General features: G+C 62.6%; 54 protein-coding genes and 2 tRNA genes (1 of these 56 running past the window's edge). 35 read left to right on the top strand and 21 right to left on the bottom strand.

From position 1 onward, the window contains the following. Window positions 1–810, bottom strand: partial view of a uroporphyrinogen decarboxylase gene (gene hemE, locus FQ320_RS16585; RefSeq protein ID WP_148474226.1) — the 5' portion only. The gene continues 225 nt to the left of window position 1, outside the view; only the first 810 of its 1,035 coding nucleotides appear in the window; its start codon is at window positions 808–810; its stop codon lies beyond the left edge, outside the window. Between the two features lie 103 nt (window positions 811–913). On the opposite strand from hemE, the gene hemC reads away from it, so the two are divergent. Next, on the top strand, window positions 914–1,867 hold the full coding sequence (gene hemC / locus FQ320_RS16580; RefSeq protein ID WP_148474224.1) for a hydroxymethylbilane synthase: 954 nt from the start codon (window positions 914–916) through the stop codon (window positions 1,865–1,867). Here the strand turns inward: hemC and FQ320_RS16575 are convergent. The 3 genes from FQ320_RS16575 to FQ320_RS16565 form a co-directional block, all read right to left on the bottom strand. Beyond that, window positions 1,858–3,066, bottom strand: a complete 1,209-nt coding sequence (locus FQ320_RS16575; RefSeq protein WP_148474222.1) for a hypothetical protein — start codon at window positions 3,064–3,066, stop codon at window positions 1,858–1,860. The genes hemC and FQ320_RS16575 overlap by 10 nt on opposite strands. Continuing rightward, entirely contained in the window at window positions 3,063–4,469 is a 1,407-nt protein-coding gene (locus FQ320_RS16570; protein ID WP_148474220.1) for an FAD-binding oxidoreductase, read from the bottom strand. Before FQ320_RS16570 ends, FQ320_RS16575 begins: the two co-directional genes overlap by 4 nt. A gap of 76 nt (window positions 4,470–4,545) precedes the next feature. Beyond that, a complete protein-coding gene (locus tag FQ320_RS16565) occupies window positions 4,546–5,229 on the bottom strand; it encodes an arylesterase (protein WP_255509567.1) in 684 nt (227 codons plus the stop codon). A 25-nt stretch (window positions 5,230–5,254) separates the two neighbouring features. On the opposite strand from FQ320_RS16565, the gene FQ320_RS16560 reads away from it, so the two are divergent. Next, on the top strand, window positions 5,255–5,977 hold the full coding sequence (locus FQ320_RS16560; protein WP_148474218.1) for an ABC transporter ATP-binding protein: 723 nt from the start codon (window positions 5,255–5,257) through the stop codon (window positions 5,975–5,977). 70 nt (window positions 5,978–6,047) lie between these two features. Continuing rightward, on the top strand, window positions 6,048–8,579 hold the full coding sequence (locus tag FQ320_RS16555; protein ID WP_148474216.1) for an ABC transporter permease: 2,532 nt from the start codon (window positions 6,048–6,050) through the stop codon (window positions 8,577–8,579). A 32-nt stretch (window positions 8,580–8,611) separates the two neighbouring features. On the opposite strand, the gene FQ320_RS16550 is transcribed toward FQ320_RS16555, so the two are convergent. Then, window positions 8,612–8,688: transfer RNA gene (locus FQ320_RS16550), tRNA-Met, on the bottom strand. A 228-nt stretch (window positions 8,689–8,916) separates the two neighbouring features. Between FQ320_RS16550 and FQ320_RS16545 the strand changes: the two genes are divergently transcribed. Next, on the top strand, window positions 8,917–9,840 hold the full coding sequence (locus tag FQ320_RS16545; protein WP_148474214.1) for a hypothetical protein: 924 nt from the start codon (window positions 8,917–8,919) through the stop codon (window positions 9,838–9,840). A gap of 39 nt (window positions 9,841–9,879) precedes the next feature. Here FQ320_RS16545 and FQ320_RS16540 read toward each other — a convergent pair whose 3' ends face one another. The 5 genes from FQ320_RS16540 to rbfA form a co-directional block, all read right to left on the bottom strand. Then, window positions 9,880–10,689 carry a division plane positioning ATPase MipZ gene (locus tag FQ320_RS16540; RefSeq protein WP_148474212.1) on the bottom strand — a complete coding sequence of 270 codons (810 nt, stop codon included), beginning with the start codon at window positions 10,687–10,689 and terminating at the stop codon, window positions 9,880–9,882. 120 nt (window positions 10,690–10,809) lie between these two features. Beyond that, complete coding sequence (locus tag FQ320_RS16535) at window positions 10,810–11,337, bottom strand: DUF1643 domain-containing protein (RefSeq protein ID WP_148474210.1); 528 nt, start codon at window positions 11,335–11,337, stop codon at window positions 10,810–10,812. Continuing rightward, the gene (gene truB / locus FQ320_RS16530) at window positions 11,334–12,236 is read right to left on the bottom strand and encodes a tRNA pseudouridine(55) synthase TruB (protein ID WP_148474208.1); all 903 of its coding nucleotides are present in this window, start codon (window positions 12,234–12,236) and stop codon (window positions 11,334–11,336) included. Before truB ends, FQ320_RS16535 begins: the two co-directional genes overlap by 4 nt. A 114-nt stretch (window positions 12,237–12,350) precedes the next feature. Then, window positions 12,351–13,091, bottom strand: a complete 741-nt coding sequence (locus FQ320_RS16525; protein ID WP_148474207.1) for a phosphodiester glycosidase family protein — start codon at window positions 13,089–13,091, stop codon at window positions 12,351–12,353. Window positions 13,092–13,093: 2 nt separating this feature from the next. Beyond that, entirely contained in the window at window positions 13,094–13,507 is a 414-nt protein-coding gene (gene rbfA / locus FQ320_RS16520) for a 30S ribosome-binding factor RbfA (RefSeq protein WP_148474205.1), read from the bottom strand. 98 nt (window positions 13,508–13,605) lie between these two features. Between rbfA and dapB the strand changes: the two genes are divergently transcribed. Then, window positions 13,606–14,427, top strand: coding sequence for a 4-hydroxy-tetrahydrodipicolinate reductase (gene dapB, locus FQ320_RS16515; protein ID WP_148474203.1), 822 nt, complete (start codon window positions 13,606–13,608; stop codon window positions 14,425–14,427). Between the two features lie 50 nt (window positions 14,428–14,477). After that, window positions 14,478–14,840 carry a dihydrodipicolinate reductase gene (locus FQ320_RS16510; RefSeq protein WP_148474201.1) on the top strand — a complete coding sequence of 121 codons (363 nt, stop codon included), beginning with the start codon at window positions 14,478–14,480 and terminating at the stop codon, window positions 14,838–14,840. 71 nt (window positions 14,841–14,911) lie between these two features. Here the strand turns inward: FQ320_RS16510 and FQ320_RS16505 are convergent, their stop codons facing one another. Beyond that, window positions 14,912–15,169, bottom strand: a complete 258-nt coding sequence (locus tag FQ320_RS16505; RefSeq protein WP_255509556.1) for a DUF1674 domain-containing protein — start codon at window positions 15,167–15,169, stop codon at window positions 14,912–14,914. Between the two features lie 95 nt (window positions 15,170–15,264). Between FQ320_RS16505 and FQ320_RS16500 the strand changes: the two genes are divergently transcribed. The 11 genes from FQ320_RS16500 to FQ320_RS16450 all read left to right on the top strand — a co-directional run bounded on the left by FQ320_RS16500 (window position 15,265) and on the right by FQ320_RS16450 (window position 28,817). Beyond that, entirely contained in the window at window positions 15,265–16,536 is a 1,272-nt protein-coding gene (locus FQ320_RS16500) for an RsmB/NOP family class I SAM-dependent RNA methyltransferase (RefSeq protein WP_148474199.1), read from the top strand. A 130-nt stretch (window positions 16,537–16,666) separates the two neighbouring features. After that, on the top strand, window positions 16,667–18,373 hold the full coding sequence (locus FQ320_RS16495) for a heparinase II/III family protein (RefSeq protein ID WP_148474197.1): 1,707 nt from the start codon (window positions 16,667–16,669) through the stop codon (window positions 18,371–18,373). Between the two features lie 33 nt (window positions 18,374–18,406). Then, the gene (gene purH, locus FQ320_RS16490; RefSeq protein WP_148474195.1) at window positions 18,407–20,011 is read left to right on the top strand and encodes a bifunctional phosphoribosylaminoimidazolecarboxamide formyltransferase/IMP cyclohydrolase; all 1,605 of its coding nucleotides are present in this window, start codon (window positions 18,407–18,409) and stop codon (window positions 20,009–20,011) included. 1 nt (window position 20,012) lies between these two features. Continuing rightward, on the top strand, window positions 20,013–20,528 hold the full coding sequence (gene lspA / locus FQ320_RS16485; RefSeq protein WP_148474193.1) for a signal peptidase II: 516 nt from the start codon (window positions 20,013–20,015) through the stop codon (window positions 20,526–20,528). A gap of 52 nt (window positions 20,529–20,580) precedes the next feature. Next, window positions 20,581–21,138: a DUF3035 domain-containing protein gene (locus tag FQ320_RS16480; RefSeq protein ID WP_255509555.1), complete on the top strand. Its 558-nt coding sequence runs from the start codon at window positions 20,581–20,583 to the stop codon at window positions 21,136–21,138. A 230-nt stretch (window positions 21,139–21,368) separates the two neighbouring features. After that, window positions 21,369–22,793: a pitrilysin family protein gene (locus tag FQ320_RS16475; RefSeq protein ID WP_148474191.1), complete on the top strand. Its 1,425-nt coding sequence runs from the start codon at window positions 21,369–21,371 to the stop codon at window positions 22,791–22,793. Further along, on the top strand, window positions 22,790–24,100 hold the full coding sequence (locus FQ320_RS16470; RefSeq protein ID WP_148474189.1) for a pitrilysin family protein: 1,311 nt from the start codon (window positions 22,790–22,792) through the stop codon (window positions 24,098–24,100). The genes FQ320_RS16475 and FQ320_RS16470 overlap by 4 nt, the downstream gene beginning before the upstream one ends. Window positions 24,101–24,148: 48 nt before the next feature. Continuing rightward, window positions 24,149–26,029: a DNA mismatch repair endonuclease MutL gene (gene mutL / locus FQ320_RS16465; protein WP_148474188.1), complete on the top strand. Its 1,881-nt coding sequence runs from the start codon at window positions 24,149–24,151 to the stop codon at window positions 26,027–26,029. Then, window positions 26,026–27,216, top strand: a complete 1,191-nt coding sequence (locus FQ320_RS16460; protein WP_148474186.1) for a DNA recombination protein RmuC — start codon at window positions 26,026–26,028, stop codon at window positions 27,214–27,216. Before mutL ends, FQ320_RS16460 begins: the two co-directional genes overlap by 4 nt. A gap of 309 nt (window positions 27,217–27,525) precedes the next feature. Then, window positions 27,526–28,089, top strand: coding sequence for a DUF3833 family protein (locus FQ320_RS16455; RefSeq protein ID WP_148474184.1), 564 nt, complete (start codon window positions 27,526–27,528; stop codon window positions 28,087–28,089). Further along, complete coding sequence (locus FQ320_RS16450; protein WP_148474182.1) at window positions 28,086–28,817, top strand: SDR family oxidoreductase; 732 nt, start codon at window positions 28,086–28,088, stop codon at window positions 28,815–28,817. The genes FQ320_RS16455 and FQ320_RS16450 overlap by 4 nt, the downstream gene beginning before the upstream one ends. 51 nt (window positions 28,818–28,868) lie before the next feature. On the opposite strand, the gene FQ320_RS16445 is transcribed toward FQ320_RS16450, so the two are convergent. Next, entirely contained in the window at window positions 28,869–29,528 is a 660-nt protein-coding gene (locus FQ320_RS16445) for a histidine phosphatase family protein (protein WP_148474180.1), read from the bottom strand. A gap of 202 nt (window positions 29,529–29,730) precedes the next feature. On the opposite strand from FQ320_RS16445, the gene FQ320_RS16440 reads away from it, so the two are divergent. The 5 genes from FQ320_RS16440 to FQ320_RS16420 all read left to right on the top strand — a co-directional run bounded on the left by FQ320_RS16440 (window position 29,731) and on the right by FQ320_RS16420 (window position 35,688). Continuing rightward, window positions 29,731–30,915: a hydantoinase/carbamoylase family amidase gene (locus FQ320_RS16440; RefSeq protein ID WP_148474178.1), complete on the top strand. Its 1,185-nt coding sequence runs from the start codon at window positions 29,731–29,733 to the stop codon at window positions 30,913–30,915. 397 nt (window positions 30,916–31,312) lie between these two features. Further along, the gene (locus tag FQ320_RS16435) at window positions 31,313–33,280 is read left to right on the top strand and encodes an AMP-binding protein (protein ID WP_255509554.1); all 1,968 of its coding nucleotides are present in this window, start codon (window positions 31,313–31,315) and stop codon (window positions 33,278–33,280) included. A 113-nt stretch (window positions 33,281–33,393) separates the two neighbouring features. After that, window positions 33,394–34,152, top strand: coding sequence for an ABC transporter ATP-binding protein (locus FQ320_RS16430; protein WP_255509566.1), 759 nt, complete (start codon window positions 33,394–33,396; stop codon window positions 34,150–34,152). Continuing rightward, on the top strand, window positions 34,145–34,690 hold the full coding sequence (locus tag FQ320_RS16425; RefSeq protein ID WP_148474177.1) for a hypothetical protein: 546 nt from the start codon (window positions 34,145–34,147) through the stop codon (window positions 34,688–34,690). Before FQ320_RS16430 ends, FQ320_RS16425 begins: the two co-directional genes overlap by 8 nt. Window positions 34,691–34,701: 11 nt before the next feature. After that, complete coding sequence (locus tag FQ320_RS16420) at window positions 34,702–35,688, top strand: branched-chain amino acid ABC transporter permease (RefSeq protein WP_148474175.1); 987 nt, start codon at window positions 34,702–34,704, stop codon at window positions 35,686–35,688. Window positions 35,689–35,724: 36 nt separating this feature from the next. On the opposite strand, the gene FQ320_RS16415 is transcribed toward FQ320_RS16420, so the two are convergent. Continuing rightward, entirely contained in the window at window positions 35,725–36,015 is a 291-nt protein-coding gene (locus tag FQ320_RS16415; RefSeq protein ID WP_148474173.1) for an SHOCT domain-containing protein, read from the bottom strand. Between the two features lie 225 nt (window positions 36,016–36,240). Here FQ320_RS16415 and FQ320_RS16410 point away from each other — a divergent pair, with 225 nt between their 5' ends. The 6 genes from FQ320_RS16410 (at window position 36,241) to FQ320_RS16385 (ending at window position 44,014) form a co-directional block, all read left to right on the top strand. Then, on the top strand, window positions 36,241–37,317 hold the full coding sequence (locus FQ320_RS16410; protein WP_148474172.1) for a branched-chain amino acid ABC transporter permease: 1,077 nt from the start codon (window positions 36,241–36,243) through the stop codon (window positions 37,315–37,317). Between the two features lie 85 nt (window positions 37,318–37,402). Further along, complete coding sequence (locus tag FQ320_RS16405; RefSeq protein ID WP_148474170.1) at window positions 37,403–38,686, top strand: ABC transporter substrate-binding protein; 1,284 nt, start codon at window positions 37,403–37,405, stop codon at window positions 38,684–38,686. 44 nt (window positions 38,687–38,730) lie between these two features. Then, window positions 38,731–40,062, top strand: coding sequence for a patatin-like phospholipase family protein (locus FQ320_RS16400; protein ID WP_148474168.1), 1,332 nt, complete (start codon window positions 38,731–38,733; stop codon window positions 40,060–40,062). After that, window positions 40,062–40,886, top strand: a complete 825-nt coding sequence (locus FQ320_RS16395; RefSeq protein ID WP_148474166.1) for an ABC transporter ATP-binding protein — start codon at window positions 40,062–40,064, stop codon at window positions 40,884–40,886. The genes FQ320_RS16400 and FQ320_RS16395 overlap by 1 nt, the downstream gene beginning before the upstream one ends. Before the next feature lie 120 nt (window positions 40,887–41,006). Further along, window positions 41,007–42,233 (top strand): phenylacetate--CoA ligase family protein, encoded by a 1,227-nt coding sequence (locus FQ320_RS16390; RefSeq protein ID WP_148474164.1) that lies wholly within the window; start codon window positions 41,007–41,009, stop codon window positions 42,231–42,233. 17 nt (window positions 42,234–42,250) lie between these two features. After that, on the top strand, window positions 42,251–44,014 hold the full coding sequence (locus FQ320_RS16385; RefSeq protein ID WP_148474162.1) for a peptidoglycan-binding domain-containing protein: 1,764 nt from the start codon (window positions 42,251–42,253) through the stop codon (window positions 44,012–44,014). An 83-nt stretch (window positions 44,015–44,097) separates the two neighbouring features. On the opposite strand, the gene ykgO is transcribed toward FQ320_RS16385, so the two are convergent. Both ykgO and FQ320_RS16375 read right to left on the bottom strand, forming a co-directional pair. Then, entirely contained in the window at window positions 44,098–44,223 is a 126-nt protein-coding gene (gene ykgO / locus FQ320_RS16380; RefSeq protein ID WP_007426295.1) for a type B 50S ribosomal protein L36, read from the bottom strand. Window positions 44,224–44,296: 73 nt separating this feature from the next. Next, window positions 44,297–44,371 (bottom strand) — tRNA-Val (locus tag FQ320_RS16375). Window positions 44,372–44,532: 161 nt separating this feature from the next. Between FQ320_RS16375 and FQ320_RS16370 the strand changes: the two genes are divergently transcribed. Next, window positions 44,533–45,390, top strand: a complete 858-nt coding sequence (locus FQ320_RS16370) for an N-formylglutamate amidohydrolase (RefSeq protein ID WP_148474160.1) — start codon at window positions 44,533–44,535, stop codon at window positions 45,388–45,390. 99 nt (window positions 45,391–45,489) lie between these two features. On the opposite strand, the gene FQ320_RS16365 is transcribed toward FQ320_RS16370, so the two are convergent. Then, complete coding sequence (locus tag FQ320_RS16365; RefSeq protein ID WP_148474158.1) at window positions 45,490–46,743, bottom strand: DNA polymerase IV; 1,254 nt, start codon at window positions 46,741–46,743, stop codon at window positions 45,490–45,492. Between the two features lie 48 nt (window positions 46,744–46,791). On the opposite strand from FQ320_RS16365, the gene FQ320_RS16360 reads away from it, so the two are divergent. The 3 genes from FQ320_RS16360 to FQ320_RS16350 are packed head-to-tail and all read left to right on the top strand — an operon-like array spanning window position 46,792 to window position 48,434. Continuing rightward, entirely contained in the window at window positions 46,792–47,256 is a 465-nt protein-coding gene (locus FQ320_RS16360; protein ID WP_255509552.1) for an NUDIX hydrolase, read from the top strand. Continuing rightward, window positions 47,257–48,153, top strand: a complete 897-nt coding sequence (locus tag FQ320_RS16355) for an SPFH domain-containing protein (protein ID WP_148474156.1) — start codon at window positions 47,257–47,259, stop codon at window positions 48,151–48,153. It begins immediately after the preceding gene. A gap of 56 nt (window positions 48,154–48,209) precedes the next feature. Beyond that, on the top strand, window positions 48,210–48,434 hold the full coding sequence (locus FQ320_RS16350; RefSeq protein WP_255509565.1) for an NfeD family protein: 225 nt from the start codon (window positions 48,210–48,212) through the stop codon (window positions 48,432–48,434). A gap of 43 nt (window positions 48,435–48,477) precedes the next feature. Here the strand turns inward: FQ320_RS16350 and pyrF are convergent, their stop codons facing one another. From pyrF to FQ320_RS16330, 4 genes are all read right to left on the bottom strand, one after another. After that, window positions 48,478–49,215 (bottom strand): orotidine-5'-phosphate decarboxylase, encoded by a 738-nt coding sequence (gene pyrF / locus FQ320_RS16345; protein WP_148474154.1) that lies wholly within the window; start codon window positions 49,213–49,215, stop codon window positions 48,478–48,480. A 78-nt stretch (window positions 49,216–49,293) separates the two neighbouring features. Then, window positions 49,294–49,539, bottom strand: coding sequence for a hypothetical protein (locus FQ320_RS16340; RefSeq protein WP_148474152.1), 246 nt, complete (start codon window positions 49,537–49,539; stop codon window positions 49,294–49,296). Window position 49,540: 1 nt separating this feature from the next. Beyond that, entirely contained in the window at window positions 49,541–49,750 is a 210-nt protein-coding gene (locus FQ320_RS16335; protein ID WP_148474150.1) for a hypothetical protein, read from the bottom strand. 110 nt (window positions 49,751–49,860) lie between these two features. Beyond that, on the bottom strand, window positions 49,861–50,160 hold the full coding sequence (locus tag FQ320_RS16330) for a hypothetical protein (RefSeq protein ID WP_148474148.1): 300 nt from the start codon (window positions 50,158–50,160) through the stop codon (window positions 49,861–49,863). A 151-nt stretch (window positions 50,161–50,311) separates the two neighbouring features. Here FQ320_RS16330 and clpB point away from each other — a divergent pair, with 151 nt between their 5' ends. Further along, the gene (clpB, locus tag FQ320_RS16325) at window positions 50,312–52,921 is read left to right on the top strand and encodes an ATP-dependent chaperone ClpB (RefSeq protein ID WP_148474146.1); all 2,610 of its coding nucleotides are present in this window, start codon (window positions 50,312–50,314) and stop codon (window positions 52,919–52,921) included. A 202-nt stretch (window positions 52,922–53,123) separates the two neighbouring features. Here the strand turns inward: clpB and FQ320_RS16320 are convergent, their stop codons facing one another. After that, window positions 53,124–54,062, bottom strand: a complete 939-nt coding sequence (locus FQ320_RS16320; protein WP_148474144.1) for a calcium-binding protein — start codon at window positions 54,060–54,062, stop codon at window positions 53,124–53,126. Window positions 54,063–54,422: 360 nt separating this feature from the next. On the opposite strand from FQ320_RS16320, the gene msrP reads away from it, so the two are divergent. Both msrP and msrQ read left to right on the top strand, forming a co-directional pair. After that, window positions 54,423–55,352, top strand: coding sequence for a protein-methionine-sulfoxide reductase catalytic subunit MsrP (gene msrP / locus FQ320_RS16315; RefSeq protein WP_148474142.1), 930 nt, complete (start codon window positions 54,423–54,425; stop codon window positions 55,350–55,352). Next, window positions 55,352–55,963: a protein-methionine-sulfoxide reductase heme-binding subunit MsrQ gene (gene msrQ, locus FQ320_RS16310; protein WP_148474140.1), complete on the top strand. Its 612-nt coding sequence runs from the start codon at window positions 55,352–55,354 to the stop codon at window positions 55,961–55,963. Before msrP ends, msrQ begins: the two co-directional genes overlap by 1 nt. The last annotated feature ends 472 nt before the right edge of the window (window positions 55,964–56,435 follow it).

Here is a 56,435-nt window from a genome sequence, read left to right as displayed (position 1 = left end):
CGAATTGTCGATGGCAACGCAATCGGCCCCGGTTTCACGGGCGAATCCGATATACGCCTCCCCGGCCTGTCGCGGGAATGCGATGACCGGTGTGTTCGGGTGGCGCGCCTTCAGTTCGGTGATGATGCGTTTCGTGGGCTCCAGAGCATAGCGGCGGAACTCATCGCCTTTCAGCGATCCGGCCCAGCTGTCGAACAGTTTGACCACCTCGGCGCCTGCGTCGATCTGCGCTGAGAGGTATTCGATGGTTGCTTCGGTGATCCGCTCCAGCAGTGCCTCGAACAGCGGCCGGTTGCCGTTCTTCAGGGCATGCGCCGGGCCCTGATCCGGGGTGCCACGCCCGGCAATCATATAGGTCGCGACGGTCCAGGGCGCACCGGCAAAGCCGATCAGCGTCACATCGTCGGGCAGTTCGCGGGACAGAATACGCAGGGTTTCATAGATCGGCGCCAGATGTTCGTGGACGACGTCCGGGTCTGCGGGCTTCAGCAGGTCGAAATCGGCCTGTGACGTGATGGTTGAAAGGCGCGGTCCCTCGCCGGTGACGAACCACAGGTCGGCCCCCAGCGCCTGCGGGATCAGCAAGATATCGGCAAACATGATCGCGGCATCGAACCCGAAGCGCCGGATTGGCTGCAAAGTCACCTCGGCCGCCAGATCGGGATTATAGCACAGCGACAAAAAGTCGCCCGCCTGCGCCCGCGTCGCTTTGTATTCAGGCAGGTATCGCCCAGCCTGTCGCATCATCCAAGCAGGCGGCGTTTGCAGAGTTTCCCCTGCCAATGCACGCAACAGTAACTTTTCAGCCATGGTGTCCCCCGTCAGTTAAGGCACCAAGGTCGTCCGGTTCGGGGCGCTGATTGTCAAGCGGGTTTAGGTTGTCAGGAGGGCGCGCCGAGGCTAGGGATTGGCCATGACAACAACGCTTCCCACCCCCGCCAAACCGCTGAAAATCGGCACCCGAGGCTCACCGCTCGCGCTTGCGCAGGCTCATGAGACGCGAGAACGCCTGTCTGCCGTCTTCGATCTGCCGCCAGAAGCGTTCGAAATCGTCATCATCGTCACCACGGGCGACCGCGTTCAGGATCGGGCGCTGAAAGACATCGGTGGCAAGGGCCTGTTCACCCGCGAAATCGAAGAGGCCATGCTGAGCGGCGGGATCGATATTGCCGTGCACTCGATGAAGGACATGCCGGTGTTGCAACCGGCGGGCCTGATCATTGATTGCTATCTTCCCCGCGAAGATGTGCGCGATGCGTTCATCTCGATCGGCGGTGGGGATATGGAGGCGCTGGCACAGGGTGCGACGGTCGGCACTTCGTCGCTGCGGCGGCGCTCGCAACTGCTGTACCGGCGGCCCGATCTGCATGTGGTCGAATTTCGCGGCAACGTGCAGACCCGGCTGCGCAAGCTGTCCGATGGCGTGGCGGCAGCGACGTTTCTGGCCATGGCGGGCCTGCGCCGTTTGGGGCGTACCGGCGATATCCCCCATACTCCGATCTCTGTGGATGCGATGCTGCCCGCCGTGGCACAGGGTGCCATCGGGATCGAGCGGCGGGCCGATGACATGCGGGTGGCCGCGATGATTGAGGCGATCCACGATATTCCCACGGGTCAGCGTCTGGCGGGTGAACGGGCGTTTCTGGCCGCGCTGGACGGGTCGTGCGAAACCCCCATTGCGAGCCTGGCCGAGCTTGACGGCGGCTCGATGCGGCTGCGGGGAGAAATCCTGCGCACCGACGGGTCCGAATGTCTTGCCGACGAAACTTCAGGCGCGATCGAAGACGCCGCCGAAATGGGGCGGGCGCTGGCCGCGGGCTTGTTGGTGCGGGCGGGCGAGGGGTTCTTTGACTGGCATCAGGCCTGAACCGGCATCCCGCGCCGGTCGACCAGCAACAGGGTGATCGCGCAGACCGCGACAATCACCGCCCCCATTGTTGTCGCCACCCCATAGCCGCCCAGCGCCGAGCCGAGCGCGAAGACGCCCGCGCTCATCACCTGACCACCCAGAAACACGAGGGACACCAGCGAACCGCCCGTGCCGGGGCGCTGTGCCATCATCTCCTGAACGTACAACAGTGGCAGTGAGGCCAGAACTCCGGCACCTATCGAACCGGGGATCAGCAACAGCCAGACGGCGGGATATGGCCCCAGAAACGGCAGTGCGAACAGAAACACGCCATAGATCAGCGCGCCTGCTGTCAGGGCCGGCGTCAGCCCGATCCGCGACGTCAGCAAGGGCAGAGCCAGGATCACCGGCATCTCAAGCCCTGCAACGACGCCGACGAACATGCCCACATCTCCGGGTCCACGCCCCGGCACCGCGTTCAGGATCAATCCGACGGTGATCATATACACCGCATTGGCCCCCTGAATGCCCGACAACAGCGCCAGCCGCGACAACACGGGCCCGCGCGCCAGTTCGCCCAGAGCCGCAGCGAAGGTCAGGCCCGACGCCTCGTCCCTCCAGGCGGTTGCGCCATCGCGCGGCCATGCGAAGACAAAGATTGCCAAAAGGACCGCCGCCGCCACGCCGCTGACGAAATATACCGCCAGCAGGTCGACGCCGGCGTTGAACGCCACGGCCCAAAGCGGCAGCACCACAAGAAACGGCAAGCAGAACACCGCGCGGATCGTCGTCTGGATCGCCGTGCGCTGGGCGCGCGGGTACACCGTGGCCGCCAACCGGGCCAGCGCGAACAGCTGGCCGAAAAGCGTGCTGAAGGCGGGAAAGAACAAGACATGCGCGAAGACAAAGGCAACCGGGCTGTGGGTCAGGGTCACGCCGAACGATCCGGCGATCCCGGCAAACGCCATCGCCCGTGCCATGGTGCGCCGCTTCGCGCTGCGGTCGGTCAGGATGCCGACGCCCAGCGAAGCGATCAGGGACAGGACCGATCCGGCCATGAAGATCAGCGCATATTCCCCATCGGAAAAGCCGAACCGATCGATCCCGATCAGCGATTGATAGGTGCCCATCGAACTGGCCAATGTGCCGAATGCAATCAGGCCAAGGGCGACCAACCGCAGACTACGGTCGCGAAGGATCAGCCTCAGGGTGTTCACGGCAAGATTTTGCCGGGGTTCATGATGTTGTCAGGGTCGAGCGCCGTCTTGATCCGCCGCATCACATCCAGCGCGACGGGATCCTTGCGCCGGGCCATTGCGCTCTGCTTGGACAGACCGATGCCGTGTTCGGCGGAAAAGCTGCCGTGCATGTCGGCGACGATATCCTCGATCCGCTCCAGCACCATTTCGCTCTGTTCGGCGCCGGTGGCGGTGGGCCAGATCGTCAGGTGGATATTGCCGTCGCCCAGATGTGACACGATCAGACGCTCGGCCCCCGGATCCACGGCCTGCAACGCGAGATCGGCGCGGTCCAGAAATTCGCTCAGACGATCCAGCGGCAGGGCAACATCCATCGGAATGGCCGGGGTACGGCTGACCGACATTTCGCCCGCGTCCTCGCGCCGGGTCCAGATTTCGGCGCGCTGTGCCTCGTTCTGGGCGATGGTGGCGTCGAGCACGGCGCCCTCGGCCAGCATTTCGCCCAGCAGGGTCTCCAGCGTCTGTATCACCGGCAGCGCCCCGTCCGGCCCGGGGATCGCATCTTTCGGAGCGGTGGCGGCGATTTCGATCATCACATTGACGTCGTGGATTTCGGCAAAGGGCGGGCGGGCGTCGGGGCGCATTTTCAGGTGTTCGCGGATATAGCCGCCGGGCATATATTCAAACGCCTCGACCGCGCCGCCCGATGCCGCCTGCACCCGGTTCAGCAGGTCCAGCGCATCGTCCAGCGAAGCCAGCGCCACCATTGCAGTCGCATAGGCGGCGGGCATGGGCCGCAGTTTCAGCACCGCCGCCGTGATAATGCCCAGCGTCCCTTCGGCCCCGATGAACAGATCGCGCAGATCAAAACCGGAATTGTCCTTTCGCAGCTCGCTCATCAGGTTCAGGATTTCACCCGAGGGAAGGACAACCTCGATCCCCAGAACCTGTTCGCGGGTGTTGCCAAAGCGCACAACATTCGATCCGCCCGCATTGGTCGACAGGATGCCGCCGATCAGCGCCGTGCCCCGTGCGCCCAATGTCACGGGAAACACCAATCCGTGTTCGGCAACGGCGCTGTGCAGATTGGCCAGCACAACCCCGGCGTCGACGATGGCAAGCTGCGCGCCGGGACGGATTTCACGGATCGCGCGCATCCGGTCGACCGACAGCACCAGCCGCCCGGGGGCATGGGAGCCGCCAACCAGCCCGGTGTTCCCCGACGCGGGCACCACAGCCGCGCCAGTCTCAGTGGCCAGCCGCATGATTTGCGAAACTTCAGCGGTAGAGGCAGGGCGCAGAACCGCCATGGGCTGGCCGTGATATTTGCCGGTCCAGTCCTTTGCCCAACGCGCGCAATCCTTGCCCGTCAGCACATGGGCGTCACCGATGATGGCCCGCATCCGCTCGATAATATCCATCTTCCGCCTCCCTGTCTGGCGGATACCTATTCCCATCGGCGCGGGTTGATCCAGTGCAATCTAGCCGAAATCGACGCTATTCGGCGCGTGTGGTGTCGATCAGGTCGCGCACTTTCGGTCCCAGATCATTGACAACCAGTGTCACACCCTTGGCATTCGGGTGGAGGCCATCCCCCTGGATATAGTCGCGCAGGGTGGCGGCGCGATCCGGCAGCGCCTCAAGCGCGGCAAGAAAGCTGGGTGCAAAAAGCGTGCCGTAAGACGCGGCCAGTTCGGGATACATCCCATCGAACGCCGCCTTGAAGTCGGGCCCAAAATTGCCCGGTGCGATCATGCCGATCAACAGAACCCGGACGTCGCGTTCCTGTGCGGTCTTCAGGATAGCGTCAAGATTCGCGCGGCTGCTTGCCGGATCGATCCCACGCAACAGATCGTTGCCGCCAAGTGCGACAATCATCGCATCGACATCGGGCGTCAGTGTCCAGTCGACCCGCGACAATCCGCCAGCGGTGGTGTCGCCCGAAACCCCGGCATTCAGCACCTGCGCATCCACGCCCTGTGCATCCAGCCAGTGCTGCAATTGCGGCACGAAACCCTCGGCGGCTGGCAATCCGTACCCTTGGGTCAGACTGTCGCCCAGCGCGGCGACGGTTATGGTTTCGGCGCGGGCGGCACTCAGGGGCAGCGCAAGGGACGCCGTTAGTATAAGAGCAACGGCGACGATCAGGTTGGAAACTCCGCGCCGCGCCCCATATGCCAAAAGACCCACACCGAAAGTGCCCCAAATGCCCAAAGCCCAAACGCCCGCATCACGGACGGAGCCAATTCTGTCGCTGACCGATATTCGGCTGTCGCTGGACGGCAACGCCGGGCGGGTCGAGATCCTCAAGGGTATTTCGCTTGATGTGGCGCGGGGCGAAACTGTGGGGCTGGTGGGGCCGTCTGGATCGGGCAAGTCGTCTCTCCTGATGTTGATGGGCGGTCTGGACCGCGCCACCGGGGGCCGGGTGCGGGTGGCCGGGCAAGATATCACCGATATGAACGAAGATGCGCTGGCCCGGTTCCGCCGTGAACATATGGGGGTGGTGTTCCAGTCCTTCCACCTGATTCCGACTATGACCGCGCTGGAGAATGTCGCAACCCCGTTGGAACTCGCCGGGGTGGCTGATGCGTTCGAGCGTGCCGAGGCAGAGCTGGCCGCTGTCGGGCTTGCCTCGCGCGGGGGACATTATCCGTCGCAACTGTCGGGCGGCGAACAACAGCGCGTCGCTTTGGCCCGCGCTGCCGCGCCGCGCCCCGCCATCCTGCTGGCGGATGAGCCGACGGGAAATCTCGACGGGGCCACCGGTCAGGCAATCATGGATCTGCTGTTCGGATTGCGCGACCGGCATGGTGCAACGCTGATCCTTGTCACCCACGCGCCAGACCTTGCCGCCCGCTGCGATCGCACGATCCGGCTGGAGGATGGCAGGATCGCTCCCGAAGCGCAGGTCGAGGCGGCGGAATGACACGTATATCGGAACTTTCAGCGATCTTTGGCAAATGCGCCCGTAGTTCAGCCGCCATTTCGGGTGTCTCATGAGCATTGCGATTGCCGCACGGATCGCCCGGCGCGAGTTGCGCGGTGGGATCAAGGGATTCCGCGTTTTCCTTGCCTGTCTGGCGCTGGGCATTGCGGCCATCGCCGCCGTCGGCACCGTGCGCGAAGGCATCACCCGGGGGCTGGAGCGCGAAGGCGCGTCGATGCTGGGTGGCGATGTGTCGATCAAGATGACCTATCGCTATATGGGCGATGAGGGTCGGCAGTGGTTCGACTCCCTTGGCCCGGTGTCCGAGATTGTCGATTTCCGCTCCATGGCCGTTGTGCCGCGCGAGGGTGACAGCGAACGGGCGCTGACTCAGGTCAAGGGTGTCGATGCCGCCTATCCGCTTTATGGCAGTGTCGCGCTGGAACCCGAGATACCGTTGGCCGTCGCGCTGGACGGTCAAGGCGGGCTGCCCGGTGCGGTGATGGATCGGGTGCTGATGGATCGGCTTGGCCTGACGCCGGGCGACACATTTCGCCTTGGCACGCAGGATTTCGCGGTCATGGCCGTGCTGACCCGCGAACCCGACAGCGGGGCGGGTGGTTTCGGGCTGGGCCCGCGTACTCTGGTCCGGGCCTCGGCGCTGAAGGGGTCCGGTCTGCTCTCGCCCGGCACGCTGTTCGAGGCCGAATACCGGCTGCGCCTGCCGCCCGAAACAGATCTTGATGCGCTTGAGGCCGAAGCGGACACGCGGTTGTCGGATGTGGGTTTCCGTTGGCGCGACCGGCGCAACGGTGCGCCGGGTATTTCGCGGTTCGTCGACCGGTTGTCGGCGTTTCTGGTGCTGGTCGGGCTGGCGGGTCTGGCCGTGGGCGGTGTCGGCGTGGCCGCTGCCGTGCGTGCGCATCTTGAACGTAAGACTGCCACCATTGCCACGCTCAAGACCCTCGGGGCCGAAGGGCGAACGATCTTTCTGATCTATCTGATTCAAATCGCTGTGCTGACGGTGATCGGCATCATTCTGGGCCTGATCATCGGCGCGGCTGCGCCCCTGCTGTTCGCGCCGCTGATTTCCGCCGCACTTCCGGTGCCGACCGCCTTTGCGCTTTATCCTGCGCCTCTGGCTCAGGCGGCGCTTTATGGTGCGTTGACGGCGTTATTGTTTACGCTTTGGCCGCTGGCACGCACTGAACGGGTTCGCGCCGCCGCGCTGTACCGGGATGCGGCCGGGGCGATCCATGGGGTGCCGCGCCCGTTCTTCATCGCGCTGACCGGTGTTGTTCTTTTGGCGCTGGTGGCGGTCGCGGCTTTGCTGTCGGGGTTGGCCATGCTGACGGTCTATGCCGCGCTGGGCCTTGGGGCGGCCTTTGTCGCGTTGCTGGGCGCTGCGGCGCTGGTGCGGCATCTGGCGCGGGCGGCCGCGCGGGCAACTTGGCTGCGCGGGCACAGCGCCTTGCGCATGGCGCTGGGCTCAGTAGGAGGGCCATCAGGCGAGGCAGCGTCGGTGGTGCTGTCACTGGGCCTCGGGCTGACCGTGTTGGCGGCAGTGGGACAGATTGATGCCAACCTGCGCGGCGCCATCGCCCGCGATCTGCCCGATGTGGCGCCCAGTTATTTCATGGTCGATATCCAGCCCGATCAGATGGAGGCGTTCCGGACCCGGCTGACCAACGATCCCGGCGTCTCAAAGGTGGATACCGCTCCGATGATGCGCGGCGTGGTGACCCGGATCAACGGCGAGGACGCGACCAAGGTGGCAGGCGATCACTGGGTTGTGCGCGGCGACCGGGGTATCACCTATGCTGCTGTCCCGGGGGAGGATACGACGATCACCGCCGGGGAGTGGTGGCCGGAAAATTACACCGGCCCGCCACAGGTCAGCTTTGCCGCCGAGGAAGCGGCCGAGATCGGCTTGTCGCTGGGCGATACGATCACGGTCAACGTTTTGGGCCGCGACATCGACGCGACGATCACCAGTTTCCGCGAGGTGGATTTTTCTACCGCCGGGATCGGTTTCGTTCTCACGCTGAACCCGGCCGCTTTGGCGGGGGCACCGCATACGTTCATCGCGACGATCTATGCGGATGAGGCGTCCGAGGCGGCGATACTGCGCGATCTTGCCAGTGCGTTTCCCAATATCACTGCGATTCGGGTGCGGGACGCGATTGACCGGGTGACCGACATTCTGGGCGGCATTGCCGCTGCCATCACCTATGGCGCGCTGGCGACGCTGATCACCGGGGCGGTTGTGCTGATCGGGGCTGCGGCGGCGGGTGAGCGGGCCCGGACATATGAGGCGGCCGTGTTGAAGACGCTGGGCGCATCCCGTGCGACGATCCTGACCAGTTTCGCCCTGAGATCCGCGATTCTGGGGGCGGCGGCGGGGCTGGTGGCGATCGTGACAGGGGGGCTTGCCGGATGGGGCGTCAGCCATTTCGTGATGGAGACGGATTTCGTGTTTGAACCCGTATCGGCGGTGCTGATCGTTCTGGGCGGCATTCTTGTGACACTTTTGGCCGGGCTGGCTTTTGCCTGGCGTCCGATGGCGGCGCGCCCAGCCCGGGTGCTGCGCAGCGCCGAGTGATCGCAGGATATTGAAATTGTGGCAATTTTATGTGGTAGCGTGGGGCGGACTTGAACCGCCGACCCCAGCATTATGAGTGCTGTGCTCTAACCAGCTGAGCTACCACGCCATTCACATGGGCGCCGAATACTCAAGCAGGGCATGGCTGTCAAACGGAAACGGTTGCCGGGGCCATTTGCAGACCGAACTTGGGTGTGTCGGCGGAGATCGCCGATGGGGCTTGCGAGGTTTCGCCGATCTGCGAAAAAAGCCGTTTTTACCGCCACTTGGGCCGATTCTGCCTTACTCATGCCAAGGTGCAGGACGACATGGAGTTAACCTGAAACCGGAGTTTCCCATGCGCCGCCTTCCCGGGCTTCCATCCCTTCCAAAAGCCGCCGCTGTCTATGGCTTGTCGATGCTGTCTGCGGCGGTTTTGCTGGTGCTTATCTATGACGATTCGCAGCAGGCCGCGGCGCGGATGATCGCATTGCGTGAAGGCCCGCCCGCCGCTGTTCCGGTGCAGGATTTCGAATCAGGGCGTGACACGGGGCCAACGGGTGAGGTGCAGTTGCGGGCGCAGATCGACACGTCGATGCCGTTGCAGGTGGTGTTCCGATCGGGCCTGAAGCGACAGCGCGCGGTTGTCTATCCGATGCTGGCGGCCGAAATCGGGGCGGACAGAACTCTGGCACCGGTTCTGGGATACCTGCATGTCACCGGCCCGCTGACCGAGGTCGAGGTTCTGAACCCCGCAAGATATCTGCCGGAGCTTACCAACGTCGGGCCGGTCGGCCCGATCATCAATATTCAGGGCGAGGTCGGCGGATCGACTGAGCTGGATCGTCTGACAAAAGAGGCTTTGGCCGCTTCCGGTTGGCCGCTTGCGGATCGCCTGTTGCCTGTGGCTTTGTATTCCAAGGGGCGGCTGGTGGGGCTGACGGCTCCGCGCCCGTCGGGAATGCGTCTCCCGCTGATTCTGCTCGCCGTGGTTACCGCACTGCTCGGCGGCCTCCTCAGCCGTCGCTGTGCCCGAGAATTCGCCTTGCGGCCCTTGGTTCCGTCCGGGGCGGGCGGGGGCCGCCTGCGCCCCGACCTGCCCTCGGTTCCGGCGACCGACAAGGGACGCAGGCGGCTTGCACCACTGGCGCCACAGCAGGACGTCACCGCGCGGCCGACAAGACCGGCACGTCAGATGTTTCCGGTGACCAGCCAATGTGTTGCGTGGCTGGTGCCGCAAATGCAAAGGCTGGCAGGACGGATTCGCCGAACCGGCTCGTGATCGCCGCCTGCCGTTCGACGTTGGACCGGGTGGGGCTGCTCAGAAATCGGGCGTGACGCCGGGCAGGCGCAGTTCCTTGATGAGATCGCGCAGTTCCTGCCGGGCGGCGATGTTCGACAGGTTCAGGTTGCCGACGCCCATATCCTTGAGATCCAGAAGGGTCAGCCCGCGGGGAAACAACTCGCGAAAGATCACCCGTTCGGAAAAACCGGGGGCAACGCGAAATCCGATCCGTTTGGCCAGATGACCCAAAGCCTCGCCCATCTTTTTCTTGTTGTGCATCTGCTGCGCGCCAAGACGGTTGCGCACGACAATCCAGTCGATCGGCTTCAGGCCAGCCTGCGCGCGCAATTGCCGCGCGTTCCAGACCATTTCGGAATAGACCGAAGGCCCGGTAATCCGGCTGGTTTCCGGGTCGACCCGTGCCAGAAGATCGAAATCGACGAAACTGTCATTCAATGGCGAAATCAAAGTATCGGCAAGCGAGTGAGCGACCTGCGAAAGCCGGGTGTGGCTGCCGGGACAATCGATCAGAATGAAATCGCTGGTTTCTTCCATCCCCGCAACAGCGGCGGACAACCGGCGGTCATAGACATTTTCGCCGGGGGCCAGCGCCGCCTGATCGATTTCGGGCAGATCGCGGTAATCGGGGGTCGGCAGTTCCATCCCCTTTTTCAACAGGTAATGCCGACGGTTTTCGACATAGCGCCCGAAACTGCGCTGCCTGAGGTCAAGGTCGATCGCCCCCACCCGATGCCCCATGCGCGCCAACGCAGTGGCCACATGCATGGATGTGGTGGATTTGCCCGATCCGCCCTTTTCGTTTCCGACGACGATTATATGCGCCAACAGCCTGCCCTTTATTCCATCCGCCCGACGACGGTTTGGCGGGACTATATGGTCAGGGATTCGGCAAGAAAAGCAGTGGTCACCCCAAAAGCGATATTAGTGCCACCGGCGGGGCTGTTTTCACACTGCCGAGGCGGGTGTGTCGCACCAGGGGCGCGGCTGTTCGGCATATCCGATGTAAAGCGGATGTTTCGGATGCCCTGCCTTGCTGAGCCCGAGATGAAACAGCGGGGCTCCGGTGGCGCGCAGCAACCGCTCTGCCTCGGCACCGCGATTCAGATGTGCGCCATGGGTGCCCCAGGCGCAGAGCACCAATTGCGCCCACAGCGCGGCGTCGCGGATTGCGTCGTCATTGGCCGGGCCGACCGGATCGGGCGCGGCGCGCATTTCCCGTGGATCGGTGTTGCGCCAGGCAAAAATGTTGGTCACGCGGAACGCGCCGTATCCCAGCGCCCGCGCCCGCCGCTCGCAGCGTTCGACGGTCGGGTCGTTCTGCATCTCGGTTGCGGTGGACGGGTTCAGCATAACAAAGGCGATCCGACCCTTGCTGGTTTCCCATGTGCGGGTCAGCGCATAGCGATAGCGTTCACAGTCGGAATACACGGCCAGAGACGCCGCATCGCCCTTTTGAAAGCCGCGTTCGATCAATTGTTGAACACCCGCGACGGGTGCAGCTCACCACTGCGATAGATGCCCACTGCCACCGCCCGGCCTTCGAACGACGCCCATGCCTCGTCTCCGTATTCGGCATCGGATGAAATGACCTGTCCGGGGTTGCCGTTCTTCAGCCGCGCAGCGCCCTCGGCGGTGCAGCGGACCTCGGGCAGATCGGCCAGTCCGGTTTCCAGTGGCAACAGGTGATTGTCCAGCTCGGGTGTGTGCGCCATCGCCTCGACCTGCTCCATCGTCAGGCCATCCTCGACATCGAACGGCCCCGACCAGGTACGGCGCAGCGACACGACATGCCCGTGACAGCCCAGCGCGATGCCCAGATCACGGGCGATGGCGCGGACATATCCGCCTTTGCCACAGACCATTTCCAGTTCGGCATGGTCGGGATCGGGGCGCGACAGCAGGGTCAGTTCATCGACAAACAGCGGGCGGGACGCGATTTCCATGGTTTCGCCGTCGCGGGCGCGTTTATAGGCGCGTTCACCGTCGATCTTGACCGCCGAAAACTGCGGCGGCACCTGTTCGATATCGCCGGTCAGTGGCACCAAGGCGCGGCGGATATCCTCGTCCGTCGGGCGCAGGTCAGAGGTTGCTGTCACCTCGCCCTGGGCATCGTCGGTGTTGGTGGCCTGACCAAACCGGACGGTAAAGCGGTATGCCTTCAACGCATCGGTGATATACGGCACGGTCTTGGTTGCCTCGCCCAATGCGATGGCAAGAACCCCGGTCGCATCCGGGTCAAGCGTGCCGGCATGGCCTGCCTTGGCGGCCTGAAACGCCCAGCGTACCTTGTTGACCACGGCGGTCGATGTCGGCCCGGCGGGTTTGTCGACCACCAGCCAGCCGGAAATGTCGCGCCCTTTGCGTCTGCCCATGGATGATCTCCTGTTTCGTCCGGCTGCTAGCGGGCGGGGCCGGGCGCGTCAATCCGCCTGGCTTGTTCAGACCGACCCGGTCTGCGTCATAAATTGGTCCATTGTTCGACCCGATCAGTCGGCCTGCGTCACGGTGCCGATCACCGGTCCCATGGGGAATCCGCCGTCCGACCGGCCAATCTGTGGCGCGTAAAGCCGTGAAATGTTGCCGTCCAGAAACAGCGCGTTTGGCGTCGCCAGCTCATCGCGGAACAGCCGGCCAAAGTGGTGAAAGTTCACCGCGCGGTTTGAGATCGCCATCACCACCTCTGACCCGTCCGCCGATACGCCGACGCCGTTACGGATATACCGTGACGTGCCATCCTCCAGGAACCTCGGGTGTAATTCTCCGTCAATTACCAGCATCGGCCCGGACTGGGTGGCGAAATCGCAGGAAGGCGGCGCTGCGGCATAGGTGCGGGTCTCGATCACCGCGGCCTTTGCGCCGGTCACGCAGAACACACCGTTGGGCAGCAGGCCGAAATTCCCCGGCCCTTCCGACGTGACGACGCGCATTTTTTCCGCGCCGTTTTCGATATAAAGCCCGACCGGCGCACGGTCGGAATGATACATCCCGGCGTTCATCGCCACACCCAGCGCCTTGCCTTCTTCGCGCAGCGCCCGGTCAATGTTGCGAAAGCTGCCAAAGGGCGCGCCCGTCCCATCGTTCAGCCACAGGCGCAGCGGATCATCGGCCAGACGGACACGGCAGACAGTGAAGGGAGCGTTGTCGAAGGTGACGGTTTCGCAGACCGGTTCAGCGAAAGCTGCCTGCGGCAGAATCAGCACGGCCAATGCGGCAAGCCAACGGCGCATGATCAGCTTTCGTCCGGCGTGTCGTTGTCCAGATCGCGGCGTACATTTTCACGGTTCAGCAATTCGCGGGTCTGGTCCATCCGGTCGAACGTGTCGTCGATCAGGTAACGCAGTTCCGGCACGTTGCGCAGCGTGATCTCGCGGCCCAGAAGGCGGCGGATTTCGCCCTTGTTGCGCTTCAACGCGGCAATCGCTCCGGGCTGATCCTGACCCCCAAGCGGCAAAACGAACACCGTCGCCACACGCAGATCGGGAGAGGTCCGCACCTCGGATACGGTGATTGATCGCTGATTGAGGTCGGAATCGTGGATCCCGCCCTTCATCAGAATATCCGACAGGGTACGACGGATCAATTCGCCAACCCGCAATTGGCGGTTGGACGGTCCGGAGTCGCTGGTGAAACGGTTCTTGGCCATGGAGCCGATCTAAGCCGCTTCCCCGGCCAGTGCAACCGGGGGTTTGCGCGGCGCGGCAAAGCGGATAAACCTCGGGCGGATTTTAGCGGAGGCAGGACATGGAACGGCAAACCGGAATTGTGGTGACGGGCGTGTCAGGGCGTATGGGGCGGATGCTGGTTGACCAGATCACAGCCAGCCCGGACATGCGGCTGACCGGTGCCATTGAGCGGGCCGGGCATGGTTGGATCGGGCAGGATCTGGGCACCGCCATGGGCGGGGCGGCTTCGGGTATAATCGTGACCGATGATGCCCGGGCTGCTTTGGGCAATGGGCAGGTGGTGATTGATTTCACCGCCCCCGCCGCAACCGTTTCGCTGGCCGCGCTCTGCGCCGATGTTGGAGTCGCCCATGTGATCGGCACCACGGGGATGAGCGATGGCGATATCGCCGCCATTGACCGCGCCGCCGAACGTACCGCCATTGTGCGCGCGGGCAACATGAGCCTTGGGGTAAACCTGCTGACTTTGCTGGTGAAACAGGTCGCAGCGGCGCTTGACGACAGTTACGACATCGAAGTGATCGAGGCACACCACCGCCACAAGGTCGACGCGCCATCGGGCACTGCGCTGATGCTGGGTCAGGCGGCGGCGGATGGGCGCGGCGTTGCCCTGCCTGATGTTGCTGACCGGGGGCGCGACGGAATTACGGGCGCGCGGGTGCCCGGGCATATCGGATTTAGTGCGGTGCGCGGCGGCGATATCATCGGCGATCATGACGTGATGTTCGCGGCGGACGGCGAACAGATCACCCTGCGTCACCGGGCCAGCGACCGCAGCCTGTTCGCCCGTGGCGCGCTGAAGGCGGCACTCTGGGTCGCGAACCGGGCACCCGGGCATTATGACATGCTGGATGTTCTGGGGCTGAAGCCAACCAAGTGATATCGTCGGGAAAACCGTTCCCGTCATGGGATGGAATTCAGAGAGCTATCATGCGCCGGACCCGAGCCCTTGCTGCCGTCCTTTGTCTTGCCTTTCCAGCAGGTACCGCGCTTGCCGAAGGGTTCAGAACCGTGACGCAAAGGGCGGATTTCGTGCAACTGGTCGACGGGCGCATGCTGACGCGGTTGGGAATCCGGCTGAACGTCGCACCGGATGGCGGAATCAGCGGCAAGGCGTTTGGTGCCGCAGTCACCGGCAGTTGGAACTGGTCGGACGGATTTTTCTGCCGCGATCTGAGCTACGGCAGCCGAAAACTGGCACAGAATTGCCAGCGGGTTCAGGTGAGCGAGTCGATCCTGCGGTTCATTGCCGACAAGGGCGCGGGCGAATCTGCCGATCTGACCCTGCGCTGAGTCCCGCCTAGGTCATCGCTGACCGTGAGATACAACGCTCTGGAACTGGCAGCTCCTAGAAAACGCCGTCCCTAGAAATCAATGGCGATCCCTTTTTTCTCCCAGTCGCCATAGCGCACGGGTTCGGGTCCGTCGCGCCCGCCCAACTCAGTGGGCAAATCAGGCGGCGGCGCTTTCGCGCGTCTCTCCTCGGCCTCGGCCAGCGCGCGAAGCGCGGCGGGCGGAAGTTCGGTTGCCGGTTCGGCCATTTCTTCGGGCTGCTGATCGGCCTGTTGATCAGCCAGTCGTTCGGTCGGGTTATTGGTCGGCTTATTGGTCGGGTCGTCCATGGTTGCGCTCCTGCTGTTGCACGGCGTATTGCAGATATACGTCGGCGCGGAGCATTCGCAACCCGCCGCATTGTTTCAGCCTCGGAGATCGCGCCATGACCAGCACCGCCAATATGCCGCGACAGGCCGCGCTGACGCTTATTGCCCATGTTCTGGACGAAGGCCGCCTGCTGTCCGAGGTGACGGGGCCGGTCCTTGGGCCACTTTCGCCGCCCGAACGTGCACGGGCCGGGCGGTTGGCTGCCGGAACCCTGCGCTGGATGGATCGGGCCGACCGCGCGTTGGGGCCGTTCCTGCGGATGAAGCCCTGGCCAAAGGTGCACAATGCGCTGCGGCTGGCGATCTATGAAATCTTTGTCGAAGGCGCCGCCGAACATGGTGCGGTCAGCGCGGCGGTCGATCTGGTGCGCTCGGACGGCCATGCCGCGGGGCAGGCAGGGCTGACCAACGGCGTGCTGCGCAATGTGCTGCGCAAGGGCGGATGGGATGATCTGCCGCTGCCGCGTCTGCCCAAACCCCTGCGCAAACGGCTGCTGGCGATTTACGGCAAAGAGGTCGTCGCGGAGATGGAGGCGGTGTTTGCCGCCACTCCGCCGCTGGATCTGACGCCAAAGGATGGCGACGGGGCGGCGCTGGCCGAGCGGTTGGGCGGAATCGTCCTGCCCACGGGTTCGGTCCGGTTGACCGTCAAGGGTCAGGTTTCGGCGCTGGACGGATATGACAGCGGCGATTGGTGGGTGCAGGATGCCGCGGCGGCGCTGCCTGCGCGGGCGCTGGACGTGCAACTGGGCGAAAGGGTGCTCGACATGTGCGCCGCGCCGGGAGGCAAGACACTGCAACTGGCGGCGGCGGGGGCCGATGTCACCGCGCTGGACAATTCCGAGCCACGGATGGTGCGGATGCACGAAAATCTGGCGCGCTGTGGGTTGCCCGCGCAAGTGGTGGTGGCTGATGCGCTGACCTATGACGCGCCGTTGTTTGACGCGGTGCTTCTGGACGCGCCCTGTTCGGCCACCGGCACGATCCGCCGCCACCCCGACCTGCCTCAGGCCAAGCGCGATCTGGATTTCTCGCCTTTGGTTGCGCAACAATCTGCGATGATCGACGCGGCGCTGCGGCTGGTAAAGCCCGGCGGGCGGGTGGTCTTTTGCACCTGTTCGCTGCTGCCCGAAGAGGGCGAGGAACAGGTGTCCGCCGCCCTTGCCCGTCATCCGGGGCTGACGGTTGAAACCGGACCATTGAATCTGCCCGGCATTCACGATGACTGGATCCTGCCCGGGATCGGCCTGCGCCTGCGCCCGGATTACCAGAGCGAGATGGGCGGAATGGACGGTTTCTTTATTACGCGGTTCCGCCGACCGGAGTGATCGGGCGCTTTTTGCCATGACAGCCCGGCCCGGTCGGCGTAGAATGTGCGCCAACGACCCCGCATTACAAGGCGAGGCAAGGCAGGCAGTGTCCCGATCCGAACCATGGACAGCGCGCAAGACGCGCTGGATGAACCGCATTCGCGCGCGGCTGAGCACGCTCAGCGCGCCCGCGACCGGATTCGTCTCGCAGCCGGAGCCCCGCACCATCGGGTCGTTCGCCCGGGGGCGGCAGATTTCCGCAGGTAATTTCCTGTTCGCGGGGTATCTGGTCGAGGCGCCGGATACCGCGATCTGGGATCTGCCGATGCCCGATCATGCCTTCGAGGAAGAATTGCACGGCTTCACCTGGATCGACGATCTGGCGGCGGTGGGCGACGGTGCGGCAAACCTGCGCATGCGCACCTGGACCCATGCCTGGATCACCCGGTTCGGGCGCGGCACCGGCCCGGGCTGGACGCCGGATCTGACCGGGCGGCGGCTGATCCGCTGGATTCACCATGCCATCGTGCTGTTGAACGCACAGGGCGGCAGCAGCAGTCAGGCGTTCTTTCGCAGTTTGGCACAGCAAACCAATTTCCTTGCCCACCGCTGGACCGCCGCGTCCCCCGGTCTGTCCCGCTTCGAGGCGCTGACCGGCCTGATCTATGCCGGAATTTCGCTTGAAGGGATGGATCGCCACCTTTCGCCCGCCGTCAAGGCGTTGGGGCGCGAATGCATCTCGCAGATCGATGAACAGGGCGGAATCCCGACCCGCAATCCCGAAGAGTTGATGGAGGTGTTCACCCTGCTGTCATGGGCCGCTGCGGCGTTGCGCGAAACCGGCCACGCGCCGGGGGTGGCGCATCTTGCGGCGCTGGAGCGTATCGCCCCGGCCCTGCGCGCCCTGCGCCATGCAGACGGCGGGCTGGCGCGGTTTCACGGTGGTGGGCGCGGCATAGAAGGGCGGCTGGATCAGGCGCTTGCGGCGAGCGGCATCAAGGGCGGACGCCGCGAGGGGCTGGCGATGGGATTCTATCGGTTGGGTCATGGGCGCACTTCGGTCCTTGTGGATGCCGCATCCCCGCCGGTGCGCGACGCCAGCGCTCAGGGTCATGCGAGCACTCTGGCGTTCGAATTGACCTCGGGGCGACGGCCTTTGGTGGTGAATTGCGGGTCCGGGCGCACCTTTGGCGAAAAATGGCGCCGGGCGGGCCGCGCAACGCCGTCCCATTCGACCTTGGCGATCGAGGGCTATTCCTCGGCGCGGCTGGGAGTGGCGGGGGTGATCGACGGGCGTATGGCCGAACTGTTGGTCGACGCGCCCCGGGATGTGCGGATCGAGCCGCGCAATTCGGACCTGTCCAGCGGTTTGATCGCCGGGCACGACGGGTATCTGGCGACCCATGGGCTGACCCATGTGCGGCAGTTGTATCTGAGTTTCGACGGACGCGGCGTGCATGGCGAAGATGTGTTGGCCACGGTCGAGAAAAGCGACGAACGGCAATTCGACCGCGCGCTGGACGGATTGGAACTGAAAGGCGTGCGGTTCAAGCTGCGGTTCCATCTGCACCCGGATGTGGATGCCGAGCTTGATATGGGCGGCACTGCGGTTTCGATGGCGCTGAAAAGCGGCGAAATATGGGTTTTCCGCCATTCAGGCGATGCGAAACTGACGCTGGAACCTTCGGTATATCTGGAGCGCGGACGTCTGGCACCCCGGGCGACGCGCCAGATTGTGCTGTCTGCGGTGGCGGTGGATTACGCCACGCGGATAAGCTGGACCCTTGCCAAGGCGCAGGATACCCCCGATACGATCCGCGACCTGGAGCGTGAAGACATGATGCTCGTTGATTGATCCACAGACCGATCCACTGCGTAAGGAGCCCGCATGACCGATACCGCAACTGACCGAACCTCTGCTCGATTTCCAATTCGCCGTGCCTTGCTGTCGGTGTCCGACAAGACCGGGCTGGCCGATCTGGGGCGGGCGCTGGCCAGTCAGGGTGTCGAACTGCTGTCGACCGGCGGCACGGCAAAGGCGTTGCGCGATGCGGGCCTGACAGTGCGCGACGTGGCCGATGTGACCGGATTTCCGGAAATGATGGATGGGCGGGTCAAGACGCTGCACCCGGCGGTGCATGGCGGGTTGCTGGCGCTGCGTGACAATGCCGATCATGTGGCGGCGATGGAGGCCCATGGGATCGTCGGCATCGATCTGCTGGTCGTCAACCTGTACCCGTTCGAGGAAACAGTGGCGCGTGGCGCGGATTATGACACCTGTGTCGAAAACATCGACATCGGCGGCCCGGCGATGATCCGTGGTGCGGCCAAGAACCATGGCTTTGTGACAACCGTCGTCGATGTGGAAGATTACTCTGTTTTGCTGGACGAACTGGCTAAGGGCGGGACGACCCTCGCGTTCCGGCAGCGCATGGCGCAGATCGCCTATGGCCGCACCGCTGCCTATGACGCCGCGGTGTCGACCTGGATGGCCGGTGCGATCGGCGAGCCGGTGCCGCGGCGCCGGGTGTTTGCGGGCGCGCTGTCGCAATCATTGCGTTATGGCGAGAACCCACATCAAAGCGCGGCATTTTATGTTGACGGATCAGTCCGCCCCGGCGTGGCGACCGCACAGCAACATCAGGGCAAGGCGCTGTCCTATAACAACATCAACGATACCGACGCGGCGTTTGAGCTGATCTCTGAATTCGCCGATGGCCCGCCCGCCTGCGCAATCATCAAACATGCCAACCCATGCGGCGTGGCCACCGGCGCGACCCTTGCCGAAGCATACCAGCGGGCCTTTGATTGTGACCGCACCAGCGCATTCGGCGGGATCGTGGCGCTGAACCGACCGCTGGACGCCGAAACAGCGGAATTGATTTCAGCGATATTTACCGAAGTCGTCGTCGCGCCCGGGGCGGACGCCGGTGCAGTGAGTATTTTTGCAAAGAAGAAGAACCTGCGTTTGCTCACCACCTCGGGGCTTGCCGATCCATGGGCTGGCGGGATGACCCTGAAACAGGTGGCGGGCGGGATGCTGGTGCAGGATCGTGACAATGGCCATGTGGCGCGCGCCGATCTGCGCGTGATGACAAAGCGCCAGCCCACCGAAGCCGAGCTGGACGATCTGCTGTTCGCCTGGACCGTGGCCAAACATGTGAAATCCAACGCCATCGTCTATGCCAATTCCCGCGCAACCGTCGGCATCGGTGCGGGCCAGATGAGCCGGGTCGACAGCACCCGGATCGCTGCGAGAAAGGCCGAGGACATGGCCGAGGCCTTGGGTCTGACCACACCATTGACCCGCGGATCGGTCGCTGCATCGGATGCGTTCTTTCCCTTTCCCGACGGTTTGCTGACTTTGGCCGAAGCGGGCGCAACGGCGGTGATCCAGCCGGGGGGATCGGTCAAGGACGACGCCGTGATCGCCGCCGCCGACGAGGCCGGGCTGGCCATGGTGTTTACCGGCATGCGACATTTCAGGCACTGATATGCGGGTATTGTGGATCACGGCCGGGATCGTTTTGCTGCTGGATCAAGTCAGCAAATACATTGTCGTGCACCGGCTGAACCTGAGGTCGGTGGGCGATATCGATGTCTGGCCGCCCTATCTGAACTTTCGGATGGCGTGGAACCGGGGGGTCAACTTCGGCCTGCTGGCGGATGAAGGCAATCTGACCCGCTGGATTCTGATTGTCGTCGCTGTGGCGATCACCGTCTGGGTGCTGATCTGGATGTGGCGCGACCGTCAGGGGCGGTGGGCGATGATTTCGGGCGGGCTTTTGGTGGGGGGCGCGGTTGGCAATGTGATCGACCGGCTGATCTATGGCGCGGTGGCGGATTTTCTCAACATGTCGTGTTGCGGCTTGGAGAACCCCTATGCCTTCAATGTCGCCGATATTGCGATCTTTGCCGGGGCGTTGGGGCTGGTCCTTTTTACCTCGGGCAGCAGTAAAACCAACAAGGGCGGAAAGCCGCGTAAATCGCGCAGACAAAAGACCCCGTGACGGCGCGGTGCCAATCGGATAAACCGTGCTGCGAGGCACGAGGGAGGCGCAGATGACAGGCGCGATACGCATGATAGCCGGGTTCGGGCAAAGAGGTCTTGCCACAGCATTGGTGCTGGGCCTGCTTGCGGGTTGCAGTTCTTCAGATGAACCGCGCCTGATGAACCTGAAGAAGACCGGCGCGGGCCCGGATGAATTTGCCATCCTGCCGACCAAACAGCTTCAGGCTCCGACGAATTTCAGTGAACTTCCGGCGCCGACGCCGGGTGGGTCCAACCGGACCGATCCGACGCCCAAGGCCGATGCCATCGCGGCGCTGGGCGGCGATCCGTCGCGCCTGTCGGGCGGTGGGGTGAATGACGCTGCTCTGATCGGACATACCACGCGGTTCGGCACCGATCCGGCGATCCGCGCCCAGCTTGCATCGCTTGACCTGCAGTTCCGCAAGGACAACGACGGGCGGCTGCTGGAGCGGTTGTTCAACGTCAGCGTCTATTTCAAGGCCTATCGGAAGTACGAACTGGACCAGTATAGCGAGCTGGAACGGTTCCGCGCCGCAGGGATCCGCACCCCCGCAGTGCCACCGGATGCCAAGACGACGAAACGCTAGCGCAGGATCACCTTGATCCGGTTAGATTCGGGCTGAGCCAATCTCAGTTGGGGTCGGCCGGTTCAAGGCCTGGAAATGCGCAGCCTGTCGTGGTGGTCAAACGCGCATTTCAATTCTTTGTTATTTTATATGAATCTAAAACGCTTTGGGTCACGTCTTTGTCGGGCGGGTTGCAGACGGGTTGTGACACCACACATATTGCCCGGGGTTCCCCCGTAACAGGAGATGTCATGCCGCGCCTGCCGATCCGCCTTGCGTTCTCGCTTTTTGCCCTGCTGCCGCTGCCCGCCTTGGCGGATGAGCTGACGACGTTCACTCTGGACAACGGGATGGAGGTGGTGGTGCTGGAAGATCACCGCGCCCCCGTCGTGGTTCAGATGGTTTGGTACAGGGTTGGGGCGGCGGACGAACCGCCGGGCAAATCCGGCATCGCGCATTATCTGGAACATCTGATGTTCAAGGGCACCGATACTCTGGAACCGGGCGAATTCTCCAAGGTCGTCGCGGCCAATGGCGGCACGGACAACGCCTTTACCAGTCAGGATTACACCGCCTATCATCAACGGGTCGCGGCAAACCGGTTGGACCTGGTGATGCAGATGGAAGCGGACCGGATGCGCGATCTGCAACTGGACGGTCGCGATATTCTGACCGAGCGTCAGGTGGTGATCGAGGAACGCGCCCAGCGGACCGATAGCGATCCGGGCGCGCTGTTCAATGAGCAGCGAAACGCGGCGCAGTATCAAAATCATCCCTACGGCATTCCGGTCATCGGCTGGAAGCACGAGATGGAGGCGTTGACGCTGGACGACGCGCTGTCGTTCTATCGCCGGTATTATGCGCCGAACAACGCGGTTCTGGTTGTGGCGGGCGATGTCGATCCAGCCGAGGTGCGCAGGCTTGCCGAAACACATTACGGCGCGCTGGCTCCGACGCCCGACCTGCCCGAACGCCTGCGCCCGCAGGAACCGCCACAGCGCGCCGAACGCCGCATGCTGTTTAAGGATGCGCGAATCGCCCAGCCCTATGTGATCCGCACCTATCTGGCCCCCGAACGCGATCCGGGTGATCAGACCGAGGCGGCGGCGCTGACCCTGCTGGCGGCGGTACTAGGCGGGTCGTCGCAGACCAGCGAGCTGGGCCGCGCCTTGCAGTTCGACAACCCCAAGGCGCTGTATACCTCGGCGTTCTATGACGGGATCAACCTTGACGACACGACGTTCGGGTTGGTGATCGTGCCGGTGCCGGGGGTGTCCCTGCAACAGGCCGAAGATCTGATGGATGCCGAAATCGCCGCCTTTCTGGATCGCGGCGTCGATCCGGAGCAGTTGGAGAGAATCCGCATGCAGTTGAACGCCTCGTTGATTTACGGACAGGATTCGGTGCAGGCGCGCGCACAGCTTTACGGCTCGGCGCTGACCAGCGGTCTGACGCTGGAGGATGTGAAAGTCTGGCCAGAATTGCTGCAACAGGTGACGGGCGAAGACATCGTTGCTGCGGGACGCCGGGTTTTCCAGCGTGACAACGCTGTGACCGGATGGCTGCGGGCGCCAGAAGGTGCTGTCGGAACCGTGCCTGATCCGGCTGCAGAAACGGCTTTGGAGACCAGCCCTCCAACGATCATCGAAACAAATGAAAAAGAGGTAACGCAATGATCCGGTTTGCGATCACGCTTGGTGCGTTCCTGATGGCGGCGCTGCCCCTGCGTGCGGCAGTGGAAATTCAACAGGTCACTTCGCCCGGTGGTATTTCCGCTTGGCTGGTTGAAGAACATTCAATCCCGTTCACCGCGCTGGAAATCCGGTTCAAAGGCGGTCAGTCGCTGGACCGCCCCGGCAAACGTGGCGCGGTCAATCTGATGACCGGGCTGATCGAGGAAGGTGCCGGTGATCTCGACGCTCAGGGGTTTGCGGCCGCACGGGAATCGCTGGCGGCCAGTTTCGGCTTTGATTCGTGGAACGACGGCCTGTCGGTTTCGGCGCAGTTCCTGACCGAAAACCGCCAGGAGGCTGTCGAGTTGCTGCGCAAGGCGTTGATCGAACCGCGTTTTGATCAGGATGCCGTGGACCGGGTGCGCGAACAGGTTCTTTCTGGCATCCGCAGTGACGCGACGGACCCGGGCGAGATTGCATCGGCGACGGTCGCGCGGCTGAGCTTTGGCGATCATCCCTATGGATCTGACGGCGGCGGCACGACCGAATCCGTGACTGCGCTGACTCGTGACGATATCGTGCAGGCGTGGCAGGACGTGTTGGTGCGCGACCAGCTTTATGTTGGTGCGGTGGGTGACATCACGCCGGGTGAACTTGGCGTGCTGCTTGACGACCTGCTGGGCGGGTTGCCGCAATCGGGTGCGCCCATGCCGGGCAAGGCTGAATTTCTGGCCGGGCCGGGTGTGACCGTGGTGCCCTTTGACACGCCACAGTCGGTGATCGTGTTTGGTCATGCGGGCATTGAACGGGATGATCCGGATTTCTTTCCCGCTTTCGTCGCCAATCAGATTTTCGGCGGCAGCGGTTTCAGTGCCCGCCTGATGACCGAGGTGCGCGAAAAGCGTGGTCTGACCTATGGTATCGGTACCTATCTGGCGACCTATGACCACGGAGAGGCGGTTCTGGGTCAGGCATCGACCGCCAACGAACGGGCGGCCGAGACGGTCGAGGTGATCCGGGACGAGTGGGCGCGGATCGCAGAACAGGGCGTGACCGAGGATGAGTTGGACGCGGCGAAGACATTCCTGACCGGCGCCTATCCGCTGCGGTTTGACGGCAACGGACGGATCGCGGGACAACTTGTGGGGATGCAGACCGAAGGGCTTACCGTCGACTATATCGTCACCCGCAACGACAAGGTGAACGCGGTGACGCTCGACGATATAAAACGGGTGGCGAAACGCGTCTTTCGCCCGGAAGATCTGCATTTTGTGGTGGTCGGACAGCCCGGTGGATTGCAAAGCGACTGATCCGCGCGGCATGGCCGAATCAAATGCTGTCATGCTATCGGTTGTGGCATGACAGCCCATACCCCCAACATGCACGACGACCGTCCGGTGATCCGGCAACTTGACGACTCTGCGATCAACCGGATCGCCGCGGGCGAGGTGGTCGAGAGACCTGCCTCGGCGGTCAAGGAATTGGTTGAAAACGCGCTCGACGCGGGCGCGCGGCGGATCGAGATTGCCTATGGCGATGGTGGCAAAACCCTGATCCGGGTGACCGATGACGGATGCGGCATCGACGCGGACGCTTTGCCGCTGGCGCTGGCACGCCACGCGACATCCAAGATCGATGGCTCCGACCTTTTGAACATCCACACCTTCGGGTTCCGCGGCGAGGCGCTGCCATCACTGGGCGCGGTCGGGCGATTGACCCTGACGTCCCGTGTGGCGGGGGGTGAGGGTGCCAGTCTGCGTGTCGCCGGCGGGCTGGCCGATCCGGTGCGCCCGGCGGCGATTGCGGGCGGCACGGTGGCGGAATTGCGTGATCTGTTCTTTGCCACGCCCGCCCGGCTGAAATTCATGCGCACCGACCGGGCCGAGGCGCAGGCGATCAGCGATGTGGTGAAACGTCTGGCGATGGCCGAGCCTTTTGTGTCGTTCATCCTGCGCGATGTGACCGGCGGTGGCGAGGGGCGTGTGGTGCTGCGCGCGGATGCCTGTACCGGCGATCTGTTTGATGCGCTGCATGCTCGTCTGTCCCGGGTGCTAGGCCGCGAATTTTCCGAGAACGCGCTGAAGATCGAGGCCGAGCGCGAGGGGCTCGGGTTGACCGGATATGCGGCACTTCCAACCTATTCCCGGGGGTCGTCGACGACTCAGTATCTGTTCGTCAACGGGCGTCCGGTGCGCGATAAGCTGCTGTATGGCGCCCTGCGCGCTGCCTATCAGGATGTGCTGAGCCGGGACCGGCACCCGGCGGCGGTGCTGTTTCTCGACTGCGATCCGCAGGGGGTGGACGTGAACGTGCATCCGGCAAAATCCGAGGTGCGGTTTCGCGATCCCGGGCTACCGCGCGGCCTTATCGTGTCGGCGCTGCGCCATGCGCTGGCCGGGGCGGGGCACCGGGCCTCGACCACAGTGGCAGGGGCGGCTTTGGGCGCGATGCGGGCGGAACCGGCAGCGGGCGCGGCGCGGGTTTATCAGATGGACCGGCCATCGGCGGGGGCTTTGCGCGCCGCCTATATTGCGCAGGCGCCGGGGTTTGGCGAGGCGCTGCCGATGATGGCGCGGATGGCGGCGCCCTCCTCGCTTCCTGACGGTCGCTCCTCGGGGGGGGATCCTGAGGAGGCCCCGCAGGGGACCGACGAAGGTTCGTTTCCGCTGGGTGCTGCCCGCGCACAGGTGCACGAAAACTGGATCATCGCCCAAACCGCCACCGGTATCGTTATCGTCGATCAGCACGCCGCCCACGAACGTCTTGTCTATGAACGCCTGAAACGCCAGATGGCCGACCGGGGCATCGCCGCACAGGCCCTGCTGATCCCCGAGATCGTCGAGCTTGCGGAAGCCGATGCCGCGCGCCTGCTCGACCTATCCGATGACCTGGCCGGGATGGGTCTGACCATCGAACCCTTCGGAGGCGGGGCGATTGCCGTTCGCGAAACTCCGGCCATCCTCGGAACGGTCAACGCGACCGCCCTGATCCGCGATATTCTGGACGAACTCGACGATCTGGATGACAGCACCACCCTGCGCAGCCGAATCGACGCCGTGCTGTCGCGCATGTCTTGCCATGGCTCGGTCCGCTCTGGCCGCCTGATGCGGGCCGAAGAGATGAACGCCCTGCTGCGCGAGATGGAGGCGACCCCCCTGTCGGGCCAGTGCAACCATGGCCGTCCCACCTATGTGGAGCTGAAGCTGGCGGACATCGAACGGTTGTTCGGGCGCACATGATCACCATTGCCGGGCGCACGGTCGATCTGTCCGATCCCCTCACGCTGGTCGCCGCGGTTGCCTTGGCGGTTGCGCTGCTGGTCGTTGTGCTCCTGCTTGTTTCGCTGCGTCGTGCCGGGCGGACGGCAGCGATGATTGCCCCGCTGGCCCATCAGATGGGCCAGTTGGGGCAGCGGGTGCACATTCTGAACGACGGTCAGCAGCAGTTGTCGGGCGGGCTGACCCATGTGGCCGAGGCGCAGGCGGCGGCGCAGACGCAGATGTTGCACCTGATGGAAACCCGACTGGCCGAGGTTTCGGCGCGGATGAACGAGAATCTCGCCGGATCTGCCAGCCGCACGGCGCAATCATTGGGCCAGTTGCAGCAGCGACTGGCAACCATCGACAAGGCACAGGCGAATATCGAAAAGCTGTCGGGCAACGTGCTGTCATTGCAGGATATCCTGAGCAACAAGCAGACCCGCGGCGCGTTTGGCGAAATCCAGCTGCATGATATCGTCGGCAAGGCCCTGCCAAGCGACAGTTTCACTTGGCAGGCAACCCTGTCCAACGGGCGACGGGCCGACTGCCTGATCCATCTGCCCAATCCCCCCGGCCCCATCGTCATCGACAGCAAATTTCCGCTGGAGGCTTACGAAGCCCTGCGCCGCGCCACCACGGATCACGAGACAAGGGCGGCGGTGGCCGGGCTGCGAACGGCGGTGCGCGGGCATATCCGGGCGATTTCCGAACGCTATATTCTGGACGGCGAAACTGCCGATGGCGCGTTGATGTTCCTGCCCTCTGAGGCGGTCTATGCCGAGTTGCATGGCAATTTCCCCGAACTGGTGCGCGAAGGCTTTGCCGCGCGCGTCTGGATCGTCTCGCCAACCACCTGTATGGCAACGCTGCACACCATGCGCGCGATCCTGAAAGATGCGCGGATGCGGGCACAGGCGGGGGCAATCCGCACGACGCTTCGCCATCTGCACCGCGATGTCGAGCTTGTGGTTGAACGGGTCGGCAAATTGAACACCCATTTTGCCCAGGCCCGTGCCGATCTTGATGGTATCGGTACGGCCGCGGAACGCGCGGGCAAACGTGCGGCCAAATTGGACAATTTCGATTTCGAAGAACTGGACGACGGTTCCGATCCTGCGGTCATTCCCGCAGTGATCCGGGCGGATGAATCTGCGTCAGGTCTCTGAGCCAGCACGCGCCGCCGCCGCCGGCCCGCGAAAGCCTGTGCCCGCAGGACTGTCCTGATCTGCTGACGAAAACCCCCGAAGTCAGGCGCAAATTTGCGGCCCCGCCGCCGGATCTGGCGCGGTTCACTGTTTGCGCGGATCGCGGCCGGTCAAATCCTCTCCTAAAGAATCCGGCTTCCGCTGGGGAACCGACCCCCCCGGCTTAGCGCTTGGGATAGGAACGGCGCTGTATGCCGTTTCGTCCTGCCCGCTGAAAGTCCCCTGTCATCGCATTGCCGGGCCGGACACGGAGTTAAAGGTGTTTGAGGTATGGAAATTGCATTTAGTTTATTGATCGGAAGCTTTAGCGTTTGTGTGGTTCTGTGGTTGCGGGCGCGCTTTGCCTCATTCCATGGTCAGAAACCCACCGATTACGATGGGTTGGGCCCCGACTTCGACCTGCGCAAGCATTTGAACGGCAAGATTCACTGCGAAGGCGTGATCTTTGGACCCACCGGGCGCGTCAGTTCGCGGTTCGTCGCCGATATGCACGGAAGCTGGACAGGCAACACAGGTGTACTGTCCCAGTCCTTTCGGTTTGACAATGGCGTAACTCAAGAGCGTGCATGGCACTTGCGGCTGGATGAAAACGGGCATTTCGACGCCACCGCCGACGATATCATCGGTACAGGCGGTGGCGAACAATGCGGCCCGACGGTACAGTTGCGATATCGCCTTCGCCTGCCAAAGGATGTGGGTGGGCATGTTCTAAATACGGTCGACTGGATGTATATCGTTCCGGGCGGAACCATCATCAACCGCAGCCAGTTCCGATTGTTCGGGATCAAGGTTGCCGAACTGGTCGCCACAATGCGCCCGAGGGAGAATACATGAGAGACTGGCAAGGAAAACGGTATTGGATCGTCGGTGCGTCCGAAGGGTTGGGGCGTGCGCTGGCCGAGCGGCTGAGCCGTGCGGGCTGTGAGTTGATCCTGAGTGCGCGATCCGCCGACCGGTTGCATACACTGGCTGCCGATCTGCCCGGCCGGGCGCGGGTTGTGACCGTCGATGTCACCGATGATGAAAGTGTCGCGCGGGCCACCGCCGAAGTTGGCGAAATCGACGGAGTCGTGTTTTTGGCCGGGGCGTATTGGCCACAGTCGGCAGCGGATTGGGATCCGCAAAAGGTAACGGCGATGTGCGACGTCAATTTCACCGGTTGCGCGCGGGTCATGGGCCACGTCGTTCCGGGCATGGTCGCGCGGGATTTCGGCCATGTGGTGATGACCGGCAGCCTGTCAGGATTCCGCGGTCTGCCGGGCGCTGTCGGCTATGGAGCGTCCAAGGCCGGGGTGATGTATCTGGCCGAAGGATTATATGGAGAGCTGCGCAAGACCGGGGTGGACGTGCAGCTGGTCAATCCCGGGTTCATCCGTACGCGCCTGACCGACAAGAACGACTTTTCGATGCCCTTCATCATGGACCCGGATCAGGCCGCGCAGGAGGTGTTCGAACACATGCAGGGCGACGGCTTCAAGAAAAGCTTTCCGTTTGCCTTTGCCGGTATGTTCCGTCTGACGCAGTTTCTGCCGGATTGGCTGTATTTCCGGCTGTTCGGCTAGGGGTGGCTGCCATTCCTGCCATTCCCGCAAGACCGGTGTTCCGATCGCGGCTCAGATATGCGTGCGTGCAAAGGCCCGGTCGGCGCTTTCCAGATGCGGAGTGGCGTTGAACGTGTCCAGAAGCAGGGCGTTCCCGCCCTTCACATAGCGATGCAGTGATGTATTGTTGATCTGAAGCAGGACATTGGCATAACTCGCCACCTCAAGCCGCAGTAAAATCCGCATGGCCATTCCGATCACGCCACCGGACGTGACCAGCAACACCCGCCCGCCCAGCTCTTCGGCCCGCTCGATCATCGCCTGCACCCGGCCCTCAAACGCAGAGAAGGTTTCCAGCCGCGAGTGCAGACGCCCCGCCTCCCATGCGGTCATCAGCTGCGGCATGTGGTGCAGAAACTGGTCGCGGTCGGCGGGCATCGGCACGGAATGATCGTCGCGCAGCGAAGTGGCCAGCCCGTAATAATCCAGCTCGTTCAGCCGCGCGTCCTGTTCCATGGGCGAATCCAGACAGGCCGCGATGGCGCTGGCGGTGTCACGCTGACGGTTCAGCGTGCCCGACAGAATGTGATCGTACCGCCGTCCGGTCTCTTTCAGGTGGTCGCCAAGCCATTGCGCCTGCCGGTGCCCCAGATCGCTCAGCCGGTCATACCCGGCCTCGTCCGTCGCTTGCGCATTCGCCTGTCCGTGCCGCACCAATGTGATTTCGACCATGATCGCCCCCTGACCTCCCGATTGCCCGATAAGCCATCGATGCGCAATATGTTGACCGTACCGGGAGGCTGCGACCGAGCGACCTGGAGAGAGTGCAGTTTGCCGCGAAATCGCTCGCATCCACAACGCTGCAGGCAACATTGAAAGTTCCGGCGCACCAGAGGATACTCGGCGCCACCGGGAAAACAGTCGAGGACCACAAATGAACACGCCAGATCCAGAACGATTCTTGTCCGATCTGCACACCCTGCGCGGGTTCGGAGCAAGCGGCATCGGCAAGGGCGTGGTGCGTCCAGCCTTTTGCGATGCGGATATCGAAGCGCGCGAATGGATCGCCGGGCGCATGGCCGAGGCGGGACTGACCCCGGTTTTCGACGGAATGGGCAATCTTTTCGGCCTGTCGGATACCCCCGGTCCGCTGGTCGGTTCGCACTCTGACAGTCAACCCGAAGGCGGCTGGCTGGACGGTGCGCTGGGTGTGATTTCGGCGCTTGAGGTCGCGCGTGTGGTTCCGGGCGTGTCCGTCGCCTGTTTTCAGGACGAAGAAGGCCGATTCGGCGTGACCACCGGCAGCGCGGTCTGGTCGGGTGCGATGGCTCAGGAACGTGCCGATTCCCTGTGCGATTCGCAGGGCGTGACTCTGGCCGAGGCGCGGGCGCGTATGGCGCATCTTGAGTCCGGCACCGTCGATCCGGCGCGGTTTTCCGGTTTTGTCGAAATGCATATCGAGCAGGGCCCGGTGCTGATCGGTGCGGGCGAAAAGATCGGTGTGGTCGATGGAATTGTCGGCATCCGCGACATGGTGATCACGCTTCAGGGTCAGCAGAATCACGCTGGCACCACGCCAATGGACCGCCGCCGTGACGTGTTTCAGGCCCTCTCAGCGTTCAACGAACGGTTGAATGAGCGGATGCGCAATGTGGCGACGCCTGCGTCGGTCTGGACCATCGGCCATGTCACGCTGCATCCAAACGCCCATTCCATAGTCCCCGGCCGGGTGTCGTTTTCCATGCAATGGCGCGATGGCGACACCGCCCGGCTGGGACGGATGGAGACTGTGGTGCGTGATACCGCGACCGAAATCGCCAAGGAACGTGACCTGACGCTGTCATTTGGTGACATGCTGGGGCTAGAGCCTGTGGCGATGGACGAAAGGCTGACCGGGGCGTTGGCAGCGGCGGCGGAAGGAATCGTTCCGGGGCAATGGCGGCGGATGCCATCGGGCGCGCTGCACGATGCGACGAACCTGTCCCGGTGTATGCCGGTGGCGATGCTGTTCGTGCCGTCGATCGGTGGAATTTCCCATGCCTTTGATGAAGATACGGACGATGCCGATCTTGTCATCGGTCTGCGGGTGTTGGCCGATGGGATATCGCGGATCGTCTAGCGCCGGATTGTTTTGATCCGGAATTTTCGCAGTAACGCCTTCCCGCTTCAGTATTCGGGCAAGGCGCCCTTCGGCAGAGGCAGCAGAGTCGCCGCGACCAGCCCGACCGCCGCACTGATGCCCAGACGGGGCATCGCCCGCCCAATCTTGCGGCGAACATGCTGAGCACACCGCAAACGACGGTATAAAACCCAAGCGAGATCGGATCCATCGGCACCCCCGGTTGGTTCCGGGTGCGGGGTAACCCTGTGCCATCCTTCGGCCAACTGCCCTGTGCCGCCCGCCTTGCGCGGACCTTGCCGCAATATTCTTTTATGACCTTTTCCGGAATTGTGCGACGATAAGCGAAAGGCTCCACCAGAGGGCCAGCGCCGCCAATGGCGATGGGAGGAGCGATGTGATCACTGTCCCCCGGCTTTCCGAATCTGTTGCCTCGATACCGGCGCTGTTGGCCCTGAATGTCGCGCGGTTCGGCGACAAGCCCGCTTATCGTGAAAAGGAATTCGGCATCTGGCAAACCCGGACATGGGCGCAGACGGCTGATGAAATCGAGGCTCTGGCGTTGGGCCTGCTGTCGCTGGGTCTGGCCGTGGGCGAACATGTCGCGATTGTCGGGCGCAATCGACCGGCGCTGTATTGGTCCATGGTTGCGGTGCAATGCGCGGGCGGAATTCCGGTACCGATGTATCAGGATGCGGCACCTGAGGAGATCGAATTCGCGCTGGATCACTGCGGCGCGGTCTTTGTCATCGCTGGCGATCAGGAGCAGGTCGACAAGGTGGCCGATGTGCACGAGCGCCTGCCGGGGCTGCGGCAGGTGATTTATCTCGATGGTCGCGGATTGCGGAAATACGATCATGCGGCGCTGACATCCTTTGCGGATGTGCAGGCGGCGGGTCGTGCAGGGCGCGCCGATCTGATCGAAACGCTGACGGCACGCACCGACGCGCTCGGCCCCGACGACACCTGTGTGATGCTGTACACCAGCGGCACGACAGGGCGGCCCAAGGGCGTGGTGCTTAGCAATCGCAACATCATCGAGACGTCGAAAAACTCCAGCGAGTTTGACCATCTGCGACCGGGGGATGAGATCCTTGCCTATCTGCCGATGGCGTGGGTCGGCGATTTCATCTTTTCCATCGGGCAGGCCTATTGGACCGGGTTCTGCGTCAACTGCCCCGAATCCGCCGACACGATGATGACCGACCTGCGCGAGATCGGACCGACCTATTATTTCGCGCCGCCCCGGGTATTCGAGGCGCAGCTGACATCGGTGATGATCCGGATGGAGGATGCGGGGCGGTTGAAGAAATGGCTGTTTGACCGGTTCATGGCGGTGGCGCGCCGCGTCGGACCCGCATTGCTGGACGGCAAGCCGGTGGGGATGGTGGACCGGCTGAAATACCGGCTGGGCGAGGTTCTGATCTATGGTCCGTTGAAAAACACGCTGGGATTTTCCCGGGTGCGTGTCGGATATACTGCGGGCGAGGCGATTGGTCCGGAGATCTTTGATTTCTATCGCTCGCTCGGGATCAACCTCAAGCAGCTCTATGGCCAGACCGAGGCCAGCGTATTCATCACCCAACAACCCGACGGCGAAGTCCGGAGCGACACCGTCGGCGTGCCGTCACCGGGCGTAGAGCTGCGGATCGCCGATTCGGGTGAGGTGTTCTATCGCTCGCCCGGCGTTTTCGTGCGCTATTTCAAGAACGACGAAAGCACCGCAGACACAAAGGATGCCGAGGGCTGGGTCGCCACCGGGGATGCCGGATTCATCGAAAAGGGCAGCGGACATCTGCGGATCATCGACCGAGCCAAGGATGTGGGCAAGATGGCCGACGGGCGGCTGTTCGCACCCAAGTACATTGAAAACAAGCTGAAGTTCTTTCCCAACATCCTTGAGGCCGTGGTGTTCGGCGCCGGGCGCGAGATGTGCAGTGCCTTTATCAATATCGACCTCGCGGCGGTGGGCAATTGGGCCGAACGCAATAACATTGCCTATGGATCCTATCAGGAGTTGTCGCAGCATCCGCAGGTTCTGACCACCATTGGCGAACATGTGGCCGAGGTGAACCGGTCCGTCGCAGGGGATGAGATGCTTTCGGGATGCCAGATCCACAGGTTCCTTGTGCTGCACAAGGAGCTGGACGCCGACGACGGCGAGATGACGCGGACCAGAAAGGTAAGGCGCGGTGTGATCTCGGACAAGTTCGCTGATCTGATTGCGGCGATTTATGATGGCAAACCAGAGATCTATACGGAAACCGAGGTGACATATGAGGACGGGCGCAAAGGCAAGATCTGCGCGACCTTGAAGATCGAGGATGCGGTTGTCGTGCCCACGACTGCGCGGGTGGCGGCGTGACGGGGTCCGGCGCTGGCCCTGCGGGCGACGCCCCGCCCACCGTCCCACAGCGTGGTGTATTGCCGGATGGGGCGCATATCACGGCGGACGGGCGGACCATCGGTCCCACATTGATGGATATGCGCAACATCACTCTGCGCTTTGGCGGGGTCGAGGCGATCAAGAATATTTCGTTCGACATCCGCGAGGGTGAAATCCGCGCCATCATCGGGCCGAACGGGGCGGGCAAATCATCCATGCTGAACGTGATCAGCGGCTTCTATGTCCCGCAGGAGGGCGAGGTGTGGTTCCGCGGTGCGAAGCGGCCACCGATGAAACCCTTTCAGGTGGCGCGGCTGGGGATCGCGCGGACGTTCCAGAATATCGCCCTGTTTGAAGGGATGAGCGTGCTGGACAACGTGATGACCGGGCGGCTGACCCAGATGAACGCCGGCCTATTGGCGCAGGCGGTGTGGTGGGGGAAGGCCCAGCGAGAAGAGGTCGAGAACCGCGAGCGCGTGGAAAGGGTTATCGATTTTCTGGAAATCCAGCATATTCGCAAGACGCCTGTCGGTCGACTTCCCTATGGGTTGAAAAAACGCGTCGAACTGGCGCGGGCGCTGGCGGCAGAACCGAAACTGTTGTTGCTGGACGAACCGATGGCGGGAATGAACGTCGAGGAGAAAGAGGACATGAGCCGCTTCATCCTTGATGTGAATGACGAATTTGGCACAACGATTGCGTTGATCGAGCATGACATGGGCGTGGTGATGGATCTGTCCGACCGGGTGGTCGTGATGGATTACGGTCGCAAGATTGGCGATGGCACCCCGGACGAGGTGCGCGGAAATCAGGATGTGATCGACGCCTATCTGGGGGTCGCTCATGACTGAAATCCGATGGTTCCCTGCATCATGGTCGCCTGCAAATGCGCTGGTGGTCCTGTGCGCCCTGATGCCCGGTATTGCGTTGGCGCAGGAGGATGCCTGGGAGATATTCCGCGCGTCCTGTCTGGTGCCGATGCAAGAGGTGCAGCAAGTGCGGACCAGCGGGTTGGAATTCGTCGATACCACCGCCGCCGCCGGACAATCGGTTGAGAGCTTTGCGCCAAAGGATGGCGGTTTCTTCATCAACGTCCTGAGCGAAGCGGGCAGCGGCCAGACCGGATGCGGATTGCGGTTCGACCCCGGCTCTGCTCGCGCCATGCAGGATCGGTTCGCGGCAGCCTTCCGGGACTGGGCCGCCGAGGCGGTGGCGCGTGCGATCTTTGCGCCCCGCGACGAACCTGTTGCGGCGGGCCAAGCGCTGCACCCGGAAATCGCTCTGCGCACCGATCAGACGCGGGAACCGGTGCTGTTCGTCACCCTTTGGCGCAATGTCGCGACCGGCGGCTGGAGCGCATCGGTACGGGAGACAGACCTTGAAAGCTGAGGGAGCGTTACATGCCTGATCAGGTGCTGTTCGCCATCGAGGTGACGTTGAACGGCTTGATGGCCGGAGTGCTTTATGCGCTCGTGGCGTTGGGATTTGTGCTGATTTTCAAGGCCTCGGGCGTTTTTAATTATGCTCAAGGGGTGATGGCCCTGTTCGCCGCATTGACCCTTGTCGGCATCATGGAGGGGCAGGTGCCGTTTGGCCATCTGATCAACGTGATGTTCGGTACCGAGATTCATGGGTTCGGCTGGGAGGTGCCGGCGCTTGCCGCGATCTTCCTGACCATGGTGGTGATGGTGTTCTTTGCCTGGGCAGTGAACCGTGTCGTGCTGCGTCATCTGGTGAATCAAGCGCCGATCATCCTGTTCATGGCGACCATCGGTCTGGCCTATTTTCTTGAGGGGGTCGGCGATCTGATGTGGGGGTCGGACATCCGGACGCTGGATGTGGGCCTGCCTCAGGGGATCAATGAATGGATCGACGGGGTGACCTATCGGGCGTTGGGATATGGATTTTTCATCGACAACCTTGATCTTGTGGCGACGGTGATCGCGGCGCTTCTGGTCACCGGTCTGGTGCTGTTTTCGCAGTATACCAAACAGGGGCGGGCGCTGCGCGCGGTGGCCGACGACCATCAGGCGGCCTTGTCGGTTGGTATTTCGCTGAATTTCATCTGGGTACTGGTCTGGTCGATTGCCGGGTTCGTGGCGCTGGTGGCGGGCATCATGTGGGGTGCCAAATCCGGCGTGCAGTTTTCCCTGAGCCTTATCGCGCTCAAGGCGCTGCCGGTGCTGATGCTGGGCGGGTTCACATCAATCCCCGGCGCAATCATCGGCGGGCTGATCATCGGGGTGGGCGAAAAACTGTTCGAGTTTCTGGCAGGGCCGGCGCTCGGCGGGGCGACGGAAAACTGGTTCGCCTATGTGCTGGCGCTGCTGTTTCTGGTGTTCCGGCCACAGGGTTTGTTCGGGGAGAAGATCATTGAACGGGTCTGATTCCCTCAAGTCAGAATGTGGCGCCGGGGCGCCGGATCAGGCGGTCGCGCGAAACTGTGCAACGACGATGGCGGCCAGAACGGTGACGCCAAGGGTCAGGGACAGCATTCCGGGTATTCCAAAGCCATACACCAGACCGCCCAGCAGCACCGGGGGCAAGAGGCAGCGGATCAGCAATCTGGGCAAGGCGTCGCGCGGGCCTGCGGGTTCCTCGGCCTCGGGGATTTCGGCCAGAATGGCCGCCTTGGCTGCGGCAAATTCGGTTTGCGTCAACGTGCCATCGGCGTGCAGACGGGCAAGTGTTTCAATTTCCTTCAGGAGTGCCATGACGGGTGCTTTCGTTGTGCTTTGTCCTCAGATTGCTGCGCAAAGGCGGCGGAATCGCGGCGGGGTGAGGTCAAAATATCTGATGGTTAACAGGGTATTAAACCCGGGAAATGCGCGGGCCTCGGCGTGCGAGCTTTCCGCCCGCCCGGCGCAACGGCGGGACCCGACCAAGAGATCTTTCGCAGTGCTGGATCGCAAGCGGGACATGACCCAAAGGAGAGGCTGATGCTCTACCGCGAGGCGGGCGATTTCAAGACGACCTATGCCGAGGACGGACAGACCTTTCCGATCCGGCTGGACCGGTTGGGATATTACGCAATCCTTGCGGTGGCGGTTCTGGTCGTGCCGTTTGTGATCAATGACTATTGGGTAAACGCCGTTTTCCTGCCGTTTCTGATCTATGCGATCGCAGCCATCGGGCTGAACATCCTTGTCGGATATTGCGGCCAGCTCAGCCTTGGTACCGGCGGGTTCATGGCTGTGGGCGCCTATGCCTGTTACAAGTTGATGACGTCATTTCCCGAGGTGAATATCCTGTTTCACATCATCCTGTCCGGGGGTGTGACGGCGGTGGTGGGGGTTCTGTTCGGCCTGCCGTCCTTGCGCATCAAGGGATTCTATCTCGCGGTGGCGACGCTGGCGGCGCAGTTCTTTCTTGTCTGGCTGTTCAACCGTGTGCCTTGGTTTTACAACTATTCCGCGTCAGGGCAGATATCGGCGCCGGAACGCACATTGCTGGGGGTAAATATCACCGGGCCAAGCACCAGCGCATGGGCCACCTATTTGTTCTGCCTGTTCTTTCTGATCGCCAGCGCCTGGATCGCGCGCAATCTGACGCGGGGTGCCGTGGGGCGACGGTGGATGGCGATCCGCGACATGGACATCGCGGCAGAAATCATCGGCGTGAACCCCCTGCGCGCCAAACTGTCGGCGTTTGCCGTATCGTCGTTCTTTGTCGGCATATCGGGCGCGCTGTTCTTTTCCGTCTATCTGGGCGCGGTCGAAGTGGGTGAAGCCTTCGGGATCAACAAGTCATTCCTTGTGCTGTTCATGGTGATCATCGGCGGTCTTGGCAGCATCTTCGGCAGTTTTGCCGGGGCGGCGTTTCTGGTGCTGCTGCCGGTGTTGTTGAAAAACGTGCTGGCGGGGGGGCTGGGCTGGCCGACGGATGTGGTGGCGCATCTGGAGCTGATCATCGTCGGTGGGCTGATCGTCGGGTTCCTGATTCTGGAGCCACACGGATTGGCGCAGCTTTGGCGCGTTACCAAGGAAAAACTGCGGTTATGGCCGTTTCCCCATTAGGAGGACGGCAAAGGATGCGACGGGGCCGAACCCCGTCCTGCGAGAGGTCGAAAAGGCCGGTTCAACATGCAACGGGAGAAAAGACATGACCAAGCGACTTGTCACGATACTTCTGGGGGCGGCGCTGTCGGCTTCGCCCGCATTCGCCGATCTGGTGTTCCCCGATCTCAGTTATCGCACCGGGCCCTATGCGGCGAACGGCATTCCATTTTCCGACGGGTATCAGGATTATTTCACCCTGCTGAACGAGCGTGACGGCGGGATTGGCGGTGTGAAAGCGCGGATCGACGAATGCGAGACCGGATATAACACCGAAAAGGGTGTGGAGTGTTATGAGGCGACCAAGGGCAACGGCGCGCTGGTCTATCAGCCGCTGAGCACCGGGATCACCTATCAGCTGATCCCGAAGGCGACGGCGGATGGGATTCCGATCCACTCGATGGGCTATGGGCGGACCTCGGCGGCGGACGGCAAGACCTTTCCCTGGGTGTTCAACTATCCCGGCACCTATTGGGATTCCGCTTCGATCATGGTCAAGCACGCGATGGACATGTCGGGGGGCAGTCTTGAGGGCAAGACGATCGCGCTGCTGTACCACAACAGCGCCTATGGCAAGGAGCCGATCCGCACGTTGCAGGAACTTGGCAAGAAGCACGGCTTCAACCTGACCGAACTGCCGATCGATGCCCCGGGGCAGGAGCAGAAGTCGCAATGGTTGCAGATCCGCCGCGAAAAGCCCGATTTCGTGTTCTTCTGGGGCTGGGGCGTGATGAATCAGGTCGCAGTGCAAGAGGCGGTGAACATCCGTTATCCGATGGAGAATTTCATCGGCGTATGGTGGTCAGGCGCCGAGATCGATGTGGTTTCCGCCGGAGAGGGCGCGAACGGCTATAAGTCTACCAACTTTACCTATGTCGGCACCGACCTGCCGGTGTTCGATGACATGAAGAAATTCGTGATCGATGCGGGCAAGGGCGCTGGCGACGGCAGCAACATGGGTGCGGTGCAATACAACCGTGGTTTGTTCGCCGCGATGCTGGCCGCCGAAGCCGCGAAAAAGGCGCAGGAACTCCACGGCACGGCGGATATCACCGCCGCGATGATGCGTGACGGGATGGAGGCGCTGGAGATCACCGCCGCCACCTATGAGGCAAACGGAATGTCGGGATTTGCGCCGGACATTTCGGTCACCTGCGAAAACCACTCGGGGCCGGGCATGGCCCTGATCCAGCAGTGGGATGCGGCGGCGGGCAAGTGGAACGCGATCACCGACTATATCGAGTCGGACCGGTCGGTCATCGATCCGCTGATCGCCGAGGATGCTGCCGCCTATGCCGCGGAGAACGGCATCACCCCGGGTTGCCTGTGATCCGCGCCTGCCCCGGCGGGATCGATTGGGTCTGGCCGGGGACTTTGAGTATTTATGCAAAGAAGAAACGGGAAGGGGTGCAGATCATCGGCTGGCGCGGCATTTCTGGATTAATGATCCTGTTGGCGGGCTGTGGCACGCCGGTGGTGCAGGACCGCATGTGTACCGGGCTTGTGGCGGGGTCACCCGGCGTGGTGATCTCGAGCCAATCGGCATCCGCGCCCGAGGCGACGCCGGTCGAAATGCTCCGCGCGGATGTGGCGGCGCGTACGGCGCGGATGATTGCGGCCCGGGTCGCGCCCCGCCCGGTGGCCGAGGCGGCGGTGGTCGTCGGCCCAGCGATCGCGGGAGCAGGACCGGCGACCCCGTCTTTCGCCCGGGCCCAAACGGCGCGCGTGGCGCCGCAGGTGGTGGAAATCGATCTTTTGGCAATGACCACCGGTGGGCAGTACGGCAGTTTCTCCAGTGGCTTTCTAAGCGGATGGGGTCAGCGCACAGCCGGACCGCGCCCGGAATTCGCGGTGGTGACGGGGGCCAGTGCCGGGGGGATCATTGCGCCACTGGTCTTTGCGGGGCGGGCGTTTGACGACCGTCTGAAGCTGAACACCGGAATCGGCGAGGCGGATGTGGTGCGTCGCCGTGCGGTGATCGAACTGTTGGGGGCATCCTCGCTGTTTTCGACGGCACCACTGGAGCGGGCGGTGCGGAATGCGGCGGACGATGCGTTGATCGCCGCGATCGCCGCGCGCTGGGCGGATGGCAACGATCTGTTTCTTGGGGCGACAAATCTTGACCGGGGGCGGTTCGACCTGTTCGACATCGGTGGGTTCATGGCCGACGGGACAATCCCTTTTACTGAAAAACGCGAATGTCTGGTGTCGGCAGTGATGGCGACCAGTGCGATACCTGCGCTGTTTCCACCGCGCCGGATCAACGGTGATCTCTATACCGACGCTGGCGTGCGGCAGTCGGTGTTCCTGCGCGGGGTGCGGGACGGTATCCTTGAAAGTCAGCGGTTGCTGGGGGTCCGGGTGCGGGTCAACGCCTATGTCTTGGTCAATGGCGATCTGACGGTGCCCGTGCGCAGGACGGAAACCGGGCTTTTAGGCATCGCCGGGCGCACGTTCCAACTGGTCAGCGACGAGGGGCTGCGCCAGTCGCTGATCGAGACGGCCGATCTGGCACGGGAGTCGGGCTGGACGTTGCGCGCGGTGAGGGCGCCAGAGTTCGACACGCTTGGCTGTGGCAAGGACGGCGCGCTGTTTTCGGCCTGTGTGACCGGCGCCCTGTTTCGCGCGGGCGAAGCGATGGCTCTTGCACCAGAAATCGGCTGGCTGACCGGGGCTGAACTGAAGCGAATCGCGGGGGAATACTGATGACCGAAACGGAGTCGGGCAGCGCCGCGCTGCTTGAGGTCAACAACATCGAAGTGATTTATAACCACGTGATCCTTGTGCTGAAGGGGGTCAGCCTGAGCGTGCCGGAGGGTGGCATCACTGCTTTACTGGGCGGTAACGGCGCAGGCAAGACCACGACGCTGAAGGCGATATCGAACCTGTTGAAAAGCGAGCGTGGCGAGGTAACCAAGGGGTCGATCAAATATCGCGGCGAGCGGGTGCAGGATCTTTCGCCTGCGGATCTGGTGCAGCGTGGCGTGATTCAGGTGATGGAAGGGCGGCATTGTTTCGAACACCTGACGATTGAGGAGAACCTGCTGACCGGCGCCTATACCCGGCGCGATGGCAGCGGGGCGGTCGCGGCGGATCTTGAGCTGGTCTATGAGTATTTTCCCCGGCTGCGCCTGCGGCGCAAAAGTCAGGCGGGATATGCCAGCGGCGGCGAACAGCAGATGTGCGCGATCGGACGCGCGCTGATGTCGCGGCCGGGAACGATCCTGCTGGACGAGCCTTCCATGGGGCTCGCGCCGCAATTGGTCGAAGAGATATTTGGCATCGTCAAAGGATTGAACGAGAGGGAAGGTGTGTCGTTCCTTCTGGCCGAGCAGAACACCAATGTGGCGCTGCGGTTTGCGCACTATGGCTATATCCTCGAATCCGGACGTGTTGTGATGGACGGGCCTGCCGCAGATCTGCGCGAAAATCCGGACGTGAAGGAATTCTATCTGGGGATGGGCGACGAGGGGCGCAAATCGTTCCGCGACGTGCGGTCGTACCGGCGGCGCAAGCGGTGGCTGGCCTGAGGTCTGACCAAGGCGACGCAGCCCCGAAGTTTGCGGAACATGGATCGGGGCGGTGGCCTTGTTATCCGATAGCAGCACCGTGTTTTTGTATGACCGGCGGCAGAGGGTGAAGTGTGAGCCATGGGCAATTTCTATGATCAGTTGGAAGTGCGAAGCGCGGCAGAGCGGGGTGCAGCGATTGCAGCAGCCTTGCCAGCACAGATTGCGCGGGCACAGGCCTTGCCGGGATACGGCGCGCTGGCGTCAATCGATGCGGGCGCTGTGCGTTCGCCCGGCGATCTTGCGCGCCTGCCAGTGCTGCGAAAGGCCGATCTGGTCGCGGCGCAGGGGAAAGGGGCGCCGCTGGGCGGATATGGCGGACCACTGTCCGGTTTTGCCCATGTGTTTCAGTCGCCCGGACCGATCTATGAGCCCGGGCAGGTTAGCCACGATTGGTGGCGGATGGGCCGGTTTCTGCATGCCTGCGGGATCGGGGCGGGCGATGTGGTGCAGAACTGTTTCTCGTATCACCTGACGCCTGCGGGCATGATTTTCGAATCCGGGGCGCGGGCGGTTGGGGCGTGCGTATTGCCTGCGGGCACCGGCCAGAGCGAACTGCAAGCCCGCGCAGCCCATGATCTGGGTGTGACAGCCTATGCCGGGACGCCTGATTTCTTGAAGGTGATCCTTGATGCGGCCGATGCCTTGGGGCTGAGCCTTTCGATCACCCGGGCGGCTGTGGGGGGCGGCGCATTGTTCCCGTCGCTGCGGGCCGAATATGCCGACCGGGGGATCGCTTGCCTGCAGTGTTATGCAACCGCTGATCTGGGCAATATCGCATATGAATCCGCCGCGATGGACGGGATGATCGTTGATGAGGGCGTGATCGTTGAGATCGTGCGCCCGGGCACCGGCGACCCCGTGCCCGACGGTGAGGTGGGCGAAGTGGTGGTGACTGCCCTTACCCCGGATTATCCGCTGATCCGGTTCGCCACGGGCGATCTGAGCGCGGTTTTACCCGGGCAATCGCCCTGCGGGCGGACCAACACCCGGATCAAGGGGTGGATGGGCCGCGCTGACCAGACGACCAAGATCAAAGGAATGTTCGTGCGTCCCGAACAGGTGGCGGTGTTTGTCGCACGCCACGCCGGAGTGCTGCGCGCCCGAGTGATTGCCACGCGCGAAGGCCAGCAAGACGTGATGACGGTGCAGGTGGAAACCACCGGCACCGGCACCGGCACTGGCGCCGAAACGCTGGAGGCCGGGGTGGCCGAGGCGCTGAAATTGCGCGGCAAGGTTGAAATCGTCGCGCCGGGAAGCCTGCCCAACGACGGGTTGGTGATCGAGGACCGGCGCAATTATGACTGAGGCGGAAGGAGCCTGAAATGCGTTCGACAGGGTTGAAACAGGGGGTCGCTGCCGTGCTGATCCTGATGGCAGGCGTGCTGCCTGGCCGGGCCGAGGATATCGCTCTGGTGATCGGCAACCGAAATTATACCGGCGCGGCTGATGTTGCCGGGGCCGACCGGGTGGTCGAGGCCGCAGGGGCGCTGCGCGACCGGCAGGTCGGGGCGGTGGCCGGAGTTGATCTGTCGCAGGCCGAGATGCGCGGCCTGCTGGCCCAGTTCGAACAGATGGTACCATTGGCGGATGGATTGCTGGTCGTGCTGGCCGGACGGTTCGTGCAGGGCGGCGGCGACACCTGGTTTTTGCCGGTCGATGGCGATGTGCCGGGGCTGACCGGGCTGGCGTCGCAATCGCTGGCGCTGTCGCCGCTGTTGCGGCTGCTGGCCACGGCGCCGGGTCGGGCGGTTCTGGTTCTGGCGACGGACGAGAGGGACGCTGCACAGGGCCCGTTCCTGCACGATGGAATTGGTCCGCTGGACGTGCCGCAAGGGGTAAGCGTGGTGCAAGGCGATCCAAAGACGGTTGCCCGGCTGCTGCGCGATGTTCTGGCGGTGCCCGGTGCGCCGCTGGATGGCCGCGTGGCGCGGGATGGTGGTTTGCGTCTGTCCGGCTATCTTCCCGAGGGACATGCGTTTTTGCCCGGTGACGTCCCGGGTGGTGGCGACCCTGCTGCATTGGAGGATGCGAAGGCGCGGATCGATCGGCTCGAGACGCGGCTGGAGCAGGCCGAACGTCAGGCAGAGCGGGCTCAGCAGTCTGTCCAGCAGGCAGCCGATGCCTTGGCTGCGGCGGATCAGGCCCTGTGGGCGGACAGCCGCTCCATTGATTCGGGCGATGCTTACCGGCGATATCTTGGCACTTTTCCGGAAGGCCGTTTTGCGGCCGACGCCCGCACCGTGATCCGTGACATCCGCGATGAACCCGCCCGCGCGGCACGGCTGGCCGAAGAGGCTTTGAAACTGACACGGGAACAGCGTCAGGAAATTCAGCGCGACCTGTCGATCCTGGGGTTCAACACGCGGGGAATCGACGGAATATTTGGCGCTGGCACCCGTTCGGCTATTTCCAGATGGCAGGCGTCGCGTGATCAGCGCGAGAGCGGTTATCTGGATCGACCGACAATCCGGCAGCTGGCAACGCAGGCCGAACGCCGCGCTGGCGAACTGAAGGCCGAGGAAGAGGCACGGCAAGAGGAACTGCGCCGCGCCGACAACGCCTATTGGCAGCAGTTGGGCGAGGGGCGCACCGAATCGGCACTGCGCAGCTATCTCGACCGGTATCCCGACGGGCAGTGGGCAAATACGGCCCGCGACCGGCTGGCACAGATCGAGTCCGACCGCACCCCGACCTCGGACCGGGCCGAACTGCTCGCATGGCGGCGGGCGATGTCGCAGGACTCGGAAGATTCCTATCGGACATATCTGCGGGCCTATCCCCGTGGTGCATTCATGTCCGACGCTCAGGCGCGGCTGAAAGAGATGGCGCGCCCCGATCCGCAACAAGAAGCGGCCCGAGCAGGAGAAGATCGTCTGAACCTGCCAACAGCCGGCCTCAGGGCGATCGAGGACAGGCTGGACAAACTGGGGCTGGAACCCGGAACGGTGGACGGCACATTCGACGCCCAGACCCGTCGCGCCATTCGCCAGTATCAGCGCCGCGCCGACATGCCGCCCACTGGCTACCTGAGCGAGGCCTTGGTGGTCCGGCTGCTGGCCGACGCCGTGCGCAACATCCTGCGCTGAGCTGATCATGCCGTAAAAGAAAAGAAAAATGGCCGCCTGTCGTCAAGACAGGCAGCCATTCAGCATACCGAAAACCGGCGACTTCAGCCCTGACGGGCCTTAAATCTGCGCTGGGTCTTGTTGATCACGTAAACGCGACCTTTCCGACGGACCACTTGGCAGTCGCGATGGCGGGTCTTCAGCGAGCGGAGCGAGTTGCGGACCTTCATTTGGTCTCTCCTCATGACGCGGCGCTGGCGCGCCTGTTGCGGTTCTGCCGGGCGGTGCCGGCGTTGAAAATCATGGTGGGCGATACTGGGATCGAACCAGTGACCCCTTCGATGTCAACGAAGTGCTCTACCGCTGAGCTAATCACCCATGATACCCCGTTTCCGGACCACCCGCAAAGGCAGTGGCGCAAGGAAAACCCGGCACCGGTTCGCGGTCTATAAAAGGAGTCGTCGAAGTGTTCAAGGGCTTTTGGCATTTGCAGGATTCAGCCTATAACTGCGACGGAAGAACCGCGACAGGAGATCGGGATGGTGGACAGGGCATATCGGCTTTTCCTGCCGCAGGTGCGTGACACCAGCGTCGTTTTCGCCTCGCCGCACTCTGGAGCCGATTATCCGCCCGCGCTTCTAAGCCGCACGGTGCTGGACAGAATGGCGATCCGGTCTTCCGAGGATGCGTTTGTCGATCGTCTGTTCGATCTGGGTCCCGTCGTCGGGGCGCCGCTTCTGGTGGCCACTGCGCCGCGCGCCTGGATTGATCTGAACCGTGCGGCCGACGAACTGGATCCGGCGTTGATTGAGGGCGTCAGGCGCAACGGGCACAATCCGCGGATCTTGTCCGGGTTGGGGGTTGTGCCTCGGGTCGTGGCGGGAGGCCGCGCGATCTATCGCGGCAAGCTGGATCTTGAAGAGGCCCGCGCGCGGGTCCGGGAAGTCTGGCAGCCCTATCACGACAGGCTTCATACGCTGCTTGCAGAAAGCCACGCGGCTTTTGGCGAGGCGGTTCTGATCGATTGTCACTCGATGCCCCATGAAGCCATCGAATCACTGGGCGGGCGGGGGCTGCGTCCCGAAGTGGTGCTGGGTGACCGGTTCGGAGCTGCGGCGGGCGGCGATGTGATGGACCGGGTCGAAGCAGCCTTCACCGCTGCGGGGCTGCGTGTGGCGCGCAACGCGCCCTTCGCCGGGGCCTTTGTCACCCAACACTATGGCCGCCCTTCACGACGCCAACATGTGGTGCAGGTGGAAATTGATCGGGCGCTATACATGGATGAAGCGGCGATTCGCCCCCATTCCGGGTTTGCGGCGTTCAAACGGGTGATCGACGCCGCAGTGGCCGATATCGCGGCCATTGGCCGGCGCGAGATACCGCTGGCGGCAGAATAGGCGGTAAGGTTTTTTTTGAGTATTTGTACAAAGAAGAAAGCGGAATACCGTGCTGTTTCTTCTTTGTACAAATACTCCCGCGCGGAGCGCATCCCATGCTCACCGCAAGGACCGTCCCTTCAGGATCGCACTGTCGCCGAAACGCTGACGGATCGCATCTGCCGCCCGTTCCGCACTCTCGCGGCGCGCCGCACCGGGGTCGAGCAGATCTCCGGTTGCCGGAACCGATCCTGCGGCGGTCAGATCGGACAGCCCGACGCCCAGCAGACGGAACGGTCCCTGATCCGCCGCGCCGTCGAACAGGTCGCGGGCGGTGCGATAGATCCGATCGGCGGTCTGGGTCGGGGCCGACAGAGTGACCCGGCGCGACAGGAGCGTATGGTTGGCGCGCTTGAGTTTCAGCGTCACGATACGCCCGGCGATGTCTTTCGCCTTGGCCCGGTCGGCGACTTTTTCCGCCAGCCGCCAGATATGGCCGTCAAGAATGTCTGGATCGGCGGTGTCTTCGTGAAACGTTGTTTCGTTGCTGATGCCCTTGACCGGCGCATGGGCTGACACCCGGCGCGCGTCCTGCCCGCGGGCCAGATGCCACAGCCGTTCGCCCATGGCGCCAAAGCGGTCGGTCAGATCGCTTTTCTCCCACCGCAGCAGGTCGGCGAAGGTGCGCAGCCCGGCCTTTTCCAATCCGGCCATCGTTGTGGCGCCGACGCCCCAGATCAGACGCAGGGACTTTGGATTGAGGAATTGAAGGGTCTCTGCCATGCCGATCACTGAGAATCCGCGCGGCTTGTCCAGGTCCGATGCAACCTTGGCAAGAAATTTGTTGTGCGACAATCCGATCGAGCCGGTGATGCCAATTTCGTCCTGCATCCGGCGGGTCAGGCGGGCCAGCATGACCGCGGGTGGCGCACCATGCAGTCTTTCGGTGCCGGTCAGATCCATGAAAGCCTCGTCCAGCGACAGCGGCTCGACCACTGGTGTCAGCTCGTCCATCAGCGCGCGCACTTGGCGGGACACATCGACATAGACATCCATCCGACCTTTTACGACCGCCGCTTCGGGGCAGAGTTTGAGCGCCTGGAACATCGGCATTGCTGATCGCACCCCTTTTATCCGCGCGATATAGCAGGCGGTGGACACCACACCGCGTCGCCCGCCGCCGATGATCACCGGCCGGTTGCGCAGTTCGGGGTTGTCCCGCTTTTCCACGCTGGCATAAAAGGCATCGCAGTCCATGTGTGCGATGGATAAGGTATTCAGTTCGGGGTGGGCGATCACCCGGGGGCTGCCGCAGGACGGGCAGCGGGCGCCGGTGTCGAATCCGGTCAGGCAATCGCGGCAGAGGGCGGGCATGGCAGTGGCTCGGTTGGTTCCCTCGAAGGATACTCAGGAGGGGCCGTATTGACCATATCAGGATTTGACGGTGACGTTCCGGAACGTTTCACCGGGGCCAAGGTGGCTCTGCTGAACGGCGGACGGTTAATTTCGATTCAGCGCGACGACCGCGCCGATATCCCTTGGCCCGCGGCCTGGGATCTTCCCGGCGGCGGACGCGAAGGGAATGAGACGCCCGAGCAGTGCGCCCTGCGCGAGACGCAGGAGGAATTGGGGCTGAACATTCCCGAGGAGGCGCTGATCTGGCGACGGGCTTTTGTTTCCACCACCGATCCCGAAGCGGCGGGATGGTTCTTTGTGGCGCGAATTTCACCCGATCATGTGGGTCGGATTCGGCTGGGAAATGAAGGGCAGCGCTGGAGGCAGATGGAGATCGCACAGTTCCTGAGGCTGAGCGATGCCGTGCCTTATCTTCAGCAGCGGTTGCGGGTATATCTTGACGATGCCGACGATCAGGACGGGAGAGACTGAATGGACGTTGAAACGGTGCTGATCGATCTGATCGGTGGAAATTTCGTGCTGTTGTTGCTGGCGGGATTCATTATCCTGTGTGTTCTGCTGGGTGTCAGGATCGTGCCGCAATCGGACAAGTTCGTGGTCGAACGGTTCGGGCGGTTGCGCGCGGTGCTTGGACCGGGAATCAACCTGATCGTTCCGTTTCTGGACAAGGTGGCGCATAAGGTTTCGGTTCTGGAGCGTCAGTTGCCGAATGCCGAACAGGACGCAATCACCCGCGACAACGTGCTGGTGCGGGTCGAGACCAGTGTGTTCTATCGTATCCTGCACCCTGAAAAGACCGTTTATCGGATCCGGGACGTCGATCCCGCCATCGCAACAGTTGTGGCCGGGATCGTGCGGGCCGAAATCGGCATGATGGAGCTGGACGAGGTTCAGTCGAATCGCGCCGAACTGATCGGCAAGATCAAGGTGCAGGTGGAATCGGCCGTTGACGACTGGGGCATCGAGGTGACGCGCGCCGAATTGCTGGATGTGAATCTGGATCAGTCGACCCGTGATGCGATGTTACAGCAGCTGAACGCCGAGCGGGCTCGTCGTGCGCAGGTGACCGAGGCCGAGGGCAAGCGTCGCGCGGTCGAACTGTCTGCTGACGCCGAATTATACGCCGCCGAACAAGTGGCCAAGGCCCGGCGCATTACCGCCGATGCCGAGGCCTATGCCACCAGCGTTGTGGCACAGGCGATCCGCGACAACGGCATGGAGGCGGCGCAATACAACGTGGCGCTGAAACAGGTCGAGGCGCTGGGGCGGATATCTGAAAAGGAAGGCAATCAGACAATTCTGTTGCCGTCAGATGCGGTGGCGGCGTTTGGCGATGCGTTTCGCATGATGTTCGGGCGCAAGCCGTGATCTGGTCCGACTGGTGGCTGTGGGGCGCTGCGGCGCTGGTGTTGGGCTGTCTGGAAATGCTGCTGCCGGGATTCATCCTGCTGGGATTCGCCATCGGTGCCGGGGTCGTCGCACTGCTTTTGCTGGTGGGTGGGCCGGTCGCGGCGGGGCTGTCGGGGTCATTGCCTCTGACGTTGGTTGTGTTCGCCGTGCTGTCATTGCTCGGCTGGATGGCATTGCGCCGGTTCGTCGGGGTACGCGACGGACAGGTCAAGACTTTTGATCACGACGTGAACGACTGAGGAGCCGGCAGGATATCCCGCCGGCCCCCTTGTTTGAACGGGTTCACCTGGTGTCGGCCCGCGCCGTTTGGGGCGAGGCCAATTCGGCCAGAATGTCCCTTGCTGCGGCGGCAGGATCGGACGCGCGCCAGACGGGGCGTCCGACGACGATGTAGTCTGCCCCGTCCCGCACCGCCTGTGCAGGTGTCGCGATGCGTTTCTGATCGCCCGGATCGCTGCCCTGGGGGCGAACGCCCGGCGTGACGATCAGCTTTCCTACCGCTTCGGGCAGGGCGCGGATCGCCGCGGCTTCTTGTGGTGAAGCGATAACGCCATGGGCGCCCGCCTCAAACGCCAGCGCGGCACGGTCGATCACCAGTTGCGACACCGTTCCATCGCGCAGCAGGCAGGCATCCAGATCCTCCCGCTCCAGCGAGGTCAGGATGGTGACGGCGAGAATATTCAGACTGCTGCCCCCCACACCTTCCCGGGCGGCACGCACCACGTTCGGGTCGCCGTGCACAGTCAGAAAATCAAGGTTGAACTGGGCGAGCCCGCGCACGGCGGCTTCGATGGTGGAGCCGATGTCGAACAGTTTGAGATCAAGGAAAATGCGTTTGGCATGTTCGTCCTTCAGCTCCATCGCCAGACCCATTCCGCCCCCGGTCAGCATCCCAAGGCCGATTTTGTAAAAGCTGACGGCGGGGCCGATCCGATCGACCAGCTCCATTCCGGCAATCGCGTTCGGAACATCGAGTGCGACGATCAGCCGGTCATCGACGGGTGTGTGTGCCACTGTCATATCTGCCCCTTTGCGGTTCGGGCAATGTCGCCCCGGCTCTTTTCGGTCAGAACCGGGGGGATTGGCAAGTGTCGCGGGTCAGGCTGCGAGAGGTGCGTAGCGTTCCGCCTGACGAAGCGCCCGAAACGTGGCGGTGCGGATCGCATCATCGATCAGACGCTTGCGCAGAGTATCGTTACCTTTGGGGAAGGCGTGGGTCAGGATGGAAACCCGGTGCGGCGGGTGGCCGCGATGGGTCTTGGCCAGAAGCGTCACGCGCGCTTCAACCACGCCGAAATCGCGATTGCGTCTTACATGTGAGATTGCGGATTCAAGGACGATCATTTCAGGCTCCTTTTCCAAATTTACGTGGTGATTTCGCTGCATCCAGAAGCGACGACAAAATCTTTTCATGCGCCTGATCGGGCGTACCGGGCGCGGTCACATGATATTTGCGCTGCAACCCACGCACATCAATGAATGACACCTCCGCCTCAAATTGGCGGGCAAGCGCGTCATAGGTGACGGCGCGGATCTGATGACCTTGCTGTTTCATTTATCGGACTCCTGTTTTGTCCGGGTGCAATTCTGAACTCTCAAACATAACGTGGTTGCCTGTGGATAAGTTTCCAGATGGCGAAAAGGAAATGTGATCATTACAATAAATTACGATTTCAGATTTCCACTTTCCGGGCTCAGACACAAGCGAAGCCTGAACTCTCCCGACCATATCTCGCGCATACGGGCCATCTGACCCACTATATGTGCTATCAGATCCTTAAAGACCAGATCAGGCGGCGCGTTTTTCGGCAGGGTGCTTTGGCACAGGCAATCGGTGGTGCCGGTCATCGTGCTGTCGGACCGACCATAGTCAGTTCTGAGACGCGCATGGTGGCGCGACGGCGCGGGGCCGGAGACCAGAGCATCTATGGTCATTCCGATGATCCGCCGTTCCGGTTCGGACATGGAAAGCCCCTTTGCCATGCGGGGCTGCCGCCCCTGTTGCGATCTTGACACAGCGCCGCCCACATCCCATTTCAGTTGAGCAAGGCCCGGCCGGGGGTGTGCCGCCACAGCGGGCATTCCCAGAACGGGCGCTTAACCGAAGGAGAGACTGATGAACTTAGAAAAGTTCACCGAGCGGTCGCGCGGTTTCATTCAAGCCGCACAAACGATTGCCATGCGCGAAAGCCATCAGCGGCTTGCGCCCGAACATCTGCTGAAAGCCTTGCTCGATGATGAACAAGGGTTGGCGACGAACCTGATTACCCGAGCGGGCGGCGCCCCGATCAGGGTGCGCGAGGCCGTTGATCTGGCCGTGAGCAAGATGCCCAAGGTGTCGGGCGACGCCGGACAAACCTATATGGATCAGACAACCGGCAAGGTTTTGGCTGAAGCTCAGACTTTGGCGGACAAGGCAGGCGATGCCTTTGTTCCTGTTGAGCGAATCCTGATGGCGCTGGCGATGATCAAATCAAAAGCGTCCGAAGCGCTCAGCGCTGGAAGCGTGTCGGCACAGGCGCTGAACGCGGCGGTCAATGACATCCGCAAGGGACGCACCGCGGATTCGGCAAGCGCCGAAGACAGCTATGACGCACTGAAGAAATATGCGTTGGATTTGACTGAACGTGCAGCACAGGGAAAGATCGACCCGATTATCGGCCGTGACGAGGAAATCCGCCGCGCCATGCAGGTGCTCAGCCGCCGGACCAAAAACAACCCGGTTCTGATTGGTGAACCGGGCGTCGGCAAGACAGCGATCGCCGAAGGTTTGGCGCTGCGCATCATCGACGGCGATGTGCCTGAATCCCTGCGCAACAAGAAATTGCTGGCATTGGATATGGGCGCGCTTATCGCCGGGGCCAAATATCGTGGCGAATTCGAAGAGCGGCTGAAGGCAGTCCTGAACGAAGTGACCGATGCGGCAGGCGAAATCATCCTGTTCATCGACGAGATGCATACTCTGGTTGGCGCGGGTAAAGCGGATGGCGCAATGGATGCAGCCAACCTGATCAAACCTGCGCTGGCACGCGGCGAATTGCACTGCGTTGGGGCAACCACGCTGGATGAATACCGCAAATACGTTGAAAAAGACGCGGCATTGGCGCGGCGGTTCCAGCCGATCCTGATCGAAGAACCGACGGTCGAGGACACGATCAGCATTCTGCGCGGAATCAAGGAAAAATACGAACTGCACCATGGCGTGCGGATTTCCGACTCGGCGCTGGTTGCGGCGGCGACGCTTTCGCACCGCTATATCACCGACCGGTTCCTGCCCGACAAGGCAATTGACCTGATGGACGAAGCGGCCAGCCGTTTGCGCATGGAGGTGGACTCCAAGCCCGAGGCGCTGGACGCGCTTGACCGCGACATCCTGCAAAAGCAGATCGAAGCCGAAGCGTTGAAGAAAGAGGATGATCAGGCGTCGAAAGACCGGCTGGATACTCTGGAAAAGGATCTGGCCGAGTTGCAGGAGCGCTCCAGCGAGTTGACTGCCCGCTGGCAGGCCGAGCGTGACAGGCTGGAAGGTGCGCGCGGGTTGAAAGAAAAGCTTGACCGGGCCCGCGCCGAACTGGATATCGCCAAACGCGAGGGCAATCTGGCCAAGGCCGGAGAGCTGTCCTATGGCGTCATCCCGCAGCTTGAGAAAGACCTGGGCAGCGCCGAAGACAGCGACTTGATGGTCGAAGAAGCGGTGCGCCCCGAGCAGATTGCCGCCGTCGTCGAACGCTGGACCGGGATTCCGACGTCGAAGATGCTTGAGGGCGAGCGGGACAAGTTGCTGCGCATGGAAGACCAGATCGGCAAGCGGGTGATCGGTCAGCGTGTGGCGGTCAAGGCGGTGGCAAATGCCGTGCGCCGGGCCCGTGCCGGGCTGAACGACGAGGCGCGGCCTTTGGGCAGCTTCTTGTTCCTTGGACCAACGGGCGTGGGCAAAACCGAACTGACCAAGGCGCTGGCCGAATATCTGTTTGACGATGACAGCGCGATGGTGCGGATCGACATGTCCGAATACATGGAGAAACACGCCGTTTCGCGTCTGATCGGCGCCCCGCCGGGGTACGTCGGATATGACGAAGGCGGCGCGTTGACCGAGGCGGTGCGCAGGCGGCCCTATCAGGTGGTCCTGTTCGATGAAGTGGAAAAGGCGCACCCCGATGTCTTCAACGTGCTGCTTCAGGTGCTCGACGACGGTGTTCTGACGGATGGTCAGGGGCGGACGGTGGATTTCAAGCAAACGCTGATTATCCTCACGTCGAACCTTGGTGCACAGGCCTTGTCGCAATTGCCCGACGGCGCGGATGCGTCAGAGGCGAGACGTGACGTGATGGAAGCGGTGCGGGCCCATTTCCGGCCCGAATTCCTGAACCGTCTGGACGAGACGATCATTTTCGATCGGCTGGGTCGCGAAGACATGGGCGGAATCGTCGAGATTCAACTGGGTCTGCTGCAAAAACGGCTGGCCGGTCGCAAGATCACGCTGGATCTGGATGACGGCGCGCGGCAATGGCTGGCTGATGAAGGGTACGATCCGGTGTTCGGGGCGCGTCCGCTGAAGCGGGTGATCCAGCGGGCATTGCAGGATCAACTGGCCGAGATGATTCTGGCGGGCGATGTGATGGACGGCCAGACGGTGCATGTCAGCACCGGGTCCGACGGCCTGATTGTCGGCGACCGGATTTCGGCCAGCAATCGGCCCCGGCCCGACGATGCAGTGGTCCACTGACCCCGGGCATCTGATCCGGGACGTTCGAGATGATAAGGGGCGCCCGCTGCGGGCGCCCTTTGTCGTTCATCCCGCCGCCCCTGTACGTGTCGTTGTGTCGGGCAGGGCAATCAAGAATGCCCGCAAGTGGCGGGATAAAAATGGGAGCGCTTGAAATATGGCGCCCCCTGTTGAAATAACTTTGGTATCAAATACAGTAGGCTTAAAGGATCAGATCGCTGGAATTAAAGCTGTCGAGATCCAGAATGGTCAGTGACCAGTCGGCCAACATCGTCGATGTCACAAGAATATCGTTGCCGTCGCCCTGCCCATACTGGAGCTGGACGATCCCCCCGAGAGCCTGAACCTCGTGAATGTCCAGCAGATCGACACCGGCTTCGAAATCTCGGATGACGTTGTGGCCGGGCGCCGCGGAAAACACAAAGCTGTCGCTGCCGCCCCCGCCGTTCAATATATCATTGCCGGATTCGCCGTTGAGCGTGTCGTCGCCCCTGCCGCCTACGATGGTATCGTCACCGTCTCCGCCGACCAAAAAATCTGCACCCCTGCCGCCCCCGATCAGATCGTCACCCGTGCCGCCGAACAGGGCATCGTCACCATTGTCTCCACTGATCGTGTCATCGTCCGCCCCGCCCATGATCGTGTCATCGCCGCGTCCCCCAAGAATAACGTCTTGTCCGGAGCCGCCATGGATCAGATCGCGGCCATTCCCGCCGAAGATGAAGTCATCGCCTGTGCCGCCGCGCAGGTCGTCCCGGCCCAATCCGCCGGTAAGCCAGTCGCTGCCGTTGCCACCGTCGATGGTGTCGTGCCCATGTCCACCGAGCAAAATGTCTTCGCCATCGCCTCCGAGCATCATGTCGTTGCCAAGACCGCCACTCAGCAGATCCCGGTGCGCGCCGCCTTCGAGAAAGTCATTGCCCGCCCCGCCGGTAAGCACATCTTGCCCGTCCTGACCGTACAGTGAATCGTCGCCGCCACCGCCAAGCAAAGTGTCTGCGCCTGCGCCGCCATCGGCCACGTCTGTGCCATTGTGACCCCACAGCTGATCGTTGCCGGCGAAAAGCTGCACGATCCGGCTTTGGGTACCCATAATGATGTCGTCGCCAGTTGTTCCAAAACGCTCAAAAATAATAGTCATAACTATCCCTCACTTAAATCCGGCCCACCCAGACGTGCGATTGTCCTTGTCCCGGGGTGCCGTGACGCCGGGGCAGGGGGCGCCAGATAACAATGCGGCCAAAAAGGGGCGTCACGCAAGAAATCTGGCATAACTGTGTCGTGGACGTGGCAAATCACCGGCGCTGAGCCGGATTGCGCGGTGTGAGACACATAAGTTCATCGAATATTCACGAGTTGGGTGGCGCGCCCGGTTTCGAATCGTCGGTGCCGAGAGTGTTTCAGGCGCGGAACAACAACGTGACTGCGGAGTGTTTGGCGGTTTGCGGGCGCGGCGCTACATTACCATCTAGATAATGGAACAATGGGCGAGGAGTTTGTGATGGCCGGACGATACAGAAATGAACTGAACTGGTCTGACGCGACCCCCCGTGCGGCGTTTATGAATCGCAGGCAATTGATGGCTGGCGCGGGCGCTCTTGCGGTCGGCTCGATCGGCGGGCCAGCGCTGGCCAGCCTTAACGCAGCGCCATCGGCGTTTTCGACGGACGCAGAACCGAACTCGCTCAAAGAGATTTCCAACTACAACAACTATTACGAATTCGGGGTGGGCAAGGAAGATCCGGCCCGCAACGCCGGGGCGCTGACCACCGATCCCTGGTCGGTGAAAATTGACGGTATGGTGGACAGGCCGGGCGACTATTCCATGGACGACATCCTTAAAGGTGTCTCTTTGGAAGAGCGTATATATCGCCTGCGCTGTGTAGAGGCGTGGTCGATGGTCGTTCCGTGGGTCGGGTTTGAACTGGCCGATCTGCTGAACCGTGTGGGGGTGCAGCCGGGTGCCAAGTACATTGCATTTGAAACCGCTGTGCGCCCGGACGAAATGCCCGGAATTTCACGGGGCTATCTTGATTGGCCCTATCGCGAGGGGCTGCGGCTGGACGAGGCGATGCATCCGCTGACGATCATCGCAACCGGGCTGTATGACGAACCCATCCCCAATCAGAACGGCGCGCCTCTACGGTTGGTTGTGCCGTGGAAGTACGGCTTTAAATCGATCAAGAGCATCGTGCGGATTTCGGCCATGGAGAAAGAGCCACCAACCAGCTGGAACATGGCGAACGCCCGCGAATACGGATTCTATTCAAACGTGAACCCCGAGGTTGATCATCCCCGTTGGACCCAGGCAAGCGAACGCCTGATCGGCGGCGGGTTGTTTGCCAAGCGCCAGCCGACGCAGATGTTCAACGGCTACGAGGAACACGTCGCATCGCTGTATACCGGTATGGACCTCAAGAAGAGCTTTTGATGACATTCGCCCAGAGGATCAACGGCGCCCTGCGGGGTGTCCCCACATGGCCGTTCTATTTGCTGGGCGGAGTCATTCCGTTCTGGTGGCTGTATCTTGGCCTGACGGGCGGCTTGGGGGTCGAGCCGATCCGGGAACTTGAACATCGGTTGGGCGAACTCGCACTTCAGGTTCTGATCGCATCGCTTGCGGTCACGCCCCTGCGCAACCTTACGGGTGTGGCCCTGATCCGGTTCCGTCGGATGCTCGGGCTGCTCACCTTCTACTATATAGTATTGCATCTGCTCGTCTGGCTGGTGCTGGACGTTCAGATCGTCGGTCAGATCTGGGCCGATATCCTCAAGCGTCCCTATATTACCGTCGGCATGGCGGCGTTTGTGCTGATGATCCCGCTGGCGCTCACATCCAACAACCTCTCGATCCGCAAAATGGGTCCGCTGGGCTGGCGAAGGCTGCATAGGCTGGTTTACGTTTCGGCGGTTCTTGGGGCGATCCACTTCGTCCTTCTGGTGAAAGGCTGGCAGATCGAGCCGCTGTTATACTTGGCGGCGATTCTGGCTCTGCTGGCCGCGCGAATCCCTTGGACCAGGTGGGTCCCGGCCTGGGCATAGGGAAAACAGGGGCGCGTTCCGCAGGGGACGCGCCCCTGTTCAATGTTCCGCAGTAAGAATCGGCAGCCCCGATTGCCCGTCCTGCCCGTCCGTCGACCCCAACCGGGAAGAAATCGCCAGATTCGGGGGCAGAATTGATCAGACTGACGGGATTCGCGGGAATCGCGCAGGGCTCCGTAGGGGCAGGTCAGGGTGGAACGACTGTCACCAGGCAAACCACAGAGGGATTCGCGCCAGTGATCTGACCGGGCTGGTCGAAATCTTTCAAGAACCGTCCGGAAGTATAAACAAAATTGCGCCAACCCCCCGTTTTCATGCGGAAATCGTCTAACGGGCAAGAAGAAGCATTTTCTTCAAGAATGTGCTTGCGCCTCTGTGCCACTAACCGTAGAACCCCTCTACCGGCGGCGCAGAGATGCGGTGGCGGGCACCAGACGGGGCGGACGGAAGCGGAGACGCGGAGGTTTGCAGA

This window comes from Oceaniovalibus sp. ACAM 378 (assembly GCF_008085915.1).
Lineage (GTDB): Bacteria > Pseudomonadota > Alphaproteobacteria > Rhodobacterales > Rhodobacteraceae > Oceaniglobus.
Note: the sequence above shows the minus strand (reverse complement) of the source record. Positions and strands in the feature narration are given on the sequence as shown.

Coding starts and splice junctions, on each gene's coding strand:
- hemC (WP_148474224.1), top strand. CDS start 914: ATGACAACAACGCTTCCCACCCCCGCCAAACCGCTGAAAATCGGCACC.
- FQ320_RS16570 (WP_148474220.1), bottom strand. CDS start 4,469: ATGGATATTATCGAGCGGATGCGGGCCATCATCGGTGACGCCCATGTG.
- FQ320_RS16560 (WP_148474218.1), top strand. CDS start 5,255: ATGCCCAAAGCCCAAACGCCCGCATCACGGACGGAGCCAATTCTGTCG.
- FQ320_RS16555 (WP_148474216.1), top strand. CDS start 6,048: ATGAGCATTGCGATTGCCGCACGGATCGCCCGGCGCGAGTTGCGCGGT.
- FQ320_RS16545 (WP_148474214.1), top strand. CDS start 8,917: ATGCGCCGCCTTCCCGGGCTTCCATCCCTTCCAAAAGCCGCCGCTGTC.
- truB (WP_148474208.1), bottom strand. CDS start 12,236: ATGGGCAGACGCAAAGGGCGCGACATTTCCGGCTGGCTGGTGGTCGAC.
- FQ320_RS16525 (WP_148474207.1), bottom strand. CDS start 13,091: ATGCGCCGTTGGCTTGCCGCATTGGCCGTGCTGATTCTGCCGCAGGCA.
- rbfA (WP_148474205.1), bottom strand. CDS start 13,507: ATGGCCAAGAACCGTTTCACCAGCGACTCCGGACCGTCCAACCGCCAA.
- dapB (WP_148474203.1), top strand. CDS start 13,606: ATGGAACGGCAAACCGGAATTGTGGTGACGGGCGTGTCAGGGCGTATG.
- FQ320_RS16510 (WP_148474201.1), top strand. CDS start 14,478: ATGCGCCGGACCCGAGCCCTTGCTGCCGTCCTTTGTCTTGCCTTTCCA.
- FQ320_RS16505 (WP_255509556.1), bottom strand. CDS start 15,169: ATGGACGACCCGACCAATAAGCCGACCAATAACCCGACCGAACGACTG.
- FQ320_RS16500 (WP_148474199.1), top strand. CDS start 15,265: ATGACCAGCACCGCCAATATGCCGCGACAGGCCGCGCTGACGCTTATT.
- FQ320_RS16495 (WP_148474197.1), top strand. CDS start 16,667: ATGAACCGCATTCGCGCGCGGCTGAGCACGCTCAGCGCGCCCGCGACC.
- purH (WP_148474195.1), top strand. CDS start 18,407: ATGACCGATACCGCAACTGACCGAACCTCTGCTCGATTTCCAATTCGC.
- lspA (WP_148474193.1), top strand. CDS start 20,013: ATGCGGGTATTGTGGATCACGGCCGGGATCGTTTTGCTGCTGGATCAA.
- FQ320_RS16480 (WP_255509555.1), top strand. CDS start 20,581: ATGACAGGCGCGATACGCATGATAGCCGGGTTCGGGCAAAGAGGTCTT.
- FQ320_RS16475 (WP_148474191.1), top strand. CDS start 21,369: ATGCCGCGCCTGCCGATCCGCCTTGCGTTCTCGCTTTTTGCCCTGCTG.
- FQ320_RS16470 (WP_148474189.1), top strand. CDS start 22,790: ATGATCCGGTTTGCGATCACGCTTGGTGCGTTCCTGATGGCGGCGCTG.
- mutL (WP_148474188.1), top strand. CDS start 24,149: ATGACAGCCCATACCCCCAACATGCACGACGACCGTCCGGTGATCCGG.
- FQ320_RS16460 (WP_148474186.1), top strand. CDS start 26,026: ATGATCACCATTGCCGGGCGCACGGTCGATCTGTCCGATCCCCTCACG.
- FQ320_RS16455 (WP_148474184.1), top strand. CDS start 27,526: ATGGAAATTGCATTTAGTTTATTGATCGGAAGCTTTAGCGTTTGTGTG.
- FQ320_RS16450 (WP_148474182.1), top strand. CDS start 28,086: ATGAGAGACTGGCAAGGAAAACGGTATTGGATCGTCGGTGCGTCCGAA.
- FQ320_RS16445 (WP_148474180.1), bottom strand. CDS start 29,528: ATGGTCGAAATCACATTGGTGCGGCACGGACAGGCGAATGCGCAAGCG.
- FQ320_RS16440 (WP_148474178.1), top strand. CDS start 29,731: ATGAACACGCCAGATCCAGAACGATTCTTGTCCGATCTGCACACCCTG.
- FQ320_RS16430 (WP_255509566.1), top strand. CDS start 33,394: ATGGATATGCGCAACATCACTCTGCGCTTTGGCGGGGTCGAGGCGATC.
- FQ320_RS16425 (WP_148474177.1), top strand. CDS start 34,145: ATGACTGAAATCCGATGGTTCCCTGCATCATGGTCGCCTGCAAATGCG.
- FQ320_RS16420 (WP_148474175.1), top strand. CDS start 34,702: ATGCCTGATCAGGTGCTGTTCGCCATCGAGGTGACGTTGAACGGCTTG.
- FQ320_RS16415 (WP_148474173.1), bottom strand. CDS start 36,015: ATGGCACTCCTGAAGGAAATTGAAACACTTGCCCGTCTGCACGCCGAT.
- FQ320_RS16410 (WP_148474172.1), top strand. CDS start 36,241: ATGCTCTACCGCGAGGCGGGCGATTTCAAGACGACCTATGCCGAGGAC.
- FQ320_RS16405 (WP_148474170.1), top strand. CDS start 37,403: ATGACCAAGCGACTTGTCACGATACTTCTGGGGGCGGCGCTGTCGGCT.
- FQ320_RS16395 (WP_148474166.1), top strand. CDS start 40,062: ATGACCGAAACGGAGTCGGGCAGCGCCGCGCTGCTTGAGGTCAACAAC.
- FQ320_RS16390 (WP_148474164.1), top strand. CDS start 41,007: ATGGGCAATTTCTATGATCAGTTGGAAGTGCGAAGCGCGGCAGAGCGG.
- FQ320_RS16385 (WP_148474162.1), top strand. CDS start 42,251: ATGCGTTCGACAGGGTTGAAACAGGGGGTCGCTGCCGTGCTGATCCTG.
- ykgO (WP_007426295.1), bottom strand. CDS start 44,223: ATGAAGGTCCGCAACTCGCTCCGCTCGCTGAAGACCCGCCATCGCGAC.
- FQ320_RS16370 (WP_148474160.1), top strand. CDS start 44,533: ATGGTGGACAGGGCATATCGGCTTTTCCTGCCGCAGGTGCGTGACACC.
- FQ320_RS16365 (WP_148474158.1), bottom strand. CDS start 46,743: ATGCCCGCCCTCTGCCGCGATTGCCTGACCGGATTCGACACCGGCGCC.
- FQ320_RS16355 (WP_148474156.1), top strand. CDS start 47,257: ATGGACGTTGAAACGGTGCTGATCGATCTGATCGGTGGAAATTTCGTG.
- FQ320_RS16350 (WP_255509565.1), top strand. CDS start 48,210: ATGCTGCTGCCGGGATTCATCCTGCTGGGATTCGCCATCGGTGCCGGG.
- pyrF (WP_148474154.1), bottom strand. CDS start 49,215: ATGACAGTGGCACACACACCCGTCGATGACCGGCTGATCGTCGCACTC.
- FQ320_RS16340 (WP_148474152.1), bottom strand. CDS start 49,539: ATGATCGTCCTTGAATCCGCAATCTCACATGTAAGACGCAATCGCGAT.
- FQ320_RS16335 (WP_148474150.1), bottom strand. CDS start 49,750: ATGAAACAGCAAGGTCATCAGATCCGCGCCGTCACCTATGACGCGCTT.
- FQ320_RS16330 (WP_148474148.1), bottom strand. CDS start 50,160: ATGTCCGAACCGGAACGGCGGATCATCGGAATGACCATAGATGCTCTG.
- clpB (WP_148474146.1), top strand. CDS start 50,312: ATGAACTTAGAAAAGTTCACCGAGCGGTCGCGCGGTTTCATTCAAGCC.
- FQ320_RS16320 (WP_148474144.1), bottom strand. CDS start 54,062: ATGACTATTATTTTTGAGCGTTTTGGAACAACTGGCGACGACATCATT.
- msrP (WP_148474142.1), top strand. CDS start 54,423: ATGGCCGGACGATACAGAAATGAACTGAACTGGTCTGACGCGACCCCC.
- msrQ (WP_148474140.1), top strand. CDS start 55,352: ATGACATTCGCCCAGAGGATCAACGGCGCCCTGCGGGGTGTCCCCACA.